Source organism: Geodermatophilus sp. SYSU D00879 (assembly GCF_054050375.1).
Window position 1 is genome coordinate 56,887 of record NZ_JBJGZF010000015.1, and the last position, 57,671, is coordinate 114,557.

47 protein-coding genes and 1 tRNA gene (1 of these 48 running past the window's edge) are annotated in these 57,671 nt (G+C 70.6%); 28 read left to right on the forward strand and 20 right to left on the reverse strand.

Annotated features, from left to right (window positions below):
- From ACI79B_RS17870 to ACI79B_RS17885, 4 genes are all read left to right on the forward strand, one after another.
- Positions 1-1,465: the 3' portion of a hypothetical protein gene (locus ACI79B_RS17870; protein ID WP_456929071.1), read on the forward strand. Its footprint begins 74 nt before the window's first position; only the last 1,465 of its 1,539 coding nucleotides appear in the window; its start codon lies beyond the left edge, outside the window; the stop codon is at positions 1,463-1,465.
- Between the two features lie 73 nt (positions 1,466-1,538).
- Positions 1,539-1,742, forward strand: a complete 204-nt coding sequence (locus ACI79B_RS17875; RefSeq protein WP_456929070.1) for a hypothetical protein — start codon at positions 1,539-1,541, stop codon at positions 1,740-1,742.
- A 131-nt stretch (positions 1,743-1,873) separates the two neighbouring features.
- The gene (locus ACI79B_RS17880) at positions 1,874-2,749 is read left to right on the forward strand and encodes a hypothetical protein (RefSeq protein ID WP_456929069.1); all 876 of its coding nucleotides are present in this window, start codon (positions 1,874-1,876) and stop codon (positions 2,747-2,749) included.
- Positions 2,746-4,236: a hypothetical protein gene (locus ACI79B_RS17885; RefSeq protein WP_456929068.1), complete on the forward strand. Its 1,491-nt coding sequence runs from the start codon at positions 2,746-2,748 to the stop codon at positions 4,234-4,236. The genes ACI79B_RS17880 and ACI79B_RS17885 overlap by 4 nt, the downstream gene beginning before the upstream one ends.
- 127 nt (positions 4,237-4,363) lie before the next feature.
- Here the strand turns inward: ACI79B_RS17885 and ACI79B_RS17890 are convergent, their stop codons facing one another.
- Genes ACI79B_RS17890 through ACI79B_RS17900 form a run of 3 tightly spaced genes read right to left on the reverse strand, consistent with a single transcriptional unit; the run spans position 4,364 to position 7,229 of the window.
- Positions 4,364-5,470: a ComF family protein gene (locus ACI79B_RS17890; protein WP_456929067.1), complete on the reverse strand. Its 1,107-nt coding sequence runs from the start codon at positions 5,468-5,470 to the stop codon at positions 4,364-4,366.
- Positions 5,467-6,057: an HAD family hydrolase gene (locus ACI79B_RS17895; protein ID WP_456929066.1), complete on the reverse strand. Its 591-nt coding sequence runs from the start codon at positions 6,055-6,057 to the stop codon at positions 5,467-5,469. Before ACI79B_RS17895 ends, ACI79B_RS17890 begins: the two co-directional genes overlap by 4 nt.
- Positions 6,036-7,229, reverse strand: coding sequence for a DNA-processing protein DprA (locus ACI79B_RS17900; RefSeq protein WP_456929065.1), 1,194 nt, complete (start codon positions 7,227-7,229; stop codon positions 6,036-6,038). Before ACI79B_RS17900 ends, ACI79B_RS17895 begins: the two co-directional genes overlap by 22 nt.
- A gap of 606 nt (positions 7,230-7,835) precedes the next feature.
- Here ACI79B_RS17900 and ACI79B_RS17905 point away from each other — a divergent pair.
- Positions 7,836-8,741: a ComF family protein gene (locus ACI79B_RS17905; protein ID WP_456929064.1), complete on the forward strand. Its 906-nt coding sequence runs from the start codon at positions 7,836-7,838 to the stop codon at positions 8,739-8,741.
- A gap of 902 nt (positions 8,742-9,643) precedes the next feature.
- Here ACI79B_RS17905 and ACI79B_RS17910 read toward each other — a convergent pair.
- From ACI79B_RS17910 to ACI79B_RS17925, 4 genes are all read right to left on the reverse strand, one after another.
- Positions 9,644-10,234 carry a hypothetical protein gene (locus tag ACI79B_RS17910; protein ID WP_456929063.1) on the reverse strand — a complete coding sequence of 197 codons (591 nt, stop codon included), beginning with the start codon at positions 10,232-10,234 and terminating at the stop codon, positions 9,644-9,646.
- 103 nt (positions 10,235-10,337) lie between these two features.
- On the reverse strand, positions 10,338-11,486 hold the full coding sequence (locus ACI79B_RS17915) for a DNA cytosine methyltransferase (RefSeq protein ID WP_456929062.1): 1,149 nt from the start codon (positions 11,484-11,486) through the stop codon (positions 10,338-10,340).
- Positions 11,487-11,631: 145 nt separating this feature from the next.
- Positions 11,632-12,468: a hypothetical protein gene (locus ACI79B_RS17920; protein ID WP_456929061.1), complete on the reverse strand. Its 837-nt coding sequence runs from the start codon at positions 12,466-12,468 to the stop codon at positions 11,632-11,634.
- A gap of 368 nt (positions 12,469-12,836) precedes the next feature.
- Entirely contained in the window at positions 12,837-14,336 is a 1,500-nt protein-coding gene (locus ACI79B_RS17925) for an AAA family ATPase (protein WP_456929060.1), read from the reverse strand.
- A 393-nt stretch (positions 14,337-14,729) separates the two neighbouring features.
- On the opposite strand from ACI79B_RS17925, the gene ACI79B_RS17930 reads away from it, so the two are divergent.
- Genes ACI79B_RS17930 through ACI79B_RS17945 form a run of 4 tightly spaced genes read left to right on the forward strand, consistent with a single transcriptional unit; the run spans position 14,730 to position 21,758 of the window.
- Entirely contained in the window at positions 14,730-16,466 is a 1,737-nt protein-coding gene (locus ACI79B_RS17930; RefSeq protein WP_456929059.1) for a sigma-70 family RNA polymerase sigma factor, read from the forward strand.
- Positions 16,467-16,476: 10 nt separating this feature from the next.
- Positions 16,477-19,548, forward strand: coding sequence for a helicase-related protein (locus ACI79B_RS17935; protein WP_456929058.1), 3,072 nt, complete (start codon positions 16,477-16,479; stop codon positions 19,546-19,548).
- 9 nt (positions 19,549-19,557) lie between these two features.
- A complete protein-coding gene (locus tag ACI79B_RS17940; RefSeq protein ID WP_456929057.1) occupies positions 19,558-21,303 on the forward strand; it encodes a hypothetical protein in 1,746 nt (581 codons plus the stop codon).
- A gap of 35 nt (positions 21,304-21,338) precedes the next feature.
- The gene (locus ACI79B_RS17945) at positions 21,339-21,758 is read left to right on the forward strand and encodes a very short patch repair endonuclease (protein WP_456929056.1); all 420 of its coding nucleotides are present in this window, start codon (positions 21,339-21,341) and stop codon (positions 21,756-21,758) included.
- A 113-nt stretch (positions 21,759-21,871) separates the two neighbouring features.
- On the opposite strand, the gene ACI79B_RS17950 is transcribed toward ACI79B_RS17945, so the two are convergent.
- The 6 genes from ACI79B_RS17950 to ACI79B_RS17975 all read right to left on the reverse strand — a co-directional run bounded on the left by ACI79B_RS17950 (position 21,872) and on the right by ACI79B_RS17975 (position 28,563).
- Positions 21,872-22,165: a hypothetical protein gene (locus ACI79B_RS17950; RefSeq protein ID WP_456929055.1), complete on the reverse strand. Its 294-nt coding sequence runs from the start codon at positions 22,163-22,165 to the stop codon at positions 21,872-21,874.
- 317 nt (positions 22,166-22,482) lie between these two features.
- The gene (locus ACI79B_RS17955; RefSeq protein ID WP_456929054.1) at positions 22,483-23,382 is read right to left on the reverse strand and encodes a TauD/TfdA family dioxygenase; all 900 of its coding nucleotides are present in this window, start codon (positions 23,380-23,382) and stop codon (positions 22,483-22,485) included.
- The gene (locus ACI79B_RS17960) at positions 23,379-24,179 is read right to left on the reverse strand and encodes a class I SAM-dependent DNA methyltransferase (protein WP_456929053.1); all 801 of its coding nucleotides are present in this window, start codon (positions 24,177-24,179) and stop codon (positions 23,379-23,381) included. Before ACI79B_RS17960 ends, ACI79B_RS17955 begins: the two co-directional genes overlap by 4 nt.
- 8 nt (positions 24,180-24,187) lie before the next feature.
- Complete coding sequence (locus tag ACI79B_RS17965) at positions 24,188-25,990, reverse strand: YcaO-like family protein (protein ID WP_456929052.1); 1,803 nt, start codon at positions 25,988-25,990, stop codon at positions 24,188-24,190.
- Positions 25,987-26,763, reverse strand: a complete 777-nt coding sequence (locus ACI79B_RS17970) for a nitroreductase family protein (RefSeq protein WP_456929051.1) — start codon at positions 26,761-26,763, stop codon at positions 25,987-25,989. The genes ACI79B_RS17965 and ACI79B_RS17970 overlap by 4 nt, the downstream gene beginning before the upstream one ends.
- Before the next feature lie 1,323 nt (positions 26,764-28,086).
- Positions 28,087-28,563: a hypothetical protein gene (locus tag ACI79B_RS17975; RefSeq protein WP_456929050.1), complete on the reverse strand. Its 477-nt coding sequence runs from the start codon at positions 28,561-28,563 to the stop codon at positions 28,087-28,089.
- A gap of 2,100 nt (positions 28,564-30,663) precedes the next feature.
- On the opposite strand from ACI79B_RS17975, the gene ACI79B_RS17980 reads away from it, so the two are divergent.
- From ACI79B_RS17980 to ACI79B_RS17990, 3 genes are all read left to right on the forward strand, one after another.
- Positions 30,664-31,866: a replication-relaxation family protein gene (locus ACI79B_RS17980; RefSeq protein ID WP_456929049.1), complete on the forward strand. Its 1,203-nt coding sequence runs from the start codon at positions 30,664-30,666 to the stop codon at positions 31,864-31,866.
- Between the two features lie 402 nt (positions 31,867-32,268).
- Positions 32,269-33,942: a recombinase family protein gene (locus ACI79B_RS17985; RefSeq protein WP_456929048.1), complete on the forward strand. Its 1,674-nt coding sequence runs from the start codon at positions 32,269-32,271 to the stop codon at positions 33,940-33,942.
- Positions 33,943-34,050: 108 nt separating this feature from the next.
- Positions 34,051-35,754, forward strand: coding sequence for a recombinase family protein (locus ACI79B_RS17990; RefSeq protein ID WP_456929047.1), 1,704 nt, complete (start codon positions 34,051-34,053; stop codon positions 35,752-35,754).
- Here ACI79B_RS17990 and ACI79B_RS17995 read toward each other — a convergent pair.
- Positions 35,733-35,820: transfer RNA gene (locus ACI79B_RS17995), tRNA-Leu, on the reverse strand. The two genes, ACI79B_RS17990 and ACI79B_RS17995, sit on opposite strands and share 22 nt — an antisense overlap.
- 120 nt (positions 35,821-35,940) lie before the next feature.
- Here ACI79B_RS17995 and ACI79B_RS18000 point away from each other — a divergent pair.
- The 3 genes from ACI79B_RS18000 to ACI79B_RS18010 all read left to right on the forward strand — a co-directional run bounded on the left by ACI79B_RS18000 (position 35,941) and on the right by ACI79B_RS18010 (position 39,209).
- Positions 35,941-37,260, forward strand: a complete 1,320-nt coding sequence (locus ACI79B_RS18000) for a M20/M25/M40 family metallo-hydrolase (RefSeq protein WP_456929046.1) — start codon at positions 35,941-35,943, stop codon at positions 37,258-37,260.
- Positions 37,261-37,392: 132 nt separating this feature from the next.
- Entirely contained in the window at positions 37,393-38,199 is an 807-nt protein-coding gene (locus ACI79B_RS18005; protein ID WP_456929045.1) for an SDR family oxidoreductase, read from the forward strand.
- Positions 38,200-38,255: 56 nt separating this feature from the next.
- A complete protein-coding gene (locus ACI79B_RS18010) occupies positions 38,256-39,209 on the forward strand; it encodes an NADPH:quinone oxidoreductase family protein (RefSeq protein WP_456929044.1) in 954 nt (317 codons plus the stop codon).
- Between the two features lie 74 nt (positions 39,210-39,283).
- Here the strand turns inward: ACI79B_RS18010 and ACI79B_RS18015 are convergent, their stop codons facing one another.
- Positions 39,284-39,484, reverse strand: a complete 201-nt coding sequence (locus ACI79B_RS18015; RefSeq protein WP_387989578.1) for a DUF5703 family protein — start codon at positions 39,482-39,484, stop codon at positions 39,284-39,286.
- Positions 39,485-39,605: 121 nt separating this feature from the next.
- On the opposite strand from ACI79B_RS18015, the gene ACI79B_RS18020 reads away from it, so the two are divergent.
- On the forward strand, positions 39,606-39,869 hold the full coding sequence (locus ACI79B_RS18020) for a hypothetical protein (RefSeq protein ID WP_456929043.1): 264 nt from the start codon (positions 39,606-39,608) through the stop codon (positions 39,867-39,869).
- A 127-nt stretch (positions 39,870-39,996) separates the two neighbouring features.
- Here ACI79B_RS18020 and surE read toward each other — a convergent pair whose 3' ends face one another.
- Positions 39,997-40,764, reverse strand: coding sequence for a 5'/3'-nucleotidase SurE (surE, locus tag ACI79B_RS18025; protein ID WP_456929042.1), 768 nt, complete (start codon positions 40,762-40,764; stop codon positions 39,997-39,999).
- Positions 40,765-40,873: 109 nt separating this feature from the next.
- On the opposite strand from surE, the gene ACI79B_RS18030 reads away from it, so the two are divergent.
- Both ACI79B_RS18030 and ACI79B_RS18035 read left to right on the forward strand, forming a co-directional pair.
- A complete protein-coding gene (locus tag ACI79B_RS18030) occupies positions 40,874-41,362 on the forward strand; it encodes a hypothetical protein (RefSeq protein WP_456929041.1) in 489 nt (162 codons plus the stop codon).
- A gap of 66 nt (positions 41,363-41,428) precedes the next feature.
- Positions 41,429-42,199 (forward strand): DUF2470 domain-containing protein, encoded by a 771-nt coding sequence (locus ACI79B_RS18035; RefSeq protein WP_456929040.1) that lies wholly within the window; start codon positions 41,429-41,431, stop codon positions 42,197-42,199.
- A 27-nt stretch (positions 42,200-42,226) separates the two neighbouring features.
- Here the strand turns inward: ACI79B_RS18035 and ACI79B_RS18040 are convergent, their stop codons facing one another.
- Together ACI79B_RS18040 and ACI79B_RS18045 are read right to left on the reverse strand one after the other, a co-directional pair.
- A complete protein-coding gene (locus ACI79B_RS18040; RefSeq protein WP_456929039.1) occupies positions 42,227-44,188 on the reverse strand; it encodes an AAA family ATPase in 1,962 nt (653 codons plus the stop codon).
- A gap of 11 nt (positions 44,189-44,199) precedes the next feature.
- Positions 44,200-45,180, reverse strand: a complete 981-nt coding sequence (locus ACI79B_RS18045; RefSeq protein WP_456929038.1) for an aldo/keto reductase — start codon at positions 45,178-45,180, stop codon at positions 44,200-44,202.
- A 178-nt stretch (positions 45,181-45,358) separates the two neighbouring features.
- On the opposite strand from ACI79B_RS18045, the gene ACI79B_RS18050 reads away from it, so the two are divergent.
- The 5 genes from ACI79B_RS18050 (at position 45,359) to ACI79B_RS18070 (ending at position 48,772) form a co-directional block, all read left to right on the forward strand.
- Complete coding sequence (locus ACI79B_RS18050) at positions 45,359-46,192, forward strand: undecaprenyl-diphosphate phosphatase (RefSeq protein ID WP_456929037.1); 834 nt, start codon at positions 45,359-45,361, stop codon at positions 46,190-46,192.
- 18 nt (positions 46,193-46,210) lie between these two features.
- The gene (locus ACI79B_RS18055; RefSeq protein ID WP_456929036.1) at positions 46,211-46,897 is read left to right on the forward strand and encodes a histidine phosphatase family protein; all 687 of its coding nucleotides are present in this window, start codon (positions 46,211-46,213) and stop codon (positions 46,895-46,897) included.
- A gap of 35 nt (positions 46,898-46,932) precedes the next feature.
- On the forward strand, positions 46,933-47,484 hold the full coding sequence (locus tag ACI79B_RS18060) for a DUF3090 family protein (protein WP_456929035.1): 552 nt from the start codon (positions 46,933-46,935) through the stop codon (positions 47,482-47,484).
- Positions 47,485-47,500: 16 nt separating this feature from the next.
- Positions 47,501-48,244, forward strand: a complete 744-nt coding sequence (locus ACI79B_RS18065; RefSeq protein ID WP_456929034.1) for an SCO1664 family protein — start codon at positions 47,501-47,503, stop codon at positions 48,242-48,244.
- Positions 48,245-48,385: 141 nt separating this feature from the next.
- The gene (locus tag ACI79B_RS18070) at positions 48,386-48,772 is read left to right on the forward strand and encodes a VOC family protein (protein WP_456929033.1); all 387 of its coding nucleotides are present in this window, start codon (positions 48,386-48,388) and stop codon (positions 48,770-48,772) included.
- A 6-nt stretch (positions 48,773-48,778) separates the two neighbouring features.
- Here the strand turns inward: ACI79B_RS18070 and ACI79B_RS18075 are convergent, their stop codons facing one another.
- Positions 48,779-49,495, reverse strand: coding sequence for a maleylpyruvate isomerase family mycothiol-dependent enzyme (locus ACI79B_RS18075; protein ID WP_456929032.1), 717 nt, complete (start codon positions 49,493-49,495; stop codon positions 48,779-48,781).
- A 42-nt stretch (positions 49,496-49,537) separates the two neighbouring features.
- Positions 49,538-50,521 (reverse strand): sugar-binding transcriptional regulator, encoded by a 984-nt coding sequence (locus ACI79B_RS18080; RefSeq protein WP_456929031.1) that lies wholly within the window; start codon positions 50,519-50,521, stop codon positions 49,538-49,540.
- Between the two features lie 177 nt (positions 50,522-50,698).
- On the opposite strand from ACI79B_RS18080, the gene ACI79B_RS18085 reads away from it, so the two are divergent.
- The 5 genes from ACI79B_RS18085 to ACI79B_RS18105 all read left to right on the forward strand — a co-directional run bounded on the left by ACI79B_RS18085 (position 50,699) and on the right by ACI79B_RS18105 (position 57,305).
- Complete coding sequence (locus ACI79B_RS18085) at positions 50,699-52,444, forward strand: glycerol-3-phosphate dehydrogenase/oxidase (RefSeq protein ID WP_456929030.1); 1,746 nt, start codon at positions 50,699-50,701, stop codon at positions 52,442-52,444.
- 141 nt (positions 52,445-52,585) lie between these two features.
- Entirely contained in the window at positions 52,586-53,311 is a 726-nt protein-coding gene (locus tag ACI79B_RS18090) for an MIP/aquaporin family protein (protein ID WP_456929029.1), read from the forward strand.
- Between the two features lie 100 nt (positions 53,312-53,411).
- Positions 53,412-54,932 (forward strand): glycerol kinase GlpK, encoded by a 1,521-nt coding sequence (gene glpK, locus ACI79B_RS18095; RefSeq protein WP_456929028.1) that lies wholly within the window; start codon positions 53,412-53,414, stop codon positions 54,930-54,932.
- A gap of 79 nt (positions 54,933-55,011) precedes the next feature.
- Positions 55,012-56,274 (forward strand): cysteine--1-D-myo-inosityl 2-amino-2-deoxy-alpha-D-glucopyranoside ligase, encoded by a 1,263-nt coding sequence (gene mshC, locus ACI79B_RS18100; protein ID WP_456929027.1) that lies wholly within the window; start codon positions 55,012-55,014, stop codon positions 56,272-56,274.
- Positions 56,274-57,305, forward strand: coding sequence for an HD domain-containing protein (locus tag ACI79B_RS18105; RefSeq protein ID WP_456929026.1), 1,032 nt, complete (start codon positions 56,274-56,276; stop codon positions 57,303-57,305). Before mshC ends, ACI79B_RS18105 begins: the two co-directional genes overlap by 1 nt.
- Positions 57,306-57,671: the final 366 nt, after the last annotated feature.

Below are 57,671 nucleotides of genomic sequence, written 5' to 3' on the forward strand. Positions count from 1 at the left end.
AGTTTCCGACTGGGCATTGGCGGGGGAGCCCGCTCCCGAGAACTTCCTGACGCAGCGCGGCGAATCTGAGATCGCGGGCAAGCGCCTGCGCTGGGATGTCGTGACGGTCGCGGGTCGGCCGCACCGCTACTACCGACTGGAACTTTGTACCCCGCTCGCGGATGCCGAGGGCGCCGAGTTCGTCTGCGACGTCGTAATCGCGCAGTCTGCCGACGAAACGGCGTTCGGTGTCGAGCTCGGGCGGCGCGCGACCGTGGCGCGTCTCGCGCCGGCCCCGTTGAACTTCGTCGACCGCCCCCGGGTCGTGCCCTGGGTGCTGAACTCCTTCGAGTGCTTCTACGGAAGCGATCGGGTCCGCGCGGTGCCTCAAGTCGTGAGGGTCGCTGCGGTCCCGGACATCCTGGCATTCCTGGACGCGTCAGATCGCCGCCTACCTGTGATCGTCGTTAGCAGCACTTCGAACGGCAGCCCCGAGGCACGTCTGGGCGCCGCGCTCGCCGACCGGCTGGCCGGCCTGGCACATGTTGTTCTGCTGGAGACCTGGCTCGCGCTCGACTCCTTTAACGCCGAGTCCACAATGCGCGTGCCGCTTCGTGGCGCCCGGCTGTTCTGGCCAAAGTCCGCGCATGCCAGTCGGGACCCCTGGTGGACGAGCGGCCAGCTGCGCGACGCTCGAGGGGTCAGCGACCAGATCTTCGGCATGCTTTCCCGGTTGTCCGTGGTTGCCAACGCCCGGGGAACCGGCCTTGTTGAGCAGGTCCGCGCCGAGGAACGGCGGGTAGCGCGGGAGGTCGCGGACCGCCGCGTCGCCGAGGCGACAGACGCCGGGAACTTGGACGTGCTCGTCGGCGAGCTGCGCAGCCAGCTCGACGCCGAACGGGACCAGGTGCTTGAGCTGTTGCAGATGAACGAGGAGCTCGAGGCCGAGAATGTGGGACTGCGGGCCTATCGGGAGAACTTCGAGGCCCTTACGCAATGGCAGGGCTCTGGCGCAGGGACCACCGACTCCGAGCCGCGGCTTGAGGACTTGCAGGTGTCGGCTGACTTCCGGGAGCTGTGGCCGGCGTTGGAGCAGGAGACGGGCGGTGCCCTTGTCTTCACGGACGCGGCGAAGGACTCATGGATCCGCTCCGGATACCCGTATCCCGACCGGATGCGCGACGTGCTGCAGACGCTGGCCCAAGCGGCCACGGCGTGGCGGGAAGTCTCGGCTCGGCTCGGCAAGAGCCTGATGAGCTGGCTCGGGGATGAGTACGGGCTCCGCTACGCCCCGGACGACGAGGGCATGCGTCGTCTCAAGATTGACAAGTTCGACTTCGAGGGCCAGCAGCTCAGCCGCCTCCCTCACATCAAGATCGACGACAACGTCACGCCCGACAGGGTGGGCCGGATCTACTTCGGCATCGACGAGCGGAAGATGCGCTGGGTCGTCGACCACGTGGGCGTCAAGCTCCACGGCGTCTGATCTCGTGGGTGTAGCGCTGGCCCGAGACGGCTGGGCCTGCGCGTTCAGCGGTCTTGGTGGTGTCTGCTCAGGGGTGAGCCGCTACGTGGCGATGACAGCCTTGCCGTTCGCGCATCTGCAGCGCGCCACGGCTGGGCTGCGCGCTCAGCTTCGGCTGCAGGTGGCTGCCGGCGAGCTTCCGGACTGGGACACCCTCAAGGTCACCGGCCCGGTCCAGTCTGTCGATGCCCGTGGGCGGACCTGGTTTCACTACCGGGCCACGGCGGCGCCGCGCTGACGATCGGACTCTCGTGCCGTTCCCCGAGGGCCGGCAGCTCCATCGAGTGAAGGGGGTCCCGGAGTTGCCGATACCTGTCGGGGGTCACGGCGAGACTGGGGCCGTTGGACTTGGACAGGGGGGAGGCCTGGGTGGGGATCGCGATCTTCGACGCCGCGGGGCTGGCGAAGGAGAACCAGCGTCGCCACGAGAAGCTGTCGCTTCGGGCGCCCGAGTTGGAGCGCTTGGAACAGGTCGAGTTCGCCCGACTCGACAGGTGCCGGGCTCAGGTCTACCGGTTCGCTTTGGTGCCTTTCCGGGACGCGTTCTCGCGGTTGAAGAACGTGGACCTGGCCGAACTGGTGAGCATCGAGCCGGCCCTGGCTGCGGTCAAGCCGACCGTGGAGCTGCGGGAGGTGCGCCTCGATGTGATGGGCGTCGTGGAGGCGATCGCCGGTGGGCTGACCGCCGACTCGGACACGGATGCGGCGGCGTTTGTAACCGCGGGCAAACTTGCCGCGGTCTCCACCCGTACGGCGATCTCCGTGCTTTCCCGCGCCACTGCAACCACCGCCGGGCGCGGCCGCGCCCTCGCGGCCACGGCGGTGCCTCCCGGCCTGCGGCCGGTGCCGGCTCTTGTTGCGATCGGGGTGTTCATGGAGTTGCAGGGGCGCGTGATGCTGCGCGAGCAGCGCGAGGTCGCCGCTGGCCTCGACAAGTTGGAGATCGCGGAGAAGCGCAGCGCTGCGGCGCGCGTGCGCAGCAAGCAGGTGCGCGGGGTGCTGCGAAGGCTGCAGCGGGAAATCAACCGACGCCAGCCCGGGTTCGCCAGGCTGATCGACGGCAACGGCGAGTACGCGACCTACACCGCCGAGCAGCGCAGGCAGGTGGCGGTGATGGTTGCACTGGTCATCACCACCGTTGAGGTCCTAGGCGCCCCACTGGTGGACGAGAAGGGTCTGGTCACCGATCTGTCGGCGCGGATTGTCGAGGATGCGCAGCAGAGTCTCACCCGGCTGGCCGCGTGAGCGTCCCGCCGGCCTGTTCCACGCCTGACGCCCGGCGTCGTCCGCTGCTTCCTGGCGGGGCTGATGCGGCGCTGTGGGAGCTGGCCGACGAGGGCACGCGGCGCTTGGCCGCGGAGACGGTGGAGACGCTGCGCATCCGCGAGATCGTGGTGGATTTGGCGGCGCGGTACGCCAACGTCGGTCTTGCCATTCGTGCCGGTCACCTGTTCGAGGTGATGCACGCATCCTCGTTCAATCGGGACGCGATCGCGCAAGGTGCCAGCGTCCGGGCCGCGGTGACCGAGTGGATGGCCGGCGGATCGCGGACCGCGGCCGCGGACATCCAGCTTTTCGACCAAGGGGAGCTGGCCGGGGAGGCGCAGGCGAAGCTGGTCGATCGAACTTCGACGCTGGCGAGCCAGGTCGCCCGCAGCTCCTACGACGGCATGCAGCGGCTTGTGGCCCGGGACAAACTCGAGGCGGTCTCGGACCTGCTGGATCGCCGACTGACGATGAATCCGGACGGGCTGCGCTACGCCGATTACGAGGACGCTCGCGCTCATCTGACCGACCAGCTGCATGCCGGGAGCGTCCACAGCCAGCCGCTGTCGAGCGACGCGGTGCACCGGGCCGCCGAGCAACCGATCGGTTGGGCTGATGCCCAGGTCGCCGGGGCGGTCGGGCACCAGTTGCTGACTGCGGCCGGGATCGGCGCGGCTGGTGGTGCTGCGGTCGCCGGGGTGCTGTCGGCGGCGAAGTCGGTTGCCCAGGTCCGGGCGGGGGAGACTTCGGCGGCGCGTGCGGCTGCGACCGCGGCCGCAGCTGCCGCTCGCGGGGCGGTCTGTGGCGGAGCGGTGGCCGGGCTCGGTGAGGCGGTGCGGGTGGCGGCCGAAGCCGGTCTGCTGCCGGACGCGCTGGGCGGGGGCACACTTCCGTTGGCTTTGGCCCGTGCGGTGTACGGGGTCGCCGAGGCTGGCGTCGCGTTCGCCCGCGGTGACATCGACGCCGGCCGGTTTGCCGCGCGGAGCTGCGAGTCAACGCTGACCGTCGGCCTGGTGTGGGCCTGCGGCTCCGCGGGGCAGACGGTGATCCCGGTGCCGGTGGTCGGCGCGCTTGTCGGCGGTCTAGTCGGCCAGTTCTCGGCCACGGTCATCGTCCAGGGGGCCCAGTTCGCGTTGGCGGCGGCGCGTGAGGATCGGCTGCCCGAGGAGCGCATCGCTGTCCTGGAGGCCGAGTCAGCCGCGGCAGTGTTCACCGCGTCCGCTCTCGGCGACGCGGTCGAGGCTCTCGGCGCAGAGCGCAATGCGTTCGTGACAACGACCGTCCTGCCGCAGGTGGCGGGCGCGCTCGAGTCGTTGGCCGTTGCCGGCACCGACGATGCTCTCCACCAGCTGGCCGCGGTGATCTGGCAGTTCGCCGGCAAACCGGTGTTCAGCACCATGGCCGAGTTCGACGCATGGATGCGTGATCCTCTCACCACGCTCACCCTTGACCCGAACTGGCACTGATCTTCCTCGACTCAGGGCGCGCCCTGCCGGCAGAGCAGCGGGCCCGCACCGATCCGGGGCGGGCCCGCTGTCGCAGTAGAGGGCGCAGCGTTGCCCGCCGTTGCCGTAGGAGATTGACGGTTGACCGCTAGTTCGCCATCTCGGTCACTGACGGCCGAAATAGTGCTCGGTCGTCTGCGACGGCGCGCTGAACGGTCATCTGACCGGCGGTGGCAGCCACGAGCTCTGCATCGACACCTGCCGAGCGCAAGGCAGTTCCGACGGCGGCCAGGGTGTTTCCGCGCGTGCAGACATCGTCGACGATGATGATGCGCTCCAGGGACGCCAAGTCGGGGGAGACCGCGAGCAGTGCGGAGTAGTCCTCACGGAACTGGGCAGGGCTCTCGCCGGCGTTCTGCGAGGCGCGCTTGCCCTTGGGCGCCATCAGAGCCAAGCCGTCGATCACTGGAACCTGGATGAGTCGGCTGAGGCTCTCGGACAACAGCAGGGTCCGGTGGATTTCCTTCGCCGCGATCTTCTCCGGGCTGAGCGGAACCGGAACTATTGCGTCCGCTTCCAGTAGACGCCGCTTCGCGAGCGCAGCGACCATCCCCTTGGCCAAGGGGTAGGCGAGCTCTGCTTCACCGGTCTTGAAGCGGTAGAACATCTGGGTGGTGGCTGTGATCCCCGCGCGGAGCCGGTAGGTGTTGTTCCAGCCGTATGACCGGTTGGCGACCACCCAGTAAGCCGGGGCGAACGCCGAGTAGTCATCCTCGATCAGCTCTGGCATGTAGACGTGGGTCGGGCGGATCTGCGGCAGGCTGGCCCAGTGGGTGCAGTGGTCGCAAAGCCGCGCAGCGCAGCTCGAAGCGCCGGGGAGGTGCGCGGTGCAGAGATCGAAGCGGCGGAAGTCCTCGGGGAGGACGAAGACCTGCCGGTTGCGGGGTGCGACCACAGCCGCGAGAACGGCGTTCTCGTCGGGCGTCGTCAGGGGGTGACTGGCGTCCCACTCCTGGGTTCTTAGAACCAGTTGCTGAGCCACTGGGTCGATGGACGCGACGATCCCCTTGACGTACACGCCGGGCGTGAACCGGTTTCCTTCGTGGAACCAAACCCAGACGTCGTCGCCAGGCTCTGCGACGTCGGCGTACTTGGCCCAGCCGAGATTGAGCTCGTCGCCGGGCAGCATTCGCGCTGCAATCTGAGACGGCCGGAAGCCGTCGTACCCGCCCCAGATCTTGTAGAGCCACTTCATGCGAGTTCTCCCACGTCAAACCAACTGGCTGCCTGGTCCACCGGCGGGCAGATCTTGCCGTAGCCCCAGCCGGCCCACAGGAAAGAAACTGCCGCAGCCGTCGCAGCCTCCAGGTCCGTCTGGGAGTCCCCGAGGTAGACCACTTCCGCCGGAGGTATTCCAAGCTTCGCAACGGCGCGGTTGATGCCGGCCGGACGCGGCTTCGCGGGCACGCCGCGCTGTGCCGTCTGCACAACGGCCATCAGATCGTCCAGCCCCTGGGCGGCGAGCATGGGGGAGGCCATCCAGGCCGGCAGGCTGGTCACGACTCCTAGTGGGAGGCGTCTGTGGAGGCGGCGGAGAGCTTCGTCCGCGCCTGGATAGAGCCGAAGGCGGGAAGCCTTCCGCGTACAGGCCGCCGCGAAGGCATCTCTGCTGTACCACTCGCTCAGCAGCGTGGCCGCTCGGAGACCAGCAGAGGGGTCGCAGAGCCGTTCCGTCAGTTGCTGACGTCTTCTACGGTCCTCTGGTTCGAGAAGGTAGGCGTACCAGGGTGCGCTGTCCCAGAGGGTGCCGTCGAGATCGATCAGGAGAGCTGAGACAGCCATGCGTCCCAGGTCTCCACGGCACGTTCGGTCGGGAAAGCCACCGCCGGCACCTTGGTCTCCGCTTCGATCTGCCTGTTCCCGGTCGTGTCGCTGGTGTCATCCGCCATGAAAGTAGCTAGGGTCTTGCGCTGCTCAAGGGCGAACCGGAACGCATTCATGGCGCCGCCGTCGCTAGAACTTTGCCCGATAAGCACCCCATTTGCGGCGGCGACGATGAGCTTGTTGCGCCTGCGGAGCGTCATCCCAGACGCACCCGTGCCGAATGGGAACTCGCTCAGGAAAGCGACACCGGGCGTCTGCAACAGCCGTTCGAATAGCTCCTTGTTCTCCGGAGGAAAGGGGCGGTCGAGTCCACCCGGCATGACGCAGATCGTGGCACCGCCGGCCTCTACCGCGGCTCGATGAGCGACGGTGTCGGCGCCCAACGCGAACCCCGAAACGATCACCGCGCCTGCGCTGGCCGCGTGAGCCGCGAACTGACTCTGCAGCCCCGCGTACGGCTCCCGGATGTTCCGTGAGCCGACACACGCCACGGCCGTGCGGACACTCAGGGCCCTGACGTCACCACGGGCGTACAACACAGGTACAGGGTTGTTGCTCTCGAACACGTTGCGCGGGTAGGCGGGGTGGGCATAGGTGAGAATCTGCGCCCCCAGGTCAGCTGCGCTAACCAGCTGCCTAGCGGCGCGGTCGTGGGCAACCACGCGATCAGCATCGGTAAGTCCGGCAAGGGCCTCCCGCAGCTGCTCGCCGGTTTTGCCAGGCAGAGTGAGGTGCTCCGGATTCAGCACCACCGACTCGACATCGACGGCATCGGCGTGGAGGCCTTTGAACTTCTGAGGTCCAAAGCCCTTGAGCGCGTCGAGCATGAACAGTGACGTCAGTTGGGCGTGCGTGACCCCCACCTGTTCTTCGAGGTCAGGCGACAGGCGGGCGAGGTCTTCCTCAACCGAGCGGCGTTTCCGACTCGGAGCACGCCTTGGTGCTCGGGTGCCGCCGGTGTCCGAAAACCCAGCGGAACGAACCAGACGTACAAGTTCGTCTGCGGCAGCGCACACCGCCTTGCTTCTTGCGGGGGACAGGCTCTCGAAGCTGGCTCCCTCGGTCCACGGGCGGAGGAACCGCTGACAAGCGTGGCGAAGCTCCACCAGGAAGTCCGCCGGGAAAGACACCGCCGCATCGGCCTCCGTCGGGCTGGCCTCTGTCGGGCTGGCCTCTGTCGGGCTGGCCTCTGTCGGGCTGGCCTCTGTCGGGCTGACCTCTGTCGGGCTGACCTCTGTCGGGCTGGCCTCTGTCGGGCTGGCCCCCGTTTGCGGCTCCGCGGGGCCAGCCTCCGCCTGGCCAGGCTGGGTCGGGCTGGGCTCCGCCTGCCCAGGCTCCGCCGGAAAGGGCTCCGCCTCCATGCCGTCGTTTGCCACGCCCCGATCTTGCCGTGGGGATGCAGCGGCTGGGCCGATTGACGGCCAGTTGTGACCCGAAAGCATCGAAGTTCGCGGCTTTGGACCCTCCTTGACAGCGCAGGACCGAAGCGCCGTGCCCGGCTCGGAACGGGGTGAACCCAGAAACAGAGCCCCGGGCAAGACGGGCCCAACGCCGCGACGCCCCCACGCGACAGGGGGCTGGCATTTTCCGAACATGAACCCGCGGAGGCCGCGCGGGTCCAGCAAGGGCACGACGGGCCCGAGAAGGCCTTGGGGAGTTCGCCCGCGTCACGAGGTCGGGCGAAACGCGCCGAAGAGACGGGACCGGTTGATGCCCTACGCCATAAGTTCGCTGTCGTGACCTTGCCCTTGGTGGCCCTGTCTGTGGATCGAGCAACGGCCGCATTGGCCGGCGGAGACGCCGCCGCGGCGTGGGAATGGCTTGAGGCGATCGCTGCCGTCGATCGGCCAGCGGAACTAGCGGCGGCCTGCCGCGACGCGCTGTCGCGGGAGCATGCGAACGCCCAGCGGTGGGGCGCTGCCGAGGAGGCGGCCGCCCAGGCCGCGCGGTACGAGCCCACCCCAGCCCGTCAGGAGCGACTCGGGCTGCTGCGCAAGCGAGAACCGCTTCTTCCCTTGGCGCACTTCGACGTCATCGCGGCAAAGGTGCCGCCCCCGTCCTGGCTGAGCCCGAGCCGACTGCGTCCGAACGTCGACGAAGTGCACGCCTGCGGTGCCTACTACGCATGGGGGGACCGCGCCGAGGCACCGTGGTCGCGCTACTTGAGGATGAGCAAGGCCCCTCCGGAGGAGGACGCCGAACGCGAGGCGATCTACCGGCTGGCCGTCGGCTACTTCTGCCGGTATCTCATCGAGAACACCGATTTGCTGAAGTTCGCCGAAACGGTCGTACCCGTGCCGCCGAACCCGTCGCGTTACGCCGACCGGATGGCCAGCCTCCCCGATGAGCTCGCCAGCGGCGTTCAAAGCATGTTGGCTGTGCCACAGGCACCCGAGGCACTGATGTGGCGGCCCGACAAGGCGCACATCGAGATAAAGAAGTTGCACGGCGAGGAGCGCCGCCAGGCGTCTCAAGAGGCGTTCACAGTTGGGCGCCAGGCTGCCCGTGTCCGCGGCCGGACGGTGCTGCTAGTCGACGACATCACCACCACGGGCGGCACCTTGCGCGCCTGCGCCCGGGCGCTCCGCAGCGCTGGCGCGGTGAAGGTCCTCGCCTGCTGCCTCGCCCATACCGAGGGCTGAGGAGATCGAGAAGCCCTCTCGCGTGCCCCCGGGAGGCTGCCGAGCTTGACTTCCCCCGTCGCGGAAGGGGCGTCATACCGGGGGCCCTGCGGCTCGGCGGGGACCAACGCGGAGTCCTGGCGAGTCCTGAGGAACGAGAACCAGCGAGTCGACTCGACTACCCATGTATCCAGATTCGTGGAAGCGGGGCGTCGTGTCGCGGATGCCCTCGACCTGCTTGGTTCATGAGGACGTGTCCCGCCGGTCTGAAGGAGTGGTGGCCTCCCGTTGTGCGCCCGGGGACGAACAGCTCCTCAGATGGTGCGGCTTTCCGGTCCGGTCGCGGGGTCGCCTTGACGATCCAGCGCGCGAGCAGCCCGCCGAGCAGCGTCCCGGGTGCTATATGTCCGCGGGAAGCCATTGCCATTTCGACTTGGACCGTCGGTGCCGTGCACCTCGAACTTGCCGCGCATGGTGGGACCGACGACGACGTGGCTCTGGGCCGGTGAGTCGAGTGAGGCTAAGTGTCGTTCGATGACTCGGCGGCAGAGATGAGCGCTGGAGCTGCTCATCGTCAGGCCTGTCATGTAGATCCAGTCCCCGAGGGACCAGCGGACGTGATTGCTGCCAGTCACAGTCACAGTGCCGCCGCGGCGTTGAAGGGCGCGCGCAAGCGGCTCCAAGTCTTTGTTGATTCCCAGGCCCACCGCGCATCCCTCCAACGGCCCGCTTTCGGGACACCGTCGAGAATGGCACTCGGGTCGGACAAGATCGCGGCGGTGCGCCTAGCCTTCACCGCAAAGGGGCAGTCGGCAGCCAATCGGGTCCACTGGTCGTCATTCGGTCGACGTTGGGCTGCTCGAATGACGATCGGCGCCATGCCGGCGGACGACCAGCTGCGACCAGTGTCCTCAGGCTGCGCGCTACAAGCGGCACGGCCCCAGGTATTGGCGCAGCTCCGCGCAGAAGTCGTCGAAGCTCTGCATTGCGTCCTGCGGACACGTGAGCCAAACGTCCGTGATGTGACGAACTCGGTCCGTCGTTTGCACTGTTCCCCATCTGTCCGAAGTTGAGCTGCGGATCACCAGCATCGCCTTGGTCGCTTGCGACACCAGGATCACCGCATTGGGCTTCGGATCCTTCTTGTCCCAACCGGACTTCGTGTCTACGAAAGCGGGAGGACGCGGGTAGTCCTCGACAGAGGTGAACTCAAGCTTGCGCGACTTCACCTCGAGCGGGATACGCCCGTAATGGTGGTGGTGCTCGGGATCCATGCAGGTGCGACCGACGTACAGGTCGATCTCCTGCGCCCAGGCGTGGCGGTCTTCCACCCGTTCTCGCCTACGACTTGGAGTGACTTGCACGGTGAAACCGCGAGTCACGAGGGTCAAGCCGACGAAGAGCGCGTACTGGTGCCCGGCATCCAGCTGCTCGAAGAAGAGCTCTTCGTTGCGCAGCCATGCGGCAAGGTCGGTCGCTCGTCCGCTCGCGGCAGGGCCGTGCGGGTCGGTCATCGATTTCCTCGCGTCCATGCGGTCCGGAGATAGGCCGTGTAACGCTGCGTTGGCCTCGGATCGACTCAGCAGCCACCTTCCGTCCGCGCGACACGAGGTCGTGTCAGGCGAAGGAGCGAACGTGGTCGGCGATATCCGCGCGGAATCGCTCGTCGAACCGCAGCTTCGCCTTCTGCATGCGACTGAAGAAGCCGCTGCTCGCCTTGAGACTCAACGGACGCGCTGTCTCGACGTCGACCGTGTCGACGAGGCCGGTGTAAGGAGCGCGAATCGGCCACATCGAGGCGGGGGAGGCGTAGACCTCGCCGTTCGCGCCCCAGGCTGCCTTGGGCCAGCGCCCGCCGGTGACGCGGGCCGCCCCGGTTTCGTCGTGCGAGCCGGGCTCCAACAGTCGCCTTCCGAGCCATTCGCTGACTCCCACCGTGACGGCGTTGCCGACCAGCTTCCAGCGGGGCCCGTTGGAGCGCCCCCGCTCAGCAGGGTCGGTCCACCCCCGGTCGAAACCTTGAAGCGCTTCTGCTTCCTCGATGGTCGGCAGGACGATCCGACGACCGCTGGGAGCTGAGGGGATCCAGATGGCCGGCGGACTCGGGATGCCGAGAGCACTTCCGCCCTTGAGGGTGGGGACGGCATCCCGCGCCCAGCCGAGCCCTCGTAGTCCCTCGGTCCAGTAGAAGCCGTAAGCCTCGGCCGAGAACGACTCCTCGGCCGGTTCCCCCGCGTCGTCGACGAGCAGCACGTCTGCAGGGTTCTCGGTCTTGCTGGCGACCATGATGACTCGTTGGCGACGCTGTGCGACGCCGGCGCTGCGGCTGTCGATCAGGCGGTAAGCCCATCGGTAGTTCAGCTTCTCCAGCTCGCCGACGAGGTAGCGCATCGCCGTGCCGCCGTCGAGCACGAGCATGTTGCGGACGTTCTCGAAGACCAGCCAGGTCGGATCGGCCTGCTCGAGGAGGGGAAAGACGTGCGCCACCAGGCCGCTCGCCTTGCCAGTGATGCCGGCGGTCCGGCCGGCCTGTGAGAGGTCTGTGCAGGGGAATCCCGCCGACAGGAGGTCCACCTTCGGCAGCGACTTCAGGTCAGCGACATCGCCCTCGAGCTTGGCGTCGGGGAACCGGACACGTAGAACCTCTTGAGCGGGTTCCCAGTTGTCCACGAGCAGCTCTGCCTCTGCGGCACCCGAGCGTCGTAGCCCCTCCTCCACGCCACCGATGCCCGCGAATAGTCCGACAGCGGTCATCGATGCGCTCACGTCGTCATCATCGCCCACCCCACCGACAGATCTCGGTAGGAGGCGGGTTGGCGAGGTGGGCGGTGAGCCTGTGGCGCACGATGCTGGCGGCGTGGTGGACGTTAACTCGCGATGCCGCGACAGCGCGCTGGAGCTCTGCGCCCGTTCAGACGGCGTCGAGGGACCCAGCGGAGACGACCCAGCTCCCGAGCGCCGCGCTGGGCATCAGGCTGGCGGAACCTAGAGCCGTCGACGTGCTGGTGCTCATGGGCACCACTCCGTCTGGACCGACCACGGCAACTGCGGCCAGGTGATTCACCTCGGCCAGCTCGGCCAGGTAGGTCATCCCTTGGTGGTATCCGTCTCTGACGACGTAGGTCAGATCATCTGTGTACTTGCACTCCACAGCGAGTGCGATCTGTCCGGGGAGCACGATCGCCAAGTCCGCGCCCACGGGCTGCGAAGCCGACGGCAAGGGACGCGTCAAACGGCGATATGGGCTGGACCAGCCGTAATACGTCCATACGCCCGCGCCCTCGAACCAGATGTCCCAGGTCCTGCCTTGTCGGTCGACAGCCTGATGACTGGGCCCACTGCCCAACCCCAGGGGGCGACGGCTCGTCACCAGGCAGCCGGCCGACCGCAGCGCGAGGAGGACCACTCCCAGACATCCCAGCTGGAACAGCCGCCCTCGGACGGTGGGATCGGGAAGCAGCATGCGTCTCGCCAACTGCTCGAGGTCTCGATCCTCCTGTCGGAGCGCTTCAGCGAGGTGAGCGAGGGCGCTCCACGGCGCTCCGGCACCACGAATGGATGCCAGCATGCTGCGGTCGGGAGGGACGTCCGCCCCCGACGGCAGGTGCAGGCGAGCTCCTTGCAGCGCGTCGATCTGACGGGCTACGGCCGCATCCATCTGGGGCGAGATGGTGCACGCATCCATGCGCACTCGCTCTAGCCGGTCCGCCGTCCAGCAGAGCACTTCGACGAGGTTCCGGTCGGGCACCCGGCGTCGTTCCCGGGTGACGAAGCCCGTCGCCGGCCAACCGCGAACGCGGGTGCGTGCCCAGTCGACGCGACCAGAGAGGGCAGCCGTGACGCTCCGAGCGGTGAGGAGCTCTGCCGGAAGCGCCTCCAGCCACGAGGTCGATGCTGTTGGCAGCCGGCGCAGCAGAGGAATGCAGTCCTCGAACAGGTGCCGTCGAGCCCGGCGGCGGACGTCGTCGGGGGTCCATTCGTCTGGTCCGGGCGCAGCGGCGACCGCCGAGTACAGCTGCCCCTTACCCGTATAGCTACTCAGAACTTCCAGTAGCCCATGCCAGGGCAGCGGTGCACTCGCCCCTGATTCGCCACCGCGGCCGTTCCGGGCCTCGGTCAACGCAGCGCTGTCAGTTGCGAGCGAACCCATTCCCACTGGGCGCCCAGCACGTCCTCCGCGGCGAGCCGGACACCGAGCGCGTCCAGCTGCTCCTCCTCCAGCCGCGCCAACCACGTCCCCACCGCTGACACGTAGCCCTCGGCCAGGAGCTCCGTGCCGTTCGGGGATCCGGGCTCCTCGCCTGCCAGGTACGTGGGAATCTCCAGGAACGCGGCGGGCCCGAGGACGGCTCCCTCGATCTCACGATGGGCGTCGTAGATGGCAGTGAGGCCTTCCGAGACCTGTTCCTGCAGACGCTCGGGCAGTACTGACAACCGCCCGGCGAGAGCTGCACGGAAGCCCTCCGTGTCCGGTGCCCCGACTGGTACGTGGGCGAAGCGCCGTCCCAGAGCCAGCCCGAACTTGAAGACTCGATGAGCGTCCAGAGCGTTGTAGGTCCCTAGCAGGCGCCAGTCGCTCCCGGCGAGGTACTGCACCGGCTCGGGGCCGGGGCTGTCCGATCGGAGGTTCTCCGCGCCCAAGACGGCGCATTGCGCCCCCTCGCCCCAGCCCAGGGTGATCGGGCCGGCATCAGGTTCTCCACTCGTGCGGCCAACCTGCACAGGTTGGCCCGAAAGCCATGTCAACAGCGGACCGAAGACGCGGTCGAGATCGGCCCGGTTCGCCTCGTCCAAGACCAGCCACCGGTCCTCGGTGATGGCGCGCAGCACCGCTCCCGGGACGAAACGCAACCGCCCCTGGTCGTCGATCGTCTCGCCGCCTACCAGCTCACGTGCTGTCCAGGATTCGTCCGGAGTGACCAGCGTGGCCTCGTGTCCCGTCACCATGCCCACTACCGAGGGGTCGGCCGCCACGTCGGCGAGGAGCTCGCTGACCAGTTGACTCTTCCCCGTTCCCGGCGGTCCGACGAGCATCACTGCAGGCCGGCTCGCGACCGCGCGCCGGAGCATCCGCCTCGTACGAGGATCCAGCGCCAACCGTGTGACCGGGACCGAGCCGGGAAGGGTCGGAGGGGGCACACTCCCGGCGATCGACTGGTCTACGACGCGGCCTTCTACCTTCTCCGCCTCGGTTCCCAACGCGTCGTGGAGCGCTTCGAACGGGTGCGAATCGGCGTGCCTTTCCATGACTCCCCACGAGGCATCCCAGGTACCGCCCGAGCCACGAACGATGAGCAGGACCGAGGGGGAGAGGCCGGCCTCGACTCGGGCGGTGGCCGCCCTTCGGGTGGCGGGGACCTCGCCCGCCTCCGGGACGACACCGACGAAGACCGCCGCCGAGCGAGCACGCTGCGACTGGTTCGCTCGCACGCTGAAATTCCCGGCCTTGCTGATCGTGGCGACCACGACGTCGTCGGCGCTCAGGCCCATCAAGCTGGCAAGCCACGTCTCGAGCCGTGCGAACTTCGTCGTGCTGGGAGCGGCCAGGTCGACTGCGCTGACCAGTTCGTCGAGCCCGGCTTGGGCGGTGTGGCCCACGGTCTTCGGTGCCGTCACGCTGCATCGTCTCCGTTGATCTCGCGGTCGGTCGACTGCGCGTTGGCCCGCCACTGAGGGCGCGTAAGCCCAATAGGCGGCACCGGTTGCGCTGGACGTCGGAGTGCCGATTCGCCCCGTCCAGGCAGATTCAACTGCACGTGACCGCTAAAGCAGATCAAGGCGGCGCTCTACCACTCGTCGGTGTCCTGACGACCTAGCTCGCCCAGGTCATTCGCTTGCGAGGTCTGGCATGAGCGCCCGACACGACCTGGCGCGACGTTCACCCGACCCGGTGAAGCTGCCGGGCGTTGGGCGGCCGCCGAGTCATCTCGGCCTTGGGACTGCCGATTCTGTCGGTGGACGGACTTATGGTCCTCCCCAGTGTCGGTGTCGTGAGCGGGGGGTGGCGGGATGAAGGCTGGAAGCAGCCCGCAGCTGCCTCATGCTGCCGAGCAGCTTCGCGCGGAGATCGTCCGACTGGCCGGTGTGCTGGGTCGGCCCCCAACCCCGGCTGAGCTGCATCGGCTCCTGCGCGTTCAGTCAGTTGACGCCGAGACGTTGATCGAGGCCCTCTCCGTCGCGACCGCTCCAGCGGGGCGAGCGGGAAAGCATGTCGGCATACAGGCCGCGCTTGCGGGAGCTGCGGGGCAGGTTGGCCTGACTCCCGCCGCCCGTGACCAGCGGTCGACCCCTCCGACGACCTCGCGTAGCGCCCTGCCGTCGGAGTCGTCGCGCGGCTCGGCCGTCGTAGGTAGTGGAGCTGGCGCCACGAAGAGCCCCGGCGCACTCGAGACCGGTGGTGATCTGGATGGCTGGGACGACGGTGGGGATCCCTTCGCAATCCCTCCCGAGCCGACCAGCACCTCGCGGTCCCACGACGACGCCGTCGTCGCCCAGGCGGTCGAGGACCTCCACGACGACTGGCTGCGCATGGGCGGGCAGCTCGACGAAGCGACGGTGCAGCAACTCGTCGTCCGTCGACAACTCACTGGGGCGCAGGCGAGCGAGGTGCTCCTCCAGCTCGACGAGCTCGGCGTCGAGGTCGCCAGTCCGAGGAAGCCCCGGCCCGCGAATGAGGTGGGTGAGGCCGCGGAGGGTACGGCGACCGGTGACAGCGCTCTGAAGGTCTACCTGCGCGAAATCGGCCGGCACCGCCTGATCTACGCCCAGGAGGAAGTCCAGCTCGGGAACGCCATTCGTGCGGGGCAGGAAGCGCAGGCGCGCCTGGCCGCCACCGACGTCACCCAACGTGAACAACCTCATCTCCGCCGCCTCGTTGCCGCGGGAGAGCGGGCCCACGGAGATCTCGTTCGGGCCAACCTGCGGCTGGTGGTCTCCATCGCGAAGCACAGGCGCTACTCACTGTCGGGCGTCGACCTGGAGGACCGCATCCAGGACGGCAACGTGGGCCTGATGCGTGCCGCTGACAAATTCGATCCCGGCATGGGGAACAAGTTCTCCACGTACGCCACCTGGTGGATCAGGCAGTCCATCGAGCGGGGGATCGCAGACCGCGGCGGGCTCGTCCGCATCCCCGTGCATGCCCACGAGAAACTCGTCCGTCTTCGCCGCGTCCTTCCCGAACTCCGCCTGGAGCTCGGGCGCGAACCCGAGCCGGTCGAACTCGCCACGGAGCTCGGGTGCACTGTCGAACTGGCGAAGGACCTCCTCTTCTGGAGACACGGGCTCGCGAGCCTGGACCGGCCAGTCGGGGACGAGGACATCACCCTGGGCGACCTGCTCGCCGACGAGGCCGACCAGGACGGGCGTGGAGACCCGCAGGAGCGTCTGCTCGCCCTGGCGCTGAAGAAGGAGGTGGCCGCGCTGCTCACCGCCGGACTCTCGCCCCGGGCGCGGTGGGTCCTCGCCGAGCGCTTCGGATTGGACACCGGGGAAGAAGGACGAACCCTGGACGAGATCGGGGCTGACCTGGGGGTGACCCGAGAACGGATCCGCCAGATCCAAAGCAAGGCCTTCACGAGCCTTCGCGGCCATCCGAAGTGCCTGCCTCTGTACGAGTACTTGATCGATCACTCACGGACGAGGCCGCTGCCCCCGCCGGCATCGAAGGACGAGACCGAGGGTGAGGGCAAGCGCAAGCGAGCTCGTCGAGACGAACGGTCCAGCAGCCAAACGCTGGCGAGGTAGGGAGCACGTGATGGCAACACCCGAGGACCAGCCGCTCGACGTCGCGGCCGATCGCTTCCTCGACTGGCTCGACCAGGCCGTCACCGCAGCCGGCCGCGGCGACGGGCTGGAACGTCTCGACGTCGATCCCGGCGCCACCTTCTGGCTGGGGCGACTCGCCAGCGGGGAGGAGGTGCAGAACAGCCCTCTCGGCGATCGTGGGGAGAGGCTCGACCCCTGCGCCATCGGCATCAGGCTTCGGCCGGTGGGTGCCGGCCCCTGGAGCATGGACGTCACGCTCCGGATGCGCGCCTGGCTGCGCGACCCCCAGGGCGCGGTCGCCGACCCGCGTGGTCCCTGGAGGCGCAGCGACGAGGTCACGGTCAGCCTGCCGGTGAAGGTCCAGCCGACAGGGCAGACCGTCGAAGGCCGGCGACAGCTTGCCGAGGCACTGACGGACGCCGGAGCAGACGGGTTGACCGCCGAGGTCAGGGTCGACGTCGAGGACCGTGACGGTGTCGTCGAGCTGGTCGTTCAGTTCGTCAACACCAGCCCGGAACAGCATCCCGTCCTCAAAGACACACACCTGTACGAGACCGGGCTGGAGGTTCGCGGCCTGGACACGACGCCTTTCGAGCTCGAGCAGCTTCCCGACTCGTTCCGCTACGACCGCCGGATCCCGGCCTACGGCATCAACGTCGGCATCGCACTGACGGACGAGACCCCGCAGGGGTTCAAGACCACTGACACGGTCACCGTCACCACATATCGGCCGGCGTTCTGGAACAGCCCCCGCCCCATGCCGGACCTCAAGTTCTCCACTCTCGCCGAGGACTGCCTTCCCCCGATGCGGGAACTGGTCGCCGCCCTCCGCGAGTACGACGAGGAGCACTGGTCAGATGAGGCCCTAGAGACCCGCGCCCGAGACAGCGACTGGAACGCGGAGACCCTCGCGGAGGCACGCGGGGCAGCCGCCGAGGTCTTCGCCGAGTTGTCTCGACTGGAGGGCGGACTCCGACTGCTCGAAGAGGACCCCGACCTGCGCAGAGCCTTCGAGCTCATGAACGTCGCCATCGGGCTGAGCGCCCAGGGCCGTGGATACATCGACTGGCGCCCGTTCCAGATCGGCTTCCTCCTCCAGACCATCGGTAGCCTCACCGACCCCGACCATGACGCAGACGTCGTCGACACGGTCTGGTTCGCGACCGGTGGCGGAAAGACGGAGACCTACCTGGGGCTGCTGGTAACGGCCGCGCTCCACGACCGGATCACCGGCAAGTCGAGCGGTCTGACCGCCTGGTCACGCTTTCCCCTGCGGCTGCTTTCGCTGCAGCAGACCCAGCGGTTCGCGGACGCACTCGCCGGCGCCGAGTTGGTGCGCCGGCGAGAGGGAATCCGCGGCGCCCCCATCAGCCTCGGATTCCTCGTCGGCAAGGGTGGCACGCCGAACAAGGTGGTACCGCAGGCATCGGACGACGACCCCGACCCGGACAGCCCGGGGATGCCCGACCGATACCAAGTGCTGATGCACTGCCCCTTCTGCCGGGGGGACCTGAAGATGCGGTTCGACCGCAGGTTCTGGCGCCTCGCTCACGAGTGCCCCAATGACGACTGCCCGTGGCCCGAGCGCTCCCTGCCCGTCTACGTCGTCGACCAGGAAGTCTTCCGCTTCCTGCCGACCGTGGTCCTCGGCACGCTGGACAAGGCCGCCAGTCTCGGTCTCCAGGCCGCCATGCGGGGTCTTGTCGGGCCACCGCTGGGCATCTGCAGCGAGCCGGGGCACGGCTACTGTTACGCGCCTCGCAGCGCCCGTCCCAACGGCTGTCTGGTCCCCGACTGCACCGGACAACGACGCGAGCTGCCCATGCCGAGGCGCCGCTTCGCTCCCACCCTCCGACTGCAGGACGAGCTGCACTTGTTGCGGGACAGCCTGGGAGCGGTCGACAGTCACTACGAGAGCCTTCTGGACCACCTCCAGCAAGATCTCCAGGGGCCACCGAGCAAGGTGATCGCATCCAGTGCGACCCTCACCGGCTACCAGCGACAGGTGGAGGTCCTCTACCGCCGCCGCGGCAGAGTGTTCCCACAACCCGGCCCCAGGACGGGCGAGTCGTTCTGGAGTCGACCCACGCCGCAACCGCTCCGACGATTCGTCGCCGTGGCCCCTCGCGGCGTCACCCTCGAGCACGTCACCGACCGCACGGTCGACGTCATGCAGAAGGCGGTGCGGCGCCTCGTCACCGAACCTGCCGTGGTGTGCGCGGAAGCCGACATCCAACCAGTCCACGCGGCCGCACTACTCGACCTCTACGGCACCGACGTGATCTATGGATCCACCCTCTACGACGTAGAGGCCGCCGAGCGAAGCCTGAGCAGCAACAGCACGGTCGAGGGCACCCTCAACAGCGTTCAGCTCACGGGACAGACCGACTTCGACGAAGTCCGACAGATCCTCGACGAACTGGAGAAGCCCCAGGACGACTTCTTCGACCGCATCCACGTGGTCGCGGCAAGCAGCATGTTGTCCCACGGCGTGGACGTCAGTCGCTTGAACACCATGGTGATGCTCGGCCTGCCACTCGGAACAGCGGAGTTCATCCAGACCTCCGCCCGCGTGGGTCGCCGTTATCCAGGGCTCGTCCACGTGCTGCACAAGATCGGACGCGAGCGGGACGCTCAGGTGTTCAGACAGTTCGGAGCGTTCGTCACCCAGGGGGACCGCTTCATCGAGCCGATCCCGATCACACGCCGGAGCCGGAGGGTGCTGCGTCTGACGCTGCCGGGGATCGTCGAGGCGCGCCGCCTCGCCCTTCAGGAGCCCCGCGCGGTCAACCAGCGACTGACCACCGTGCGGGCTCTGCGTGACTTCGTGCGCGACAACGGACTCTCCGCTGCGTCGGAGACACAGGTCATCGCGGCGGCACTCGGCTTCGAGGGACCCGTCGACGAGTTGTTGCGGGACGAGATCCGCATCTGGCTGGGCGGCTACTTCACCAACATGCAGGACCCGGCTCTCGCGTCGAAGTTGTCGCCCGACGTCCTGCCCGACCGCCCCATGATCTCCCTGCGCGACGTAGAAGCCAGCGCTCCGATCCACGACTGAGAGCCGATCATGACCGACTTGGGAACGCGATCCGGATCGCAGATCCTTCGCACCTTCCTGCCCCAGCAGACCGCCGACCTACGTCGAGGCATCTACCGCGTCGTCGAGTGGACCAGCGCTCAGCCGCTGGCGGTCGATCCCGATGTCATCCGCCGCCGCCTCCTCCGAGAGGTGCGGCCGTGGGAGCAGGCAGGCCTCGACAACGGGGTCGCCGCGGACCTCCGCAGCGGCGCGCGGATAGAGGTCGTCGAACTCGACGAGCGTCGCGGCGTCACCGTCGAGCGGTATCCCAACGTGTGGGTCTGCGACACCTGCAAGCGCATCGGCAAGCGCGCCGACCGCCCCTGCAAGTGCGGCGCCCAGAGGTGGGGGCAGTTGCACTTCGTCGGATTCCACTCCTGCGGGGCAGTCGTCGAGCCCTTCATCCGGCGATGTCCTGCCCACGACGACGTCAAGCTCGTCGCCCCGCGCAGCGCCAAGGCATCGGACATCCGGTTCGTCTGCCCCACGTGCCAGCAGGAGCTCATGCGGGGCCTGGGATTCAATCGATCGTGCCCTGGATGTGGACAGGGCGCCGTCTCCTGGAACGTGCACAAGGCACGCAGCGTCTACGCACCTCGCGGCGCCGTGCTCGTCAACCCGCCACGCCCGGAGCGTATGCGGGAGCTCCTCGCGGTCGGGGGCGCCCGAAAGTCCCTGGAGTGGGTGGTCGAGGGCATGACCGCTCGGAGCCCCGAGACGATGCAGGGCCGCCCGACTCGCGAGGCCTTCATCGCGAAGCTGCTCAGGGACAACTTCGACGAGACGTTCGCTCAGCAGGCAGCAGACCTAGCCGAGGCCGGAGGACAGCTGGCAGCAGACGACGCACCGGAGTCCGTCACCGGCCTGGACGATGCTCAGCGCGCCGAGGCCGAGAACGAGGCCCTCGACATCGCAACGGCGTTGTCCGAGTCGCGCATAACCACCGGCGATCTCGTCGGAGCCCCCGTCGATAGCGTTCTCGCTCGTCGCTATGCCGACGACTATCCGGCCGCACTCAGGGCGGCCGGTCTCGTGGACGTCGAACTGATCGAGCGCTTTCCCGTCCTCAACATCATGTACGGCTACACGCGAGGAGGGGGTGAGGCCGGGGCGACGCACCTGGTTCCGTTCCGCTCCCGCCGCGGGAACGGATACAGGCTCCATGGCGACCTCGCCGAAACGGAGGCCTATTTCCTCAGGCTCGATCCGGTACGGGTCGCCGCGTGGCTGCTGCAGCGCGGTCACCACCTGCCCGGCTTCGACGCGAGCGCGGGTCCTGCGGCCGCTCGCGCTGAACTGCTTCGGGCCACCCGCATGCCGCTGCCGGGCGATCCTCGTACGCAGCCGACCGTGGGCGGAGACGTCTTCGAGCTCGTACACAGCGTCGCCCACCGCTTCCTCCGGCAGACCGCCGTCTTCGCCGGCATCGACCGGGACGCTCTCAGCGAGTACCTGGTGCCGACGCACCTTGGCTTCTTCATGTACGCAGCCGCGAAGGGCGACTTCGTCCTCGGCGGACTGCAGGCCGTATTCGAGACGGACCTCGACGACTTGTTGAATTCCGTGGTCCGTAGCGAGTCTCGCTGCCCTCTGGACCCGGGGTGCAGTCGCGGGGCAGGTGCATGCAGCGCCTGCCTGCACGTCGGCGAACCCTCGTGCCGAGCGTTCAACATGCACTTGAGCCGCAAGGCGCTCTTCGGTGAGCACGGGTACTTCACAGCCTCGACGGTGTGAGATGAGGCTGGCCCGTCGGCGTCGGATCCGGGGCCATGGCTGACGGACCGCCAGCATCGTCAGCTGCGGCGCTCGCCCGGATGAGACGGCAGGCTCGGAGAGACACCAAGCCCGAGGTCGCGCTGCGAAAGCGCCTGTTCGCCAAGGGACTGCGTTACCGCGTCGACTACAAGCTCCTGCCTGGGTTGCGGCAACGGGCAGACATCGTCTTCGTCAAGGCGAAGGTCGCCGTGTTCGTTCACGGCTGCTTCTGGCACGCCTGTCCCGTTCACGGCACTCAGCCACGAGCCAATGCGGCCTGGTGGGCAGAGAAGCTCACGGCCAACGTGAAGAGGGATGAGCTGACCCGCCAGCGCCTGGAGGAAGCTGGCTGGGAGGTAATCACCGTGTGGGAGCACGACGATCCTGGCGTCGCGGCCGACCAAATCGCACAGCGCGTACGTCAGCGAGCTTGAAGCAGGACTGACCGGTAGGCCGCAGGGTGGTGGCCGGTCGACTGTGCACTCCAGGGCTTCCTGCGACACGTCGCTGCACTAGAGATAGTTCGGGTGCGGACGCGCCCGCGACGTCAGCGGTGCACGTGACCGGCGACGGCTGAAAGAGCCCGGGCCCGCAGCTGATCCAAGGCGCACGGACCGATGACTTCTTCAGCGAAGTCGCAGCAACGCTCGCCGTACTGGTCCTCAGCCCATGCGACCCAACCTTGGTCCGAGTCCAGGTCCAGGGCGAGAAGCACGTTGGTTCCGTCGGCGACCAGCTGGACTCCGAAGTAGCCACCGGCGAGAGACACCGCCGTGCCACCGGTGGCCTCGGCCGCACGGTCGATCGCTCGCAGATAACTTGGGTAGTCCACCGTGGTCACCGCCTTCTCTTCAGAAAATCACCATGATCCATCGCGTCTGCATGCTTCCCGAAGTCAACCGTGACACGGGCGACGATTTCCCGAGCGAGTGATGATCAAGGCTCTGGCACCGTGTGGATGCGACCGGCCGCCTTCAGCTCGGCGAGCAGCTGTCGTTGGGCACGCCAGGCTCTCCACACGGTGGGGGCGCGCGACGGGACCAACAAGTCTGACGGTTGTTGATCGTCCAGCATCTCCCCGACGCCGTGCCGCATGAAAAGGCAGGAAGCGCCAGCGCCGCACTGCACTTCTACAGACGGTAGGGACGACCTCCAGCCTCACGGCGCTAAACGCCGGCGCAGCCTTGGCGTTTGAGGGCTGTCACCCGGCAGAGATGAGGGCAGGTCCGCGTTCGCGTCGCGGGCAGGATTCCCGAGTTCCGACGATGGGACCAGCGACTGTGCGCGTTCTGCTCCGACCCAGAGGCGAAGGAGCCTGCGGGAGGAGTTGTGGTCCGGGCCCTCATGAAACGCCCGCCGAGCGTGGAGGACTCGCTCGTTGTGCAGGATGAGCAACTGCCCAGGCTGCAGCATCATCTCCGCTGTTGGACGCAACGACTCAACCGCGTCCCCCAGTGCGTGCAGAGCGTTCTGAAGATCCGGCGTCAAGACGCCGCTGTTCGCCATGCGCCAGCGATGGATCCGTGCACATGTGCTCGTCGACCCACCCCATATTGCCGGAGCCCAAACAACGGGCTCCTGCGAAACGCCCCACAAGTCTTGATCGACGAGATAGGGCACTGGTTGACGGAGCGTCTCCTCTCCCTCAGGCGCGTGTTGACGGAGCCAAGACTGCAACTCGCCAGCGGAGAGCAGCAGGGTTTCTCCACCTGAAGGCGCAGCCTGGCTGCAGTACATGACCACGTACCGAACGGCGCGATCTTGAACTAGATAGGAGCCGTCCGTGTGGTACTCGAAGGACTCGGGGTTGGTCGGGAAGATCTCTTGAGACGGCATCCCAGCATCCGCGACCTGTATGACGTGCCGAATGCCGCCGAACCTGTCCTGCGGTAGAAGGTGGCCAAGCAGTGAGGCGACACCCTCTAGGGCTTGCCAAACCTCAGCATCGGGCCTACCGACAAGTTCTTCGGCAGCTAGGACTAGATAGCCGGGACCGAGGTCGAGGACCTCTAGCAGTGCATCCTCGCCGATCGAGGCGACGTCGATGGTTGGTCTCACTGCATATCGCCCTGGCCATCCACCGAGTCGGTCTTCCTCGCGATCCACGTGACGCGTGGCGTGTCGACCTGCACAGGTTGTTCGGTATAGGCCACTGTTATGCGGTCAAGACTCATCCCCCCCGCCGCGAGGGCATCTTCGATCTCGCTTCGTAGGAACCAGCGTTCGACATGATGCTCCAGGAACCTCTCGTAGAGTCCCTCGGAGGTGGGAATGAAGAACGTCAGGTCGATATGGCATGACCGCTCGGAAGCCTCGTAGCGGTTCCTCCATACGTAGGCGAACTCTTGGAAGTCATCGCCTGAGTGATATCTGCCGAAGAGTGTCTCCAGTTTGAATCTCGTGTTTGTGTCGAAGACGAAGATTCCCCCAGGCAGGAGTGAGTGTCCGATCTGACCAAAGACGGTCTTCAGATCTCCCGGCTGGCTTAGATAGTTCACCGTATCGAAGCAAGCGATCGCTGCGGAAAATGTCCCAAGTTCTTGGAACTGTGGATCCGGAAGTCGCATAGACAAGAATCGTGGCCCAGGCGGCTGCGTCTCCTTAGCGATCTCGATCATGTCTGGCGATGCGTCTAAGCCCACCATGTCCCAGCCCATGGCCTGGAGCCGCGACGTCATGGCGCCGGTACCGCAGCCCACCTCCAGCACGCGCTGGGTCGGTGTAGCGGCCGCTCGTACGACGCGGTCAATATATGCGGCCCAGTCATCGTAGGGCGGCCTGTCGTGAGCCATCCAAGCGTCATAAACACGCGCCATGGCACTGTACTGACGGGATACGGTCATCTCGCTACTCACTTCTCCGCCTATGCGAATGGGTGTGGGTCGAGCGGTTCCTCCGAGTCATGTCCCGCCCGTTGTAGGAGTTCCGCAAATGGCGAATGCCCAGTCGGATCGGCGTCGTAGCCGAACGTGAGCGGGATGAGGCTTGGGTCCACGGCTCGCACAACGGCGAGGCCACTGTCGGGAGTTGAGAAGACATAACGTAAGCACGTCGTGGGCACAGTCCCGTCCCATGCGCTCTCCGGGATGTCTTCGAAGTCCGCGAGGGCTCCGGTAGTCATCCAATCGAGCCGTCTCCGCCACTCGGGGGTGCGATATAAAGCCGCGTGATCGCCAGGATTGTCCACCTCCTCGGGACTCACGGTGTGCGTAAACGGATGGGCCAGTTGCACCAATGCCTCGGTGCCGGCCTTTGCGACGGCTGTCGAGAAGTCATCGGCGGCCGCCATGCCAATCGCCATGGCGGTACCGTCGTCAGCCCGGACCAGCGCAACCGCGGGCCCTGCGGCGCTCGGCAAGTGCATCACGTGTGTGACAGAGCGATCGGACAAGTAGGCAACGATTCGATGCGAGTCACGCGGCAGGCTTGTCGCGACCACTCGTTGAGGGGGCGAGGTGGGTCCCGTTATGCGCACGCGTTGGAACGCGTCTCGTTCCACCAACTCCAGCCATGCGCGGCGAGTGGCCTCTCGCAAGGTGGGATAAGCCGCCATTCCGTTTGAGGATACGGCGGACGCTGGGAGCCATGAGGGCAGTTTGGTGAAGGGGTAGTAGATGAGGGCGGCCGGTAACCAAACCGTCCCCTCCGCGCCCTCGCCCTTCCCCCACCACTCCGGTGTCCGTGGATCGAAGCGGGATAGCCCAAGTCGGCGACGTTGTGCAGCGGAGTAGTCGATAGCGCGATCGGGATGCAGCCACGGCCCAGGAAGTTGGTCGGCGCTTGAAAAGAGTAGTTCTGAAACCTGAACGTCTCCGCCGGTGAAGCGTTCCTTACCCTCCGCTATGCACTTGGTGTGCGCCAACCTTAGGTCTTCATCGATTCCGCTCACCCGCGGGTGATCGAAGTCCGGTGCTGAGCCATTGCCTATCGGGGGGACCGTGGAAAGGTTGGAAAATGCCGTGTAGCCGTTGACCCAGAACAAGGGGCGGCCACGTTGTACATCGAACTGCTGAACCTGCGTGACAGTAGTCACGGATAGGCGACTGGAGTCTGGGCTCCACAAGTCCTGCAGGGAAGACGCCAGTCCTGATACATCCCCGCTGTGCAGATCCAGTGCGACGGCTCCGGCGCCGTCAAACTCGACTCGTCTTGCGGCTGCCAATTCGAGACTGCGTGGATCAGGAAGGTCTCCCGAGATGCTGACTTGAGATCCGCTCGCCAGTAGTCCATAAGCCTGGCAGCGGTCGAGATCCGCTAACTTCGACACGAAGAGCCGGAACGCTTGCTTGCCCAGTGCCGTGGTCTGACCGCTCCACATGAACGCCTCGTCGGCGGTGTAGATCAGGAAGCCTGCTGGTGGACCGTTGGACTGCAGGTTCTTCAGAGCGACGGCGAGGGGCACGGTCCCGGAGACGGCCAGATCGGGCGGAGGGCTCTGCGTCAGAAGAGCAGCCTCATGCAGCGGTAGCTCCAATGTCACGGGATCCTCACCGACGAGCGCGCCCAGCCCTTTCGTTCCTTCGTCTCGGAGGGCCGAGCAAGCGTCTTCTGGATCGATCGACGCGTCCCACTCCATGTGCACCCGCGTGCCGCGATGCGAAATCTGGAGGGCGGTGGGTGTCGCTGCTACAAGAGCCGACGGCGTCAGATACCAAGTCTCGGTCATGCAGGCGGTGCGCCGACGAAGATCGTCAATAGCGGCAGAGCGGGGCGCGTTACCGCATCGCGAAGCGCATCGTCGAAGAAGCCCGCGATGGGGCGGACAGGGGCACTGAGAGATGACGCCTGGAGCATTATGTGATGCATCGCGGCGCCGGTCTCAATAAGTGCATACCGCCAGCCGCGGTTGCCATATTTGTATGTCGTCCGGGTTGGATCGGCTGCGATGACGAGGATCGAAGCGCCAACGTCTATCGCGTGTTGGACGCCAGCGTCGGGAATGAACAGTGCCGACAGATCGTCTACCGCGATGGTGCCGGCATCTCGAAGCACGCATTCGTCATGGTCAACCGCGCGCATCGCCCTCAGCCCGGGTGAGCCCAGGTCTCCGATGGCCCAGAAGTGCAGCGGGTATAGGGCGCCGCCGGAGGCCACAGGTCGCTGCCCGGACGTCATCGCTTGGTAGACCTGCGTGGCGAGGTCGACCGCCACATCGAAGGATTTCGACTGGTCAGCAGGCAGCGTTTCCAGGTCTACCGAGTAGCGATGTGTCTGTGACGTATCAACGACGAGAGGACTTTGGGACGGGAGTTCGCGAACGCTGGATCCCGGTGGACGAAGCCTAGGCAGCCGGTACGCGTCCATGGGGTCATGCTCTTGCAGGACGGGCGGCGGGTTGGAGGACATGAGGTGGAACCGCTTCCAGGCCTCCTGGTCGTCGAGAAGCGCTCCGATTTCAACCAGACCATCTAGGAGGAGCGAGAAGTCCTGGCTCGCCATGGCACGCTGAGACAGCGGCCAGGTTCCATCAAGTGTGGTCAAGAGCGCCTGCGCACTCGCGATCTCATCGCGGGAACCGGACAGTCGCATCTCGCCCGCGGGCCCGTGGATGACTAGCGAGTCTCCGTCGGCGAGCGCGCTGCCGACGAATCGGGGACCAGTCTCTTGACGCGTCAACGGCCAGCCTTTCGCGAGAGTGCAATCACTCCCGCCGCAATGACTAGGGTCGAGACCCCGGCGTCTCCACCGGCATCTCGACCCTAGTCAGTGAACTGTCAACTGAGCGGCGGCTGGAGTGCAGTCTCACCGGAGGCGTGAGTCGCCACGCCGCACTTGTTGCTGCCGCCGCAGTTGCCTCCGCCGGACTGGCTGCCGCAGTTGCAGGCCCGAGCCTGTCCGGAGTCCTGCGGGGCGTGCTTCGTTACAACGATCTTCAACTCGATCCCCTATCGGGTGACGCGGCCGGGAGGGGATCGTAGGGGCAACCGACAAGGTGCAGCAAGACGAGCCGTTTTGGTTACTCGATCGCTGGATCCTGGGGCCGCCCATCCAGTTCCAGCGCGCCGCCGTCGTCGGTCTCCAGCGGGTCTCGCCGTCGAGGCCGATACGTTGCTGGCGCCAGCGCGCTCTCACGCGAGGACTCGGCGGAGCCCCGTGATCTGCGTCCCTCTAGGGACTGTTCCTCGTTGGCCCTGACCGAATGCTGACGCCGGACCCGACCCGTGGCGACCTTAGGTGACCCTCGGCGACCACCCTGCTGCCCCGTGACCTCTACAAACGCCCTCTGGCGCCCCTCGGCGACCCGCAGCGTCCGGTGTGCAAGGGGCCTTGAAAACCGCTATGGGGTAACACCCATCGTGGGTTCGAATCCCACGCCCTCCGCGCCGCGAGGCGGTTCTGCCGCCCCGGGTCTGGAGCGGCAGAACCTCGTCTGGGCAACTCGTAACGCTTCGATTCGAGTACAGCAGACGCGGGGTCTATAGGGGCTGTCGTAGGGCGGCCCTACGGTCCTAACTGGGTGGAGCCGGATGACAGACGGCTCCACCCAGAACCCAGGGCTGATGGCCGGGCCCTGGGATCACTGGCCCCTGGGCCGCAATAGCGGGCGGCCCAGGGTGTGCGCGAGCCGGAGCCAGGTCGGCTCGGGCACCCGCTCTGCCTCCGGTGTCCCGGGGCAGAGCGGACCAGTGGACACCCGGCCGGGCCTCAGTAGCCCTCGGCGACGCTCCAAAGCCCACCCTCGGCGCGTCATCTCGGGAACTCGAGGAAGGACTACAGGGTCCGACGGCACTGCCGACGCGGTCCCGCCCGCGCTTGGACGGTTCAGAGGGCCGGCACAGGAGGTGCCATCGCGGCATCGGCGACCTTGACCGCTTCCAGGCGTTCGGCGTCCTTGAGGCTGATTCGCTTCTGCTTGGCTCGCTTGCCCTCGGCCCGCTCCTCGAGAGCCTGCACCGCTGACTTGGTGACGCCCAGCAAATCACCGACCTCCTCGCGGGTCCGTCCGTCGATGCGCAGGGCCCGGACGGAGTCGAGCCGATCCCGCGCCATATTGCTGGAAAGGGTCACCGTGGCTCGTCGCTGCCCTCCGTGGTCCTCGTATACGAACGAGGTGGCGTGCGGGTTGATGAGTGCATTGAGGTACTGCCGCTTGCGGGCAACGGCGCCGACGCTGCCGGTCGCGGCGATCAGGCGGGCTTGATCGAGCAGTTCACGGATGCGCTCGGCGTGTTCGTACTCCGTCGACGTCTGGAACTTCAGGATCGGCGGCGGCTTTGGCTCGCCCCTTTTCTTCGGCATCGGTGTTCCCTCTCCCCGCGGACACAGTCTGTGTTCCTGGTGGTCTAGTCGGTTGTCGGCCTCCCTCCGCAGTCCCTGAACACCGGCGCCGAACCGGAACACAGACTGTGTGCGCCGCAGCCCTCATGACCGCGCCCCCCCGTCACCGTGCAGCACCGCCCCGGCCACGGCGTCAACCCGCCTTGTGACGTCCGGCCGGCGGTCGGGGTCAACGCCGGGGGAGGTTCCCCGGCGGGCCGCCGGAACTCAGGATCGCCGGGGAGGCGCGCCCCACGCCTTGCGTCGAGGCCACCGGGCCACCCCGCGTCGGAGCCTGTCGCCGGTCTGCGGGGTAGGCGGCGCCGTGGCCGCTGCCTCGCTTCGCTCGGCTCGCGGCACGAGCGCACGCACTCCCGGCCCCGGCTGGGTGCGCGGGGTCTATCGGGGTCGTGCACCCACCGGCCCCTGCCCGGTGTCCAGATCGGTACACCGGACTGCTTCCACAGCAGCGGGTGCGGAAGCAGTCCGCGTCTCGGCACCACGACGGCGCGCTGAGGGGCACCCAGAGTGAGCCGGTGACCGTATTCGACGGTGAGGACACTCGCACTGTGGGCCAGATCCAGGCAGGCCCCGGCAAGGTATCGCCGGACCTGCGCTCCGTCGAGACGGTCAACAGTCCTCTCTCACCAGCCCGCACCTCACGCCCCCCGGAGGACCGGTGAACGAGGCCGCCGCGTCCCACCACGGGACCACGGAAACGGCGGCTTCCTATGGCCCCACGACTGGCGGCACGCCCAGGCACCCGGCCTGGCTGAGATCGCACTCGTCGACGCCCTCGCCAGGGCTCGCCCTGACCGATCGGCCGGACCTGATCGGCCGGACCTGATCGGTCGCCCCGCCGAGCAACAGCGGCCCGGCCCGGCACGGTGAATGGCAGCGACATGCCCCAGGCCGCCCAGGTCCTCCGTGCCGGGGAACCGGAAGCCCTGCCGAGTCGATTGCCGCCAGCCGCACCAGACAGGTAAGCCTTCGATGGGCGATCAATGGGCTCACGGCCACCGTTCCGGTCGACATACGGCAAAGCGTGCCTTCGGACAGATGGGCGCCATCGGTAACCCGGGACGACACCGATGAGCGTCCCGGACTGGTGAACCGGCAGTTAGACGGCGGCGAGGCCGACGCCGTGGCAGCCCCGGTGCGCGACCGAGGACCGGCTACCCCGCTGTGTCCGCTGGAAGAACCGGAGTGGATCCGGGACCAGGCACCCAGATCGAGATCGCGCAACGCGGCGGCGGTAAGGCACACGAGGCTGCGGTCTTTGGGCGCTGCGCGCCCGAGCGGGGAAAGGCGAAACAGCAGCGCGGCCCCGAAGGGGTCGGGCTGCCAGACGCGGCGCCGCTCAGGAGCGCCCCCAGGGCGCGACTGCGCCGTCCGATGGAGGCACGAGAAGCCGAGCCGTCGTCAGCGGCGAGGTGGCGGCCTGCCCTGCGTCGGCCCGGAGCGAGCCCTGCGAGCGCAGTGCGACGCATCGAGGGGCAGAACGCCACCGACCCCGGCACCCGACATCACCCCGACAAGGGGGAGGGGAGCCGGGGTACCCGGTTCCTCCGCGACCCAGGGAAGTGAGGGAGGGAGGGGGGAGGGAGGACCGCCTGCCGGGGTGATGAGGGAAGCCGTACTGGGGGCGCTCACGCGGGGGAGGGGAGCCGTCAGTCAGCGGGGAGGTAGTCCGGCCACCCAGGCCCCCTCCGTTGCGGGGCCACCCCTCAGAGGCCGGGGGGAACGCTGCGGGGAAGCGAGCGCAGCGATGCGACCCCCGCAGGGGAAGCCACCTGGGCCGCCCGGGCCACCGCCAGCGACCGTCAGGATGGAGCGCTCCGGTGGACCGCTCGACCGGAAGCCCCGACGAGCGGAGCGAGGAGGCCCCTCAGGTGCCCCTCGACCTGGCTCGCGGTCGAAGCGTCTACTCCCGGTTGACCTGCGGTTTCTTGCCGACCAACCCGACATGGCTGCCGTTGTCCCGGGGCAACGCTCGAACAACGACAGGAGCAACGTCAAGCATGAGCCCTGAGCCGTCGACACATGAGGCGACGACACCTGCCTCCCACGACGGAGTTCCTCATGACCAGCAACGCCTTCGACTCCCCGTTCGTCCTGAGCGGCGGGGAGGTAAACATCTTCGCGGGTACCCCGGCTCCCCGCGCCGACCCCGCCGGGGATGCACCCACCTCCAGGCCCGGGAACCTCTCCCGGAAGCAGCGTCCCCGCCGAGGGGTGGCTGAGCGCGGGGTCTTCCCGCAGGGGAGGGACCTCGAGGTCGTCGGCTGGCTCGCTCGCGTGCGTCTGGCAACCGCCCCGCAGGTGATGCGGCGGGTATGGCCCCGGGAGGCCATGCCTCCCCGTCAGGCCGTGTCGGCGCTGCTGTCGCGGCTGCAGCGCCTCGGGTGGGTGGAGAAGCGCACCCCGCTAGCCACTCGCTGGCCCGTCTATCAACTGACCCGCGCCGGCTATGACGTCTCCTGCGACGTGTATCCGGACGTCGAGACGCAGTACCTCGCCCACCCCTCGGCAGCCACGCTCGAGCACAACTTGCTGCTCAATGACTGCGTGATCGCTTGGGAGAACGGTCGAGGCTGGCTCCCGGACGGGTTCTCCCGTCCGGTCCGAATCGTGACCGAACGCGAGATCACTGCCGTGGACAAGGCGCCGATGCGGAGGCCGGCGCAGTATCAGGCACGCGAGCAGTCCCGAGTGTTTCTCGCGCCTGGTGGTGAGCCGTACATGCCCGACGAGCCGGTCTACGGCTACCTCTCCGTGAACGGGTCCCGTGCCTTTCCCGACGCCCTGATCGTTCCCGTCGGATCACAGCGCGGAGGGCGAGTCCGTGGAGCAATCGCCGTCGAGTACGAGCGCACGGACAAGGACCCACGGGACTACCAGCGGGTGCTGTTGGCCTATCGGAGGACCGCTGAGCGAACAGGCAAGTACGCCCACGTCCTCTACATCAGTCCTTCGCAGACGATCCTGGCCAAGGTACGAGCCGCGGCAATCGAGGTCGGGGCCGAAGACCTGGTGCTCACACTCGCAGCCCCACAGCCGCTCTATGACCGCTTCCCGGAGCGGACCACGCCTCTACGGCCCAAGCGCCCCCAACCCGAGATGCCGCCTGAACGCATGCTTCGTCAGGTCCCCAAGCGGGACCTGATCGCCTGGCTGCAGGACATGGGCCTCGCCGACGCAGCCGCCGAAGCCTTGGAACCGATCGACGATTCAGCCGAGTCGGCCGACCCCCACTCCGGCAGGCGACCCGGCATGCGTTCCTGAGCGCTGTTCGGCAGGGGACCGACTCCGCAATACCGCCCTGCGGCATCAGGGCCACCATCGCGAGGAATGGGTCCCTTCCATGGGTCCACCATTGGTTGAACCATCCCGACGGAGTGTTGAAAGTGGCGTTTCGCAAGCCCGAAACATCATTCGAGGCATGAAATCACCCAAACGGGTGAGCATCTTCTGTTCCGAATCGCCCGAATTGGCGCGCGGCCGGCCGATGTGACTGCTCATGCACCGCTCAACCGCAGTCACCAGCGAAAGTCGGATCGCTTTTCGAACCGGGTCCGCCTTCCCTGTCCTGACGCCCGATGCTGCCCGGATCCTTCTGGCCATCCTGCGTTCTGGTGACTCCGCTGCGGGCGCGGTGCCTTCGACTCATCACATGGAGGAGGCGTCATGAACCGCTTCTCGGAAAGCCCGGCGATCGGCCACGGGACCGCCAGCGGGGGACTGACATTCGCCTGGTACGGCCGCTGCTCGACCGAGGATCTGCAGGACCCGACGACGAGCCGCGGCTGGCAACTGCGCGCCGCGGAGCGACTCATCGCGGGTCATGGCCGAGTGGTCACGGAGTTCTTCGACCTGGGCCAGAGTCGCTCTCTGCCCTGGCAGCGTCGTCCAGAGGCTGCCCGTCTGCTCGAGGCCATGGCCCGTCCGGATCGTGGTTTCGACGCCGTCGTGATCGGGGAGCCGCAGCGCGCCTTCTACGGCAACCAGTTCGGCAACACTTTTCCCCTCTTCCAGCACTACGGGCTCACTCTGTGGGTGCCCGAGATCGGCGGTCCCGTCGATCCGGACTCCGATGCGCACGACTTGGTGATGACCATCTTCGGCGGCGTGTCCAAGGCGGAGCGCAAGCGCGTGCAGGCGCGCGTGACCGGCGCAATGGAAGCGGCCACCGTGGACCAGGGGAGGTTCCTAGGCGGGCGTCCTCCCTACGGCTACCGGCTCGCCCCCGCCGGCCCCCATCCCAATCCGCGCAAGGCAGCCGAGGGTCTGCAACTGCACGTCCTCGAACTGGATCCCGCCGCGGCCCCCGTCGTCGAGCGCATCTTCACGCTCTACCTGCGTGGCGTGGGCCTGCGCGCCATCGCGGAGCGGCTCAACACGGAGGGCGTCCCGTGCCCCTCGGCGCACGATCGCGAGCGCAATCCGCACCGCGCCGCGGACGGCTGGCAGCCCTCCACCGTCCGCGCCATCCTGACGAACCGGCGCTACACGGGCTACGCGCAGTGGGCGCGCTCGCATCGGGTCGAGAGGCTCCTCGACCCGATGGACGTTGCTGCAGGGACTGTGGTGGGGTTTCGCCGCAGTGAGCCGCATCGAATCGTGACCAGTCGCGAGAAGGCGCACCCGTCGGTCATCACGCCGGACGTCTTCGAGCAGGTGCAAGCGCGCCTTGCCGCACCGACCGCCGCCAACGGGCCGCGGCGGTCCCGCAGCCCGCGGGCATCGTCCGCCCCCTACCTGCTGCGGGGGCGCCTCCATTGCGGGATCTGCGGACGCCGGATGCAGGGCAACCGCAACCACGGCCAGGTGTACTACCGCTGCCGCGCCAAGGAGGCGGTCCCGGGTCTGCGGGATGTGCAGCACCCGAGCACGGTCTACGTCAAGGAAGGCCACATCGTCCCTGCTCTGGACGACTGGATCCTCGGGCGCTTGGCCCCAACCCAGTTCGAGGCCACGGTCGATGCCCTCCTGGCCGCGGACCGGCCGTCCCTTGCAGAGACGGCCCAGCGGCAGGCGATGACGCGCAGGGTGGCCGAGCAGGAGAAGCGGTTGTCGCAGTACAAGGCCGCCCTCGGTGCCGGAGCCGATCCGGCTCTCGTGGTGACGTGGCTGGAGGAGGCCCAGGCGGATCTCGCCGCAGCACGCGGGGCGTTGGCGGAACTGGATGAAGCCTCGGAGGACCGGCTCACCCGAGAGGACATCGAACGCCTAACTGGTGACCTCGATGCGGTCCGCAGGTGTCTCGAGCACGCCGCGCCGGGACAGAAGGCCGCCCTCTACGAAGCGTTGGACCTTCGCCTCGTATACCGACCTGAGGAAGCAGCCGTCGAGGCTCAGTAGGCCGCTGAGCCGAGGGGTCACCCGTCCGGACCTCCGGAGACCGCCCTGTCCTGTCGGACCCGTGCTAGATCCTGCAGTCGGGCAGGTCACACACGCATGGGAGGCCACATGGCGAGCAGCAGCACGACCGGAAGCACCAGCGGAGGTCTGACGCGCTTCGCGTTCTACGGCCGCTGCTCCACGGAGGACCTTCAGGACCCGCAGACCAGCCTCGGCTGGCAGCGGCGCGCGGCCACGCTACTCACCGAGGGGCACGGGGCGATCGTCGAGGAGTTCTTCGACATCGGCTACAGCCGATCCCTTCCCTGGCGGCGTCGTCCGGAGGCGACGCGCCTCCTGGAAGCCATCGCCGCACCCAGCCGCACCTTCGACGCGGTGGTCATCGGCGAGCCGCAGCGCGCGTTCTACGGGGCCCAGTTCAGCGACACCTTCCCCGTCCTCCAGCACTTCGGCGTCGATCTGTGGGTGCCAGACGTCGGCGGCAGGATCGACCCCGACTCCGACGTCCACGAATTGATGATGACCATCTTCGGGGGTATCTCGAAGGGCGAACGCCGACGCATCCAGCGACGGGTCATCGGCGCAATGGAAGCGGCGACCGTCAACCAGGGGCGCTTCCTCGGCGGCCGGCCGCCCTACGGCTACGTCATCGTGAGCGCCGGCCCACATCCCAACCCGAGCAAGGCCGCCGACGGCATCACGTTGCATGTGCTCGAAGCGGACCCCGTGACGGCGCCGGTGGTGCAACGGATCTTCGACCTCTATGTCGGGGGCACGGGCCTCCGGGCGATCGCCGCACGGCTGAACACCGAGGGGCTGCCCTGCCCGTCGGCGCACGACCCGAACCGCAACACCCACCGGCTGAAGGACGGCTGGCAGGCCTCCACCGTCCGCGCCGTCCTCACGAACCCCCGGTACCTCGGCCACCAGGTCTGGGGCCGCTGGCACCGTGTCGAGCGGCTGCTCGACCCGAAGGACGTCGCCGCCGGGACTGTCACCGTCTTCCGGAGGAGCGGCCCCGAACGTGTCGTGACCAGCACCGAGCGGGCGCATCCCGCTCTCGTGTCGGACGAGACGTTCACGCGCGTCCAGGACCTCCTCACCTCGGGCTCTCGGGGCGCGGGGGAGCGCCCTCGGACAGTCCGCTCCTCCACCAGCCCGTACCAACTGCGTGGACGCTTGCACTGCGGCCTGTGCGGCCGCCGCATGTCAGGTCACCGCCGCGGACCGACGCTCTACTACCGCTGCCGCGCCGCCGATCTCGTCCCATCGCAGCAAGCCGCACACCCGAGCACCGTCTACCTCCGCGAGGACACCCTCGTCCGTCAACTCGACGACTGGCTCGTCAAGGTGCTCGATCCCGACGGCGTCGAGACCCTGGTCGAAGACCTCAGCGCGACGGATCACGGTTCCCTTGCTGAGGACAGCAGGCGAATGGCCATCACGCGACGCCTCACCGACTCGCAGCAACGCCTCGACCAGTTCAAGGCCGCCTTGGCCCACGGCGCCGATCCGGCAGTCGTGAGCACCTGGATCAACGAGGCCCAGGCCGACCTCGCCCGAGCGCGGACCGACCTCGCACTGCTCAACAACGAAGTCCCGACCGAGCTCAGCCGGGCGGACCTCACCGCAGTGCTCGGCGACCTGTCTCTGCTGGTCAGCCGCCTGTCAGCGGCGTCTGCCGAGACCAAGGCCGCGCTCTACGGTGAGCTCGGAGTACGCCTGGATTACCACCATGCCAGCGGAGAACTGGTCGCCGAAGTGAACACGGCCGAGGCGTGTGCAAAACGTGGTGTCCGAGGGGGGACTTGAACCCCCACGCCCGATAAAGGGCACTAGCACCTCAAGCTAGCGCGTCTGCCATTCCGCCACCCGGACGAGTGCGAGGCCAAGACTACCCGACGCCCTCCGCCCCTCGGGCACTGGTACCCCGCTGTGTCGCATCACCCGGTCGTCCGTCCCCGTCGGAGGCCCGGGCGGGCCCGTAGTGTCGCCGGGGTGGAGAACCGAGGTCCCGTCCAGGCCCAGGCCGAGGTCGCCGAGCTGCTCAGCGAGCTGATCCGGATCGACACGACCAACACCGGCGACACCGCCACCAGCGCCGGCGAGCGGGTCGCCGCCGAGTGGGTCGCCGGCAAGCTGGACGAGGTCGGCATCGGCTCGCAGGTCCTGGAGTCCGAGCGCGGGCGGGCCAGCCTCGTCGCCCGCATCCCCGGCGCCGACCGCAGCCGCCCGGCGCTGCTGGTCCACGGGCACCTCGACGTCGTGCCGGCCGACCCGGCCGAGTGGAGCGTGCACCCGTTCTCCGGCGAGGAGCGCGACGGCTACGTGTGGGGCCGCGGCGCCGTCGACATGAAGGACATGGACGCGATGGTCCTGGCGCTGGTGCGCGAGTGGGCCCGCACCGGGGTGCAGCCGCCGCGCGACGTGGTCCTCGCCTTCGTCGCCGACGAGGAGGCCGGCGGCCGGCTCGGCGCCCGGTGGCTGGTCGACGAGCACCCCGACCTGTTCGCCGACTGCTCCGAGGCGATCAGCGAGGTCGGCGGCTTCTCGATCACCGTCCGCGACGACCTGCGCCTCTACCTCGTCCAGACGGCGGAGAAGGGCCTGGCGTGGATGCGGCTGACCGCCGGCGGCCGGCCCGGGCACGGCTCGTTCGTCCACGACGAGAACGCCGTCACCCGGCTGTGCCAGGCGGTCGCGCGGCTGGGCTCGACCCGGCTGCCCACCGTGCTCACCCCGCCCATGCGCGAGTTCCTCGCCGCGGTCGAGGAGGCCTACGGCATCGAGATCGACCCGGACGAGCCGGAGGAGGCGCTGGCCCGGCTGGGCAGCATCAGCCGGATGATCGGCGCGGCGCTGCGCAACACCGCCAACCCGACGATGCTCGCCGCCGGCTACAAGACCAACGTCATCCCCGGGACGGCGAGCGCCATCGTCGACGGCCGCTTCCTGCACGGCCAGGAGGAGGAGTTCGAGCGGCAGCTGGCGAGCCTCGTCGGCGAGGGGATCCAGCGCGAGTGGATCGTCCACGACCAGGCCGTGGAGACGACGTTCGACGGCCCGCTGGTCGACATGATGACCGAGGCGCTCACGGCCGAGGACGACGGCGCGCGGCCGGTGCCGTTCACCATGAGCGGCGGCACCGACGCCAAGAGCTTCGAGCGCCTGGGCATGCGCTGCTTCGGCTTCTCCCCGCTGCGGCTGCCCGCGGACCTCGACTTCGCCTCGCTGTTCCACGGCATCGACGAGCGGGTGCCGGTGGAGTCGCTGCGCTTCGGCGTCCGGGTGCTCGACCGCTTCCTGCGCGGCGTCTGACGCCCGGCACTCCGGCGACGATCACGGCGCCCGGACCGCGACCGGCCCGCGTGTCCCGGTCCCGGCGCCCTGATCGCGGGGACGGACCGGAGGGGTGGCGTCACCGGAGCGCGCCCGTGGTGTGATGCCGGGGTGACCTCTCCCACACCTCCCGGCCCGGGTTCCGTCGCGCTGATCACCGGAGGGACCGGCGGCTTCGGCCGCGCCCTCACCCAGAAGCTGCGCGAGCGGGACGTCACCGTCGTCGCCGCCGACCTCGACTCCGAGCGCAACCGGTCGGTGGCCGAGGAGCTCGGCGCGCACTTCGTCGCCCTCGACGTCACCGACCGCGCCGCCAACGAGGCCGTCGTCGCGCAGGTGGAGGCCGAGCACGGCCGGCTCGACGCCGCCTACCTCAACGCCGGCATCTCCGCCGCCAAGAGCGACGACGCCCTCGACCTCGACGAGTTCATGCGCGTGGTCGACATCGACCTGTTCGGCGTCGTCTACGGCGTGCAGGCCGCGCGCCCGGCGATCAAGCGGGCCGGCGGCGGGGCGATCGTGGTGACGGCGTCGCTGGCGGGCCTGTCGCCGATGCCCACCGACCCCGGCTACAGCGTGGCCAAGGGCGGCGCGATCGCGTTCGTCCGGTCGATGGCGCCGCGGCTGACCCGCGAGGGCATCACCATCACCGCGATCTGCCCCGGTTTCGCCGACACCGCGATCATCGACCGCATCCGGCACGAGTTCGAGGCCGCGGACTTCCCGGTCATCCCGGCCGCCGAGGTCGCCGACGCGATGGTCATGGCCTGGACCTCGGGCGAGCCCGGCGCCGCGTACGTCATCCAGCCCGGCGTCGGCACCGTGCCCTACAAGTTCAAGGGCGTGCCCAGCGCGAAGACCGCGACCGGCGAGACCGCCGTCGTCCCCGAGGCGCTGCGGCCGCCGTCCATGCTCTGACCGCTCCTGCCGGGGGCCGGTGACCGGCGTCACCGGGCCTCTGGCAGGGTCGGCGCATGCGTGCATGGCGGGTACACGAGCTCGGCGACCCCTCGGAGGTCATGCGGCTGGAGGACGTCGACGAGCCGACCCCGGCCGAGGGCCAGATCAAGGTGCGCGTGCGCGCGGCGGCGCTGAACTTCCCCGACGTCCTCATGGCGCAGGGGAGGTACCAGGAGCGCCCGCCGCTGCCCTTCACGCCCGGCGTGGAGCTGTGCGGCGAGACCGAGGACGGACGGCGGGTCATCGGCGGCCCGGCCGGCGGTCCCGGCGCGTTCGCCGAGTACGCGCTGATGAACGCCCGCGACGCCTGGCCGGTGCCGGACGGCCTGTCCGACGAGAAGGCCGCCGCGCTGTACCTGACCTACCAGACCGGGCACGTCGGCCTGCACCGCCGGGCGCACCTGCAGGCGGGAGAGTGGCTGCTGGTGCACGCCGGCGCGGGCGGCGTCGGCTCGGCGGCGATCCAGCTCGGCAAGGCCGCCGGTGCCAAGGTGATCGCCACCGCCGGCGGCGCGCACAAGGTCGAGGTCTGCCGCGAGCTCGGCGCCGACCACGTCGTCGACTACACGGCCGAGGACTTCGTCCCCGTCGTCAAGGAGCTCACCGGCGGCGAGGGCGCCGACGTCGTCTACGACCCGGTCGGCGGTGACGTGTTCGACAGGTCGCGGAAGTGCATCGCCTTCGAGGGCCGGTTGCTCGTCGTCGGGTTCACCAGCGGGCGGATCCCCGAGGCGCCGGCCAACCACGCGCTGGTCAAGAACTACAGCGTCGTCGGCCTGCACTGGGGCCTGTACAAGAAGAAGGACCCCGCCGTGATCGGGCAGACCCACGACGAGCTGGTCCGGCTGGTCACCGCGGGCGCCATCGACCCGCTCGTCGGCCAGGTCCTCCCACTGGACCGTGCGCCGCAGGCGCTGGCCGCGCTGGCCGACCGCGGCACCGTCGGCAAGGTCGTCCTCGTCCCCTGAGGACGCGACCCCTGAGGACGCGACAGGGCGTGCTCCCCACCCGGGGAGCACGCCCTGCGTCGTCAGCGAGCCGGCTAGGTGACCGGCATCGGCAGGTAGGACAGCCGCGCGCGGCGCCGCAGGACGACCTTGCGGGTGCCGTCCGCGTGCAGCTGGAGGCGGGCCAGCTCCCACCCGCCGACGTCGGATTGGAGGCTCAACATGGTCGCCGCTGCGGAACGGGACGTGCCCGGGGGGATCCGCAGCGGCGCGTACTCCCAGTCGGCGGCGTTCACCCGCCCGATGTTGCCACGGTGGACACCCGCCGGTCACCAGGGTGCCGGTTCCCGGACTGCCGCTGCCGGGGACCGGCGGCAGGATGGACGGCGACCCGATCCGCACCCGAGGGAGGACGACGTGACCGATCCCGGTTCCGCCACCGACGCCGACCGCGCCGAGCAGGAGGCCCTCCTCGAGCCCCCGGCCCCCGCCGGGGCCGGCGACGCGGGACCGGTCGGCGACCTCGACGCGAACGAGGCCGACGCGCTCGAGCAGCAGCTGTCGACCGCGCCGGGCTCGGCCGGTCCGCTGCGCCCCGTCGGCGACGTCGACGCGAACGAGGCCGACGTGCTGGAGCAGGAGGCGGACGTCCCCTTCGACGACGACGACCGCACCGTCTGACCGAGGGATCGTCCGTGGGGCGAGCAGACCCGCGGCACGGCGATCGTGGTGAATATGCCCACCGGCGACCCACCACGCCGACGACGCTCGCCGTCTGGGCGCACGAGCGCCTGCGCCCGCCGCTCGCTCAGGCGCCGTCGAGCCCCGGGTAGTCCGCCCCGGGCGCCTCGGCGGGCGGCTGCAGCAGGGTCACGGTGGCCCACCCCTCCTGCAGCAGGGCGTCGTCGGTGCCCGGCACGGGCCCGTCGGGGGTCTCGTGGAAGGTGAGCGTCACGAAGTCCTCGCCGGACTCGCCGACCTCGACCTGCACCGCACCGAAGGTCGCCAGCCGGGCCGGGCGCAGCCCGCGCAGCCGCTCCGGCGGGACGTCGGGGGCGTTGACGTTGACCACCACCGGCCCCGGCGCGTGCCCGAGGGTCCACCGCAGCGCCCGGCGGGCCACCTCCTCGGCGGTGGCCCAGGCGTGCTCCGCGGCCGGGTCGGCGGCGCCGGCCAGCGACACCGCCAGGGCCGGCAGCCCGTGGGTGGCGCCGCTCAGCGCGGCGCCCACGGTGCCCGAGTGCAGCACCGCCGTGCCGGTGTTGGGGCCCCGGTTGACGCCGGAGAGCACGATGTCCGGCCGCGGCCCGAACGCGCCGCGCACCCCGGCGAAGGCGATGAGCGCGGGCGACGCCTCGACGGCCAGGGAGCGGACGGCGCCCCCGCCGGGCGGCTCGTGCTCCCGGACCGCCAGCCGGTTCCCCTGCAGCAGCGCGGTCAGCGAGGCGCTGGACCCGCTGTACTCCTGGTCGGGCGCGGCCAGCGTCACCTCCAGGCCCGCCTCCGCCGCCACGCGGGCCAGCAGGTGCACCCCCGGGCTGTCGATCCCGTCGTCGTTGGTCACCAGTGCGTGCACGCGGCCCCTCCCGGTCGGGTCAGCGCCCCCGTGCCCCGCCGGAGCGTCCGGCACACCCGTCCGGGGTGGCCGCGTCCCCGGGCGGGCACCCGCCCGGCATGCTCGGCGGGTGCCCCTCGTGCTCGTGTTCCTGCTCCTCGTCGCGCTCGTGCTGCCGCTGCTGGCCTGGTCGCTCGCCGGCCGCCGGTTCTGGGCGGACCTGCGCGGCCCGGGCACCCGCGACCTGCGCGCCGAGGTGGTCGCCCGGCACGGGCTGAGCGGCGCCGAGGCCGACACCGTGCAGACGGCGGTGACCCGCGGCCGGCCCGTCGACGACGCGCGGCTGCGCCCGGCGGCCGCCGACTGGGCCGGCACCACGCTCACCGTCCTCGACGAGCAGCACGCCGCGCACGCCGGGCGCGACCGCGCCGCCTCCGTCGTCCTCGGCCTGGCCGGGCTGTGCCTGCTGGCCGCGGTGGTGCTGGCCGTCGTGCTCGGCGCGGGCGCGGTGGTCTACCTGCTGGTGGTGCTCGCCGCGGGGGCGATCGGCAACCTGGCGCTGCTCCCGGCGACGGTCCGGCACAACCTGCGGCGGGCGCGCGCCGCCAACGGCGGGTGACGTTCCGCTTCCCCTCCGCCGGTGGGTGTGGTTAGGCTTCCCTTACCGTCGTCTCGAGGGGGAGCCATGACCACCTGCCCGGGTTCTCCGGCGCTCTCCGTCGCCGGCGCCCCCGAACGGGCCCGCACCGCCGCGACCCGCAGCGCCGCGGCGCTGTGCGTCGCCGGCCGCGAGCCGAGCCGCCCCCTCGCGCACGCCACCACCGCCGCCGGGCAGGTGCTCGTGCTGGTCCCCGCCGACGGCGAGGTCGCCGCCGCCCTCGAGGCCGCGCCGGACCGGGACGTGACGGCGCTGCTGATGGTCAGCGACCGCGCGCCGGTGCCGCTGCGCGACCCGGTGCGGGCGACCCTCTGGCTGGCCGGCTGGCTCACCCCGGTGCCCGAGGTCGACCGGCGGGCGGCCGCGGTCGCCTTCGCCGAGGTCCGCCCCGAGGGCGCGCTGCTCGATGTCGGGACCTCGGCCACGCTGCTGCGGCTGGACCTCGCCGAGGTCGTGCTGCGCGAGGGCGACGCGTGCGCCGAGGTCTCGCCGGGCGAGTTCGCCGCCGCCCGGCCCGACCCGCTCGCCGCCGTCGAGGCGCGGATGCTGCAGCACCTCGACCGCGACCACCCCGACGTGCTCGCCGTCCTGCGCAGCCGGGTGCCGGCCGGGCCGGGGGAGACGGTGCGCCCGCTGGGCGTCGACCGGTTCGGCTACCGGCTGCGGGTGGAGCGGCCGGGCGGGCACCGCGACGTCCGGGTGCCCTTCCCGCGGCCGCTGACCTGCCCCGGCCAGCTGCGCGCGGCGACGTCGCAGCTGCTGTGCGCCCTGCGCGCGGGCCTGACCCGCCGCGACTGAACGCCTCCCGCGCGCGGAAGGCGGGCGTCAGGCGTCCAGGTTCTCGCGCAGCAGGCCGGCCAGGCGGGTGCGCCGCGGGCGGACGTCGACCTCCCGCACCGCCCGCGCCAGCGCCGCCCCCGACGCGTGCACGATCGACAGGTGCTGCTGCGCGCGGGTGAGCGCGGTGTAGACCAGCGGCCGGGAGAGCATCCCGCCCGCCTCCGGGGGCAGCACCACGACGACGCCCGGCCACTCCGAGCCCTGCGCGCGGTGCACGGTGATCGCCCAGCCGTGCCTGAGGTCGGGCAGCGCGTCGCCGGTCACCGTCACCGGGCCGGAGGAGAAGTCGACGGTCAGCGAGCCCTCGCCGGTGCCGGTGACCACGCCGACCTCGCCGTTGGCGAACCCGATCGGCTCGAGGTCCAGGTGGTTGGCGGTGGCCACCACCCGGTCGCCGACGTCGAAGCCGAACACCGTGCCGTCGCCGGGGTTGAGCCGCTCCTTGAGCGCCTTGTTCAGCTCGATCGTCCCCGCCGGCCCGCGGTGCACCGGCGTCACCACCTGCACGTTGCGCGGGTCGATGCCCAGCGCCCGCGGGATCGAGTCGGTGACCAGCTGCACCACCCGCCGGGCGGCCTCGCCGCTGCCGGTGGCGGGCACGACCACCACCTCGCGGTCGGGGGAGTCCACCGGCGGCAGCTGCCCGGTGCGCACCGCCGACGCCAGCCGGGCGATCGCGCCGCCCTCGGCCTGCCGGTAGAGCGTGGTCAGCTCGGTCACCGGCACGGCGCCGGAGTCGATGAGGTCGCCGAGCACGTGGCCGGGACCGATCGAGGGCAGCTGCGCGGGGTCGCCGACCAGCAGCAGGTGGGTGCCGTCGGGGCAGGCCTCGACCAGCGCCGCCGTGAGCTCGACGTCGAGCATCGACGCCTCGTCCACCACGACGACGTCGGCGTCCAGCGGCCACTCCTCGTTGCGGGCGAACCCGCCGCCGAAGCCCTGCGCGCCGAGCAGCCGGTGCACGGTGACCGCCGGGTGGTCGGTGAGCTCCTCCAGCCGCTTGGCCGCCCGGCCCGTGGGCGCGGCCAGCGCGACCTCGGTGCCCTTGGCCCGCAGCAGCCGCACGATCGCGGCCACGGTGCGGCTCTTGCCGGTGCCCGGGCCGCCGGTGAGCAGCGAGACGCCGGCGCCGAGCACCTGCGCCACGGACTGCTTCTGCGCCTCGTCGAGCCCCTTGGACACCGACCGGACGGCGGCGGGGTCGGCGATCCGCTCGGCGGTGGCGGCCAGCCGGGCCACGCCCTCGGCGACGGCCTCCTCGGCCATGCCGAACCGGGCCAGCGACAGCATCCGCAGCGCGGGGTCCGGCTCCGGCGGCTCGGCGTCGGGATCGCTGTCGGAGGACTCGTCCCACTCCGGCTCCGGCGGCTCGTGGTCGAGCACCTCGCCGGACTCGACCGCCGCGACGACGGCCGCCGCCGGGTCGCTGACGCCCTCGGCGCGCAGCGCGGCCACGACCAGGTCGGCGGGCAGCACGGTGTGCCCGTCGCGGCTGGCCGTGCGCAGGGTCATGACGACGATCGCGCGGCCGCGGCGGGAGTCCTGCCGGTCGGCGCCGGGCAGCAGCGAGATCGCCAGCCGGTCGGCGTCGGTGAGGGTGACGCCGTGCAGGCCCAGCAGCGCCCACGGGTCGTCGCGCAGCCGCCGCGCGGCGTCGTCGCCGAGGGCGTCGGCGGCCGAGGACGCCAGCTTCGCCTCCAGCCCGGCCCGCACCAGCAGCTCGACCACGCCGTAGGTGGGTTGGGCGGACAGGAACGAGGAGAACAGCCGCTCGGCGCGCTGCTTGCCGACCCGCGGCATCTTCAGCAGCTTCGCGGCGGTGACGTCGTCGGGGGAGGTGATGCCGGCGGCGGGCAGCTCGGCGGCCGCCCGCTTGCCCAGGCCCGGCCACAGGCCGGCGGCGACGAAGGCGGCGAAGACGGGGTCGGGGGCGGGAGCGGTGCTCACGGAGGTCGTCGTCATCGGGCGGTGCGCTGGTCCGGGTAGGAGAAGTGCGGCGCGGAGACGTCCTCCAGCGCCGTGCGGATGGCCGCGGGCAGCCGGACGCTCTCGGCGTCGAGCGAGGCCTGCAGCTGGGCGGCGGTGCGGGCGCCGACGACGGGCGCGGCGACGCCGGGGCGGTCGCGCACCCAGGCCAGCGCCACCGCCAGCGGGGTGGTGCCCAGGCCGTCGGCGGCGGTGGCGACCGCCTCGACGATCCGGTCGGCGGTGGCCGAGCGCAGGTCGTCGACGAACCCGGCCCACTGCGGCGAGGCCCCGCGCGACTCCGCCGGCGTGCCGGTGCGGTACTTGCCGGTGAGCAGCCCCCGGCCCAGCGGGGACCAGGCCAGCACCCCCAGCCCCAGCGCCTCGGCGGCGGGCACGACCTCCCGCTCGACGCCGCGCTGCAGCAGCGAGTACTCGACCTGGGTGCTCACCAGGGGCGTCCGGCCGGGCCAGGCGCGCTGCCAGGTGGCCGCCTGCGCGGTCTGCCAGCCGGTGTAGTTGCTCACACCGACGTACCGCACGCGGCCGCTGGCGACGGCGGCGTCGCAGGCGGCGAGGGTCTCCTCGACGGGGGTGTGGTCGTCCCAGGCGTGCAGCTGCCACAGGTCGACGTGGTCGACGCCCAGGCGGGCCAGCGACGCGTCCAGCGCGGCCAGCAGGTGCCCGCGGGAGGCGCCGCGGCCCAGCGGCCCGGGCCCGGTGCGGCCCACGGCCTTGGTCGCGACCAGCACCTCCGACCGCGGGACGACGTCGGCCAGCAGCCGGCCCAGGGTCCGCTCGCTGTCGCCGTCGCAGTAGACGTCGGCGGTGTCCACGAGCGTGCCGCCGGCGTCGACGAACGCGGTGAGCTGCAGCGCCGCCTCGTCCTCGTCGGTGTCCCGGCCCCAGGTCATGGTGCCCAGCGCCAGCCGGGAGACGACCAGGCCGCTGCGTCCCAGCGCCCGTTGTTCCACGACCGGCCAACCTACCGTCGCGGACCGACACCGGCCGGTGGGCGCGGCGGTGTGAGGACGGCGACCCGCGTGGTGCCCGCCCCGCCCCGGCGACCCCGACCTAGGCTGTCCTCCCGTGCTCCGACCGAACCCGCGCACCGCGTCCCGCCCGACCCCCGGAACCCGGGGCTGAGCGGCGGTGGGGTGGTTCGAGGCCGTCGTCCTGGGGCTCGTGCAGGGGCTCACCGAGTTCCTGCCGATCTCCTCCAGCGCGCACCTGCGCGTCGTCGGGGAGGCCGCGGGCTGGGGTGACCCGGGCGCGGCGTTCACCGCGATCACGCAGATCGGCACCGAGGCCGCGGTGCTCCTCTACTTCCGCAAGGACATCGCGCGGATCGTCGCGGCCTGGCTGCGGGCGCTGCGGCACCGGTCGCGGCGGTCGGACCCCGACGCCCGCATGGGCTGGCTGATCATCGTCGGCAGCATCCCGATCGTGGTCCTCGGCCTGCTGTTCCAGGACGACATCGAGACGACGTTCCGCGACCTGCGGATCGTGGCCATCTCGCTGGTCGCGTTCTCGCTGGTCCTGTACTGGGCCGACCGGGTCGGCCGCAAGAAGCGCGAGCTGGCCGACCTCAGCGTCCGCGACGGCCTGCTGTTCGGCCTGGCCCAGGCGATGGCGCTGGTGCCGGGCGTGTCCCGTTCCGGCGGCACGATCACCATGGGCCTGTTCCTCGGCTACACCCGCGCGGCCGCCGCCCGGTACTCGTTCCTGCTGGCCATCCCGGCGGTGCTCGGGTCGGGCTTCTTCCAGGTCTACGAGGCGCTCACCGGCGACGTCGCGGGGGAGACCGTCTCCTGGGGGCCGACGATCCTGGCCACGGTCATCGCGTTCGGCGTCGGCCTGTCGGTGATCGCCTGGCTGCTGCGCTACCTCGACCGCGGCACGTTCACGCCGTTCGTCGTCTACCGCGTGGTGCTCGGCCTGGCCCTGCTGGCGCTGGTCGGCGTCGGGGTGCTCGCCCCGCGCTAGCGCCTAGGCTCGGGCGTCGTGACCACCGTCATCCTCCTGCGGCACGGCCGGACGACGGCGAACGCCGGCGGTGTGCTGGCCGGCTGGACGCCGGGCGTGCGGCTCGACGAGACGGGGGAGGAGCAGGTGGCCGCGGTGGGCCGGCGGCTGGCGCCGGTGCCGCTGGCCGCGGTGGTCAGCAGCCCGCTGGAGCGCTGCCGGCAGACCGCCGAGGCCGTCCTCGCCGACCGCGACCTGGAGCTGCAGGCCGACGACCGGCTCGGCGAGGCCCGCTACGGCGACTGGACCGGCCGGCCGCTCAAGGAGCTGGTCGAGGACCCGATGTGGAAGGTCGTGCAGCAGCACCCCTCCGCCGCGGTCTTCCCCGGCCCGGAGGGGGAGGGGCTGGCGCAGACCCAGGCCCGCGCGGTGGCCGCCGTCCGCGAGTGGAACGCCCGGCTGGGGCCCGACGCGGTGTGGCTGGCGTGCAGCCACGGCGACGTCATCAAGGCCGTCCTCGCCGACGCCCTCGGCCTGCACCTGGACGCCTTCCAGCGGATCGTCGTCGACCCGGCGTCCATCTCGGTCGTCACCTACACCGAGACCCGCCCGTTCGTCGTCCGGATGAACGACACCGGCGGGGACGTCGCCGCGCTCCTCCCGAAGGAGGGGAAGGCCGACTCCGACGCCGTGGTGGGCGGCGGGGCCGGGGCGGCCACGACCTGAACGCAACCGTCCGCCTCCCCGCGTAACCTGGGCGCGTGCCTCGCCAGGTCTTCCGCTTCGACCGCCCGTCCCGGTTCGTCGCCGGCACGGTGGGCCAGCCCGGGGACCGCACCTTCTACCTGCAGGCGTCCGACGCCGAGGGGCGCGTGGTCAGCGTCGCGCTGGAGAAGTCGCAGGTGCAGGTCCTCGCCGAGCGCATGGACGAGCTGCTCGACGAGATCGCCACCCGCCCCGGCACCGCCGTCCCCGCCACCGCCGACGTCGACGACCTCGAGCCGCTCACCGCGCCCGTCGACGAGGAGTTCCGCGTCGCGGCCATGGGCCTGGCCTGGGACGGCGAGGCGCAGGCCGTCGTCGTCGAGGCCGTGGCCGCCAGCGACGAGCCGGTCGACGAGGAGACGATCCTCTCCGACGCCGAGGAGGGCCCCGACGCGCTGCGGGTGACCATCACCCCCGGCGCCGCCCGCTCGTTCGTGGCCCGCGCCCGCCGCGTCGTCGCCGCCGGCCGGCCGGCGTGCCCGCTGTGCTCGCTGCCGCTGGACCCGACCGGGCACGTCTGCCCCCGGCAGAACGGCTACCGCCGCTGATCCCCGGACGACGGCGATGAGCGAGCCCGCGCAGGACCTCCGCGCCCCGGCCACCGCCGCCGAGGCGCGCGCCCTGCTGCGCGAGGGCGAGATCGACGTCGAGGGCCGCATGCTCGACGCGAGCAACGTGACGCTGTTCGGCACCGTCCGCACCGGCACGCTCGAGGCCGAGTGCGTCTACAAGCCGGTCGCCGGCGAGCGGCCGCTGTGGGACTTCCCCGACGGCACCCTCGCCGGGCGCGAGGTGGCGGCGGCGCTGGTCAGCGAGGCCACCGGCTGGGACGTCGTCCCGCCCACCGTGCTGCGGGAGGGCCCGTTCGGCCCCGGCATGGTGCAGCTGTGGATCGACGGCGACCCCGACGTCGACCTGGCCGCGTTCGTCCGCTCGGACCACCCGGGCCTGCGCCGCATGGCGGTGTTCGACGCGGTCGTGAACAACGCCGACCGCAAGGGCGGGCACATCATCCCGACGGCGTCGGGCCACGTGTACGGCGTCGACCACGGCATCTGCTTCTCCACCGACCCGAAGCTGCGCACCCTGCTGTGGCGCTGGGCGGGCAAGCCGCTGCTGCTGGAGGCGCTGGCGGTGCTCGAGCGGCTGGCCGACGACCTGCGCGGCGACCTCGGCGAGGCGCTGCACGAGCACCTGACCCGGCGCGAGGTCCGGTGCACGCAGCAGCGGGTGGCCGAGCTGCTGCGCACGCAGGTGCACCCCGAACCGTCGGGGGACTGGCCCGCGCTGCCCTGGCCCCCCTTCTGACCCGCCGCGCCGGCTGACCCGGGGTCGTCGTACGCCGGCGGCCCACTCCGGGCACCGGAACGGGCCGCGGGGGTTCGACGGTGGGCGCCGACGCCGCATCCCGGGCGCCGGAACGCGGCCTCGGCGCACACACTGGTCGGCATGCCGCACCGGAGCCGCCTCGCCGTCCTGCTGCTCGACCTGCCGCCGGAGGTGCACCCCGCCGGCACGGACTTCTGGTCGGCTGCGACCGGCAATCCCGTGGAGCCGGACATGACCGACCCCGCCTGGCACCGCCTCGGCCTCCTGGGCGGCGGACTCTCGTTCGAGGTGCAGCGGACGGGGGAGGGGACGCCGCCGCGGTGGCACGTCGACGTCGAGACCGACGACATCCCCGCCGAGGTGGCACGGCTGGAGGCCCTCGGTGCACGGCGGAAGGCCGACATGGGCTCGTTCTGGCAGATGACCGACCCGGCGGGACTGGTGTTCTGCGTGGTCGGCGTCCAGACGGGTGAGGCGTTCGAGCGTCACGCCGTCAGGTGGCCGTGAACGGGCTCAGGACAGGTCGACCGCGGCGATCATCGCGGCCGCCTGCAGGCCGTCGCCGTCGACGGTGAGCACCTCCAGCGGCACCCGCCGCCAGCAGGCCAGCAGCAGGTCCCCGGCGGTGCCGCGCAGCGTGGCCACCGGCTGCGGCCGGGTGCCGGCGAACAGCGTCCGCTCGACGCCGGCGTCGATCGCGTGCAGCACCACCGGGTGCGCGCCCTCGGGCGGGCCGTCGGGCAGCGCGCCGGGCACCATCACCTCCAGCCACTCGTCGATGCCGTCGAGGCCGACGTCGGGCGGGATGGGCCGCACGTCGCCGAGCACCTGCTCGACGTCGACGGTGTGGACGACGGCCTCCTGCACCTGACGCCGGAGCACGAAGCCGACGTCCTTCCGGGGTGCCCAGGTCCACACCCGCTCGGTGGGGTCGGCGCCGGCCAGCGCGGCCTCCAGCTCCGCGGACTGTCCCGCCGCCCAGCCCAGCAGCTCGTCGTCGGGACGGCGCTGCGGCTCTGCGTACCCGCCGGGGTCCTGGGCGCGGGTGCGGACCACCCAGGCCCAGAAGTGCTGGACCGTGCCGAGGTGCCAGACCAGGTCGGCCAGCGTCCAGCCGGGGCACCCGGGCACCGGGGCGGTCCAGCCGCCGGCCAGCACGGCCTCGGCGGCGGCGTCGGCGAACCGGGCGTCGGTGCGGCGCAGCACCGGCAGGTAGCCCGACAGCTCCATCGCGGCCTCCTCGCGCGGGGACGGGGATCCGACGCTAGCCCGTCAGCGGGCCCACAGGGCCGGCACCGGGCGGGACGCGGCCCGGCGCAGCAGCAGCGCCGCGGCGGTGCGCTCGTCGAGCACCAGGTCGGTGACCAGCCCGCCGGCCAGCGCCGCGGCCAGCGCGGTGACCTTGTTGACGCCGGCCACCGCGCACACCCGCCGCGGGATGCGGCGCAGCGCCGGGGGGACCAGGCCGCTGGTGCGCGCGTTGATCGGGATGCCCTCCCAGGTCCCGTCGCCGCGCAGGAAGACGGTGCACACGTCGCCGACCACCGAGGCGGCGGCGAGGTCGGCGCGGTCGGCGGGACCGAGGTAGCCCTCCGCCCACACCCGGCTCGGCACCGGGCCGGCCATCGCGCCGACGCCGAACAGGGCGACGTCGGCGGACTGCTGGATGGCCAGCACCCGGCGCACGCTGCGCTCGCGCCACATCGCCTGCCGGGTCTCGGACCGGTCGAAGAACGCCGGCACGGGGAAGTGGTGCACCTGCGCGTCCCAGGCGGTGCCGAACCGGCCGAGGACGTCGCTGCCGTAGCCGACGCCGCTGCTGTGGGTGTTCATCGCCCCGTTGAGCTGGACGACGTGCGCGTCCCGCAGCGGCCGGGCCCGCAGGTGCTGGCCGACGGCGCTGGTGGTGGTGCCCCACGCCAGCCCGAGCGTCATCCCGTCGCCCATCGCCTCGTCGAGGACCGCCGCGGTCCGGTCGGCGACCAGCTGCAGCCGGGCGACGTCGGGGGCGTCCTCCGGCACCGCGACCACACGCGCCGTGACGCCGTACCGCGCGCCGAGCTCGCTCGCCATCGAGGCTGCACGTCCGTGCACGGCGCTGACCGAGACGGTGACGATGCCGAGCGCCCGCGCGGCGTCCAGCATCCGGGACACCGTGGACCGTGAGACCCCCTCCTCGGCGGCGATGTCCTCCATCCGCACGCGGTCCAGCCAGTACCGGCGGGCCACCCGCTCGAGGTCCTCGTCGGCCGCCACGCCCCGCTCCTCCCCGGCGCGGGCGACCCCGCGATCCGCTCCCACGCTAACGCCGCGGTGCACGGACGTGCAGGTGGTTGCCCTGCGCCGCCAAGAGGTGCAGGTTGACCTTCGTCCCCGGGTGCCGGCACCCCGCCGGCGCCCCGCACCGCCCCCGCACCACCTCAGGAGTGCCCGGTGTCCACAGCCCTCTCGCCCGAGGTCCGCACCAACGCCCTCGACCGCATGTCCCGGGACGTCCTGGACGTCCTGGTGATCGGCGGCGGGGTCACCGGGGCCGGGGCCGCGCTCGACGCGGCCAGCCGCGGCCTGACGGTCGGCCTGCTCGAGCAGCGCGACTGGGCCTCGGGCACCTCGAGCCGGGCCAGCAAGCTGGTGCACGGCGGGCTGCGCTACCTGGAGATGCTGGACTTCGCGCTGGTCCGCGAGGCGCTGCACGAGCGCGGCCTGCTCGTCGGCCGGCTCGCCCCGCACCTGGTCCACCCGGTGCCCTTCCTCTACCCGATCCGGCACCGCGTGTGGGAGCGGGCCTACATCGGCGCGGGCATCGCCCTCTACGACACCCTCGGCGGCCTGCTCGGCCGCCGCGACGGCCACGGCGTGCCGCTGCACCGGCACCTGTCGAAGAAGGGCCTGCGCCGGGTGGCCCCCTCGCTGAAGGACGACGTCGCCGTCGGCGCCATCCGCTACTGGGACGCCAAGGTCGACGACGCCCGCCTCGTACAGGTGCTCGTGCGCACCGCGGTCGGGCACGGCGCGCTGGCCGCCAGCCGCACCCAGGTCACCGGCTACCTGGAGGAGGACGGCCGGGTCGCGGGCGTGCGCGCGGTGGACCTGGAGACCGGCCGCGAGCTCACCGTCCGCGCCCGCCACGTCGTCGGCGCCACCGGGGTGTGGACCGACCAGACGGAGGAGCTCTTCCGCGCCCAGGGCCTGACCGTGCGCGCCTCCAAGGGCGTGCACATCGCCGTGCCGCGCGAGGCGATCGCCGGCGAGGACGGCTTCATCCTGCGCACCGAGAAGAGCGTGCTGTTCATCATCCCGTGGCCGACGCACTGGGTGATCGGCACGACCGACACCCCGTGGGACCTGGCCAAGGACCACCCGGTCGCCTCGGCCGCCGACGTCGACTACCTGCTCGACCACGCCAACGCGGTGCTCGACCGCCCGCTCACCCGCGACGACGTCCTCGGCGTCTACACCGGCCTGCGCCCGCTGCTGCAGCCGGTCGACGAGGAGGCCGGCGGCACGACCCGGGTCTCCCGCGAGCACACCGCCGCCACCGTGCGGCCGGGCCTGACGATGATCGCCGGCGGCAAGTACACGACCTACCGCGTCATGGCGCGCGACGTCGTCGACATGGCGCTGCGCGACCGGGCGCCCGGCGAGGACCCCGACGCGCCGATCCCGCAGTCGCTCACCGAGGAGCTGCCGCTGGTGGGCGCCGACGGCTACCGGGTCCGCTGGAACCGCAAGGCGCACCTGGCCGCCGCGCACGGCTGGACCGAGCAGCGCGTGGAGCACCTGCTCGACCGCTACGGCAGCCTGGTCGACGAGGTCCTCGCCCTCGTCGACGCCGACCCCGAGCTCGGCCGCCCGCTGGAGGGCGCGCCGGACTACCTCCCGGCCGAGGTCGTCTACGCCGTCACCGCCGAGGGCGCGCTGCACCTGGAGGACGTGCTCACCCGCCGCACCCGGCTGTCCTACGAGCAGGCCGACCGGGGCACCGCCTCGGCCCGCGCCGCGGCCGACCTCATGGCGCCGCTGCTCGGCTGGGACGACGCCCAGCGGGAGCGGGAGATCAGCACCTACCTGGCGCGGGTGGAGGCCGAGCGCGCCGCCGAGGCGATGCCCGACGACACCTCGGCCGAGCAGGCCCGGCTGCGGGCGCCGGAGATCCGGCCCTTCGCCGGCGCCTCCTGAGACCCCGGGCCGGCGGGGCGTCCCGCCGGCCCGGCGAGACCGCCGCGGCCGGAGAGGAGGTGGACAGAGGGCTCGGCACGACCCGCCCGCACCGGGCGGGCCCCCATCACGGCACAACCGGACACAGAGAGGTGTCTCAGCGTGTCACTGACCTCCGTCTTCTTCTCCGAGGTGCTCGGCACCGCGGTCCTGCTGCTCTTCGGCGTCGGCGTCGTCGCCAACGTCCTGCTCACCGACTCCAAGGGGCACGGCGGCGGCTGGCTGCTCATCAACTTCGGCTGGGGCCTGGGCGTCTTCGCCGGCGTCTACGCGGCCTACCGCAGCGGTGCCCACCTCAACCCGGCGGTCACCGTCGGGCTGTGGGCCTCCGGGGCCGACGAGTACGCCCCCGGTGTCGACGTCACGTTCGGCAGCACCCTGGTCTACTTCGCCGGCGAGTTCGTCGGCGCGTTCCTCGGCGCCGTCGTCGCCTGGCTCGCCTACCAGAAGCACTACGCCCGGCACGACGAGCCCGGGGAGATCCTGGCGACCTTCTCCACGGGCCCGGCGATCCGCAGCCTCCCGTGGAACGCGCTCACCGAGGCCATCGGCACCTTCGTGCTCGTCTACATCATCCTGAGGTTCGGGAACACGCCGAGCGAGATCGGGCCGATCGCCGTCGCCCTGCTGGTCATCGGCATCGGCAACTCGCTCGGTGGGCCGACCGGCTACGCGATCAACCCGGCCCGCGACCTGGGGCCGCGGATCGCGCACGCCGTGCTGCCCATCCCGAAGAAGGGCGGCAGCGACTGGGGCTACGCGTGGGTCCCCGTCGTCGGCCCGCTCGTCGGCGGTGCCCTGGCCGGCCTGCTGGCCCAGGGCTTCTGACCGCCCGGCCGTCCCGCCGATCGCCCGCCCCGACCGCCCGCACCCGACCCTGCACCGTCCCCCTGCACCGTCCCCCTGCAACGACGCACCCGGAGGAACCGTGAGCAGCTACATCGCCGCCATCGACCAGGGCACCACCAGCACCCGCTGCATGGTCTTCGACCACGACGGCGCCGTCGTCGCCGTGGCCCAGAAGGAGCACGCGCAGATCTTCCCGCGCGCCGGCTGGGTCGAGCACGACCCGCTGGAGATCTGGAGCAACGTCCGCGAGGTGGTCGGGCAGGCGCTCGCCCGCGCCGACCTGGTCGGCTCCGACCTCGCCGCCGTCGGCATCACCAACCAGCGCGAGACCACCGTCGTGTGGGACAAGAACACCGGCGAGCCCGTGTACAACGCGATCGTCTGGCAGGACACCCGCACCGACCGCATCGTCACCGAGCTCGGCGAGCTCGGCGGGGGAGCGGACCGGTACAAGGAGAAGGTCGGCCTGCCGCTGGCCACCTACTTCGCCGGGCCGAAGGTGACCTGGATCCTCGACAACGTCGAGGGCGCCCGCGAGCGCGCCGAGCGCGGCGACCTGCTCATGGGCACGATCGACAGCTGGCTGCTGTGGCAGATGACCGGCGGCACCGACGGCGGCCTGCACATCACCGACGTCAGCAACGCCTCGCGCACCATGCTCATGGACTACAGCACCCTGGCGTGGGACGAGTCGATCGCCGCGGACATGCGCATCCCGGTGTCGATGCTGCCGGAGATCCGCTCGAACTCCGAGGTCTACGGCGAGGGCCGCAAGGCCGGCGCCCTGGCCGGGGTGAAGATCGCCGGCTCGCTCGGTGACCAGCAGGCGGCCACCTTCGGCCAGGTCTGCTTCCGGAAGGGCATGGCCAAGAACACCTACGGCACCGGCAACTTCCTGCTGCTCAACACCGGCGAGGAGGCGGTGTCGTCGCGCAACGGCCTGCTGACGACGGTCTGCTACCAGATCGGCGGCCGCAAGCCCGTGTACGCGCTCGAGGGCTCGATCGCCGTCACCGGCTCGCTGGTGCAGTGGGTGCGGGACAACCTGCGCCTGATCGGCGGCGCCGGGGAGATCGAGGCGGTGGCCCGCTCGGTGGACGACAACGGCGGCGCCTACTTCGTGCCGGCGTTCTCCGGCCTGTTCGCCCCGCACTGGCGCTCCGACGCCCGCGGCGCGCTGGTCGGGCTCACCCGCTACGTCAACCGGGGCCACCTGGCCCGGGCGGTGCTGGAGGCCACGGCCTACCAGACCCGCGAGGTCGTCGACGCCATGAACGCCGACTCGGGGGTGGCCCTCACCGAGCTGCGGGTCGACGGCGGCATGGTGGTCAACGAGCTGCTCATGCAGTTCCAGGCCGACATCCTCGGCGTCGACGTCGTCCGGCCCCGGATCGCCGAGACGACGGCGCTGGGCGCGGCCTACGCCGCGGGCCTCGCGGTCGGGTTCTGGGCCGACGAGGAGGAACTCAGCAGCCACTGGGCCGAGGACAAGCGGTGGCGCCCGGAGATGGACCAGGCCACCCGCGACCGGTACTACCGCAAGTGGCAGAAGGCGGTGACCCGGACCCTCGAGTGGGTCGACGAGGACGACGACCAGTAGGCGACCGGCTCCGCGGGCGTCGTCCCCAGGTGGGGACGGCGCCCGCGGGCGCGCCGGGGGCGCAACTAGGCTCGATGACGTGCTCAGCTGGCCCGCCCCGCTCCTGCCGACCCTCCCGGGCCCCGGTCCGGTCCTGCGGCTCTACGACACCGCGCGCGGGCAGGTCGTGGACACCGAGCCCGACGCCGTGGCGCGGATGTACGTCTGCGGGATCACCCCCTACGACGCCACCCACCTCGGCCATGCCGCCACCTACCTGGCCTTCGACCTGGTCAACCGGGTGTGGCGGGACGCCGGGCACGCGGTCCACTACGTGCAGAACGTGACCGACATCGACGACCCGCTGCTCGAGCGCGCCGAGCGCGACGGCGAGGACTGGGTCGTCCTGGGCATGCGCGAGACCGCGCTGTTCCGCGAGGACATGACCGCGCTGCGGGTGCTGCCGCCCGAGGACTACGTCGGCGCGGTGGCGGCGATCCCGATGATCGTCGCCCACGTGGAGACGCTGCTGGACGCGGGCCTGGCCTACGTCCTCGACGACGGCACCGGCGACGTCTACCACGACGTCGCGCAGGCGCCCGGCTTCGGCGAGGAGTCCGGCTACGACGAGGCGACCATGCTCGCGCTGTCCGCCGAGCGCGGCGGGGACCCCGACCGCCCGGGCAAGCGCAACCGGCTCGACCCGCTGCTGTGGCGCGGCGCCCGCGAGGGGGAACCGTCCTGGCCCGGCCCGCGCGGCATCGACGGCCGGCCCGGCTGGCACGTCGAGTGCGCCGCGATCGCGCTGGACACGATCGGCATGGGCTTCGACGTCCAGGGCGGCGGCAGCGACCTGGTCTTCCCGCACCACGAGTACTCCGCCGTCCACGCCGAGGCGCTCACCGGGACCAAGCCCTTCGCCCGGGCCTACGTGCACGCGGCGATGATCGGCCTGGACGGCGAGAAGATGAGCAAGAGCCGGGGCAACCTGGTGTTCGTCTCCAAGCTGCGCGGCGAGGGCGTCGACCCGATGGCGATCCGGCTGGCGCTGCTGTCGGGGCACTACCGCACCGACCGCGCCTGGACGCCGGACCTGCTGTCCACCGCCGAGGCCCGGCTGGCCACCTGGCGGCGGGCCGTCGCCCGCGACGCCGGTGCCCCCGCCGCGCCGGTGCTGGCCGCGCTGCGCGAGCGGCTGGCCGACGACCTCGACAGCCCCGGCGCGATCGCCGCCGTCGACGCCTGGGCGGCCGCCACGCTGGCCGGGGACGGGGAGGCCGAGGACGGCGCCCCGGCGATGGTGGCCGACGCCGTCGACGCGCTGCTCGGCATCGAGCTCGACACCGCCCTGCAGGAGGGCTGATGGGCGGGGGCTTCTGCTTCACCGACCGCGCCGCGCGCGAGCGGGAGGAGCAGGGCCTCGCCCCGGCCGCGGCCCGGTCGGCGGCCACCCGCGGCCGCGCCGTCGACGAGCCCGAGGACCCGCTGCGCACCGCGTTCGAGCGGGACCGGGACCGCATCCTGCACGCCAAGGCCTTCCGCCGGCTCAAGCACAAGACCCAGGTCTTCCTCAACCCCGACGGCGACCACTTCGTCACCCGGCTCACCCACACGCTGCAGGTCACCCAGGTGGCCCGGGCCATCGCCCGCGCGCTGGGGCTGAACGAGACCCTCGCCGAGGCGATCGCGCTGGGCCACGACGTCGGCCACTCGCCGTTCGGGCACATCGGCGAGGACGCCTTCGACCCCTACGTCCCCGGCGGGTGGCACCACGCGGCGCAGGGCGTGCGGATCGTCGAGGTGCTCGAGCACCTGAACCTGACCTGGGAGGTGCGCGACGGCATCCGCGCGCACAGCTGGAAGATCGCCCCGCCGCCGGCCACGCGCGAGGGGGAGTGCGTCCGGTACGCCGACCGGATCGCCTACCTGTCACACGACGCGCTCGACGCCGTCCGCGCCGGGGTGCTGCGGGTGCCCGACCTGCCCGCCCGCGCCCGCGAGCTGTTCGGCGAGCCCGGCAGCGCGATGGTGGGCGCGATGGTCGACGCCGTCGTCGCCGGGTCCCTGGCCGACGGCGGCGCGGTGGTCATGGCCGCCGAGCCGCTGGCGGCGATGGACGAGCTGCGCACGTTCATGTTCCGGCGGGTCTACCTGTCCGAGACCGCCGCGGGGCAGAAGCAGCTGGCGGTCGACGTCATCCGCCGGCTGGTCGACCACCACCTCGCCGCGCCCGGCCTCATCCCGGCGTCCTACCGGGACACCGAGGCCGACGTCGTCACCCAGGTCGTCGACTACGTGTCGGGGATGACCGACCGGTACGCGCTGGCCACCCACGACCGGCTCTTCGGCGACGACGCCGCCGCCCGCATGGCCCCGCTGCTGCGCCGCGAGTGAGCGTGCGGATCGAGGTCGTCACCCGGCTGGTGCTCGGGCCGTAGCTGCGGCGACTGCTGGTGCAGCGGGCCGCGCACGTGTGCGCGCCGGCCGAGGCCGCCTGACGCCGTCCGCTCCTGGGGTCCTCCTCGTGCTCCCGGGGTCCTGCAGCGCTCCGGGAGGACGAGGACGACCCGAGGAGTCGGGCGTTGCCGGCGTTCCTCGTGCACTGCCTGTGCTGCAGGACCGGCAATCCGCGAGGAACGCCCGCACTCCTGCCGGGCCGACCGTTATCCCCAACCCTGCCGCCGTCCGGAGCGGTGGGCGCCGAGGCAGGGGAGAAACGGTGATCAGGAGGAGCCCGCGGTCCCGCACGCCGCACGGGTC

Excerpts from the sequence above, each read along its gene's own strand:
- ACI79B_RS17890 (WP_456929067.1), bottom strand. The coding sequence starts at position 5,470 with ATGAAGTGGCTCTACAAGATCTGGGGCGGGTACGACGGCTTCCGGCCG.
- ACI79B_RS17895 (WP_456929066.1), bottom strand. The coding sequence starts at position 6,057 with ATGGCTGTCTCAGCTCTCCTGATCGATCTCGACGGCACCCTCTGGGAC.
- ACI79B_RS17910 (WP_456929063.1), bottom strand. The coding sequence starts at position 10,234 with ATGACCGACCCGCACGGCCCTGCCGCGAGCGGACGAGCGACCGACCTT.
- ACI79B_RS17930 (WP_456929059.1), top strand. The coding sequence starts at position 14,730 with ATGAAGGCTGGAAGCAGCCCGCAGCTGCCTCATGCTGCCGAGCAGCTT.
- ACI79B_RS17935 (WP_456929058.1), top strand. The coding sequence starts at position 16,477 with ATGGCAACACCCGAGGACCAGCCGCTCGACGTCGCGGCCGATCGCTTC.
- ACI79B_RS17940 (WP_456929057.1), top strand. The coding sequence starts at position 19,558 with ATGACCGACTTGGGAACGCGATCCGGATCGCAGATCCTTCGCACCTTC.
- ACI79B_RS17945 (WP_456929056.1), top strand. The coding sequence starts at position 21,339 with ATGGCTGACGGACCGCCAGCATCGTCAGCTGCGGCGCTCGCCCGGATG.
- ACI79B_RS17965 (WP_456929052.1), bottom strand. The coding sequence starts at position 25,990 with ATGACCGAGACTTGGTATCTGACGCCGTCGGCTCTTGTAGCAGCGACA.
- ACI79B_RS17970 (WP_456929051.1), bottom strand. The coding sequence starts at position 26,763 with ATGGCGAGCCAGGACTTCTCGCTCCTCCTAGATGGTCTGGTTGAAATC.
- ACI79B_RS17975 (WP_456929050.1), bottom strand. The coding sequence starts at position 28,563 with ATGCCGAAGAAAAGGGGCGAGCCAAAGCCGCCGCCGATCCTGAAGTTC.
- ACI79B_RS17980 (WP_456929049.1), top strand. The coding sequence starts at position 30,664 with ATGACCAGCAACGCCTTCGACTCCCCGTTCGTCCTGAGCGGCGGGGAG.
- ACI79B_RS17985 (WP_456929048.1), top strand. The coding sequence starts at position 32,269 with ATGAACCGCTTCTCGGAAAGCCCGGCGATCGGCCACGGGACCGCCAGC.
- ACI79B_RS17990 (WP_456929047.1), top strand. The coding sequence starts at position 34,051 with ATGGCGAGCAGCAGCACGACCGGAAGCACCAGCGGAGGTCTGACGCGC.
- ACI79B_RS18010 (WP_456929044.1), top strand. The coding sequence starts at position 38,256 with ATGCGTGCATGGCGGGTACACGAGCTCGGCGACCCCTCGGAGGTCATG.
- ACI79B_RS18035 (WP_456929040.1), top strand. The coding sequence starts at position 41,429 with ATGACCACCTGCCCGGGTTCTCCGGCGCTCTCCGTCGCCGGCGCCCCC.
- ACI79B_RS18065 (WP_456929034.1), top strand. The coding sequence starts at position 47,501 with ATGAGCGAGCCCGCGCAGGACCTCCGCGCCCCGGCCACCGCCGCCGAG.
- ACI79B_RS18070 (WP_456929033.1), top strand. The coding sequence starts at position 48,386 with ATGCCGCACCGGAGCCGCCTCGCCGTCCTGCTGCTCGACCTGCCGCCG.
- ACI79B_RS18075 (WP_456929032.1), bottom strand. The coding sequence starts at position 49,495 with ATGGAGCTGTCGGGCTACCTGCCGGTGCTGCGCCGCACCGACGCCCGG.
- ACI79B_RS18105 (WP_456929026.1), top strand. The coding sequence starts at position 56,274 with ATGGGCGGGGGCTTCTGCTTCACCGACCGCGCCGCGCGCGAGCGGGAG.